Raw genomic sequence first — 41,620 nt, forward strand, 5'->3', positions numbered from 1 at the left:
CGAAGCCGCAAAACTGCTCGGCGTCACCAGTCACGCGATCCGCCGGTTGATCAACGATCGGGTTCTGCCAGCCGAGCAGGTGATGCCCGACGCCCCGTGGCAGATTCGCGCGAGTGATCTACGCAGCGAGGTTGTTACGTCGGCGCTAACACGCAAACATCGCCCGTGTCGCAACGATGTCGAAGGACAAATCCCAATGTTTATCGAGGTTTCGGAAGGAGGTGCACAATGAACGCCCCATTGCAATGGGCCTGATCTGGCGTTCCAGAGCATTGTTGTCTGGCAATAGGACGCCGTTTTCCGTGTACCGGATCAGCGCCTCCCAATGCCGTAACGCATAACCGAATGCCTTGGCAAGCGGCGCTCGTGGGACCAAACCGATGCTGTTCGCCTCGAGCCACTGAAGAAACTGTGCAAGCACCGGCAAGGCTTCGGTTTGCCGTGCCGCGAGCTTGATGTCTGGTGTCTGGTCTTTGACCCGTGATTCAATCGCATATAGCTTGGCGATCCACTGAAGGGCTTGCGCTGCGAGCCCCGGCTCCTTCTGATCCTTAGCAATTTCGAAGAACCGTCGACGGCAATGGGCCCAACATCCAACCTCGATAACATCGCCGCGCGCGTATAGCGCACCATGGCCGCTATACGCGTCAGCCTGCAGATACCCTTTGTATCCGTTTAGGTACAGCAGCGGATGTGCTCCAGCACGCGACTCGGCGAACTCGAACACGACTGCCGGCGGATGGTCGACCCACAAGCCGTTCTCGTTGCGCTGGCCCGCGCCCAGATAACCCCATAATCGTGCTGTGCGCGTTGATGGGTGCCCTCGCTCAAGCAGAGGTAGCGTCGTGTCATCCACGTGCATGCGCGGCGCCTTCAACTGGTGAGCGCGCAAGCTAGGCAGCAGTACCGAGAGTAGCTCGGCCGATGCCAGCTTCCATTCGCACAACGTAGCTCGCGGCAAGTACACGCCACGGCGCGCGTAGCGCATTTCCTGACGATTCAACGGCAAATGATCGACATAGGTATTGACCAGGACGTTGGCGAGCAGGCTGGCGCTTGCATTGCTCTTAGGCAACGGCGACGGCTGAGCGCTGGCGGTCACGATGGTCGATTCGCCGTCCTTCTTCGCCACGTATTTGAAGCGGATGTGCTCAATGACGGTCAGCTTGGACGGCTCGTAATGCAGCGTCTCGCTGCGCTCTTCGCCAATGCGTTCGAGCGTATCGAACGCCATCTTCTGTTCGTCGCTCAGATCGTATTCGATGCGTGTGCGCGGTAGGTCCTTGGGCAGTGCAGGACGCCCTTTACGGGTGTGACTCTCTACAGGAACGGCGTCGACTGCTGGCGGTGCCGGGATATCCGTGGCGGCGTCAAACAGCTCGGCTTGGGCCGCCAGGCGCTCGGAGCTCACGCCAAAGCGCGCACGGTTCAACTGTGCAATCTGATGCTGGAGGATTTCCAACTGCTCCCACAACACCCGTGCAAGTCGGTTCTGTTCGAGCGCGAACGCTTGCAGCGCATCGGGCTCGACGGGAAGATCCGCGACAGTGACGGCGTTGGGTGGCATATGTTCCATGATGCCTAACTCAGGCCACGTTTACAAGCTCGGCGCTGCGCTGGAGCACCTCACGTCACGCGCGTTACTGCCACGGTGCGGTGCGGCTCTCGCGCCGGAATCTCGATGCCTTCGAGCCATGCGTTGAGCTCGGCGAGCGTGAAGCCGCGCTGAGCAAGTAACGCGGGTGACGGGAAACGGCCTCTTTCGAGACGCTTATACCAAAGCGCGAAGCCGGTCCGGTCCCAATAAAGAATCTTCACTTTGGAACGGTCGCGCGCCACGAAGACGAACAGGTTGCCCGATGCAGGCTTCTGAGCAAGTAACGGCTCGACGAGATAGGACAACCCATCGATCGCCTTGCGCATGTCTACCGGGTCGCGACAAATGTAAGCGCGAACGTCCGAGGCAATCAGCACCGGCCACCTCCGAGCTGTCCAAGCACAAATCGCACGATGCGCTCGGCGTGAACGCCGCTCAGTTCGATACGAACGCCAGCGAGCGATAGCGTCACCCCGTCACGCGACGGCGACACATCAGCCGCTTGCGTTGCAACAGGTGGCCTTGAGGAAGCCACTTCACCATCCAGATTGGAAACGATGAATGCCGCATCCGCAGTAACCGCGAGTGGCTGTTTAATCTCTCTAACCGGGCTTGCGAGCTTCTTGCGCCACAGGCTGAAGGTGCTTACCGCGAGACCCTGTTCTCGGCAGAACCGCCGAGCACCGACACCACTCGCTTTCCAGGTGGCGACCATTTCGCCCCAGAACGCTTCCCCTTGCCGGGGGCGACGTGTACCCATCGCCGTTGCAGCCTTAATGATCTCGTCTTCCATCGCATTGCCCTCGGTCTCACGAAAGCATCACCTTCACATTCGGGACGTCGCGATTCAAGACGGGATCCGCTGACGCTTACGGTGCATCGAGTGGCCGTGTGTCTGGCACGCGTGACCGCCTCTTGTCGGCCACAACCGGCCGTTCGACAAGGAGCGTTAGGTTGGCGACAATCAAACCACCTAATAGAACCGTCGTCCCACCAAGCTACCTGGGCACCAGCGTACCAACTACATGCGTCCGCACCTTGGCTTCAACATTCATGCGTCGTTGGACGGGGCAGTGCGGTTTTAGCTACTAGGTTGGCTATTGTCACCCGTCCCGAGCGTCCCATAGGGACTCACGTAGGGATTCACCTGAAACACCGTTGATCGGGCTTCCTTGCCTAGCATCGGTGGCTGGGTATGGATCAGGCATGCCTTATCGGCATCGTATGTGATGCCATCGACCAGCGCGTTCTCACCGACTGCGCGATTGTTTTCTTCCCAAATTCGTGCAAAATTTTTCCTGGTCCAACTCAGCGTCGCGCGTTTGAGTGGGCGCGAGTTTCTATCGTAATTCGATGGAGCCTGATCCGAGAGTCCCATGACGTTTAGCAATAGACCGAGCAGACGCGTACCCTTGAAGTTTGGAAAAGTGTCCATTCGTTTGAGTTCGTTGTAGAGGAGCCGCCTGACCTTGAACTGGACCACTTTGGTCGATGGCTCACTTGTGTCCACCATGTCAAAGAATGTAGACCAGACGACGTTGTGCTGGACGTACCACGAAAGGGTCTCAGGTGTCTTTATCGATGCGGCGATGAACACCAGATGGAATATAAGATTGGCAGCGATATCGTAGACGTCAGCACTGAACTTTCCTTTGTGCTTTCGCAACGTCTGATAGCCTTTGCCTTTCATCGGGCCCAGCGCTTCTATAAACGCGTTCGCGAAGTCTGCGGCGACCTGCAGCTTTTCGAAATCGTCACTTGACCACGCAACCTCCGGCTTTCCGTTGAGCATGGGCAGTCCATTAGCCGAATTCTGGATCAGATCAACGGCTCTGGAAATTTCGGGCGGATAGTACCAGGCTCCGGGCGCTCCACGCACTGCGACGAAGTTCTTCGTCGTGGTCAGCAGCAGGCGGCTAAACGCTTTCCACTGCGCCGCATCCCACCGCCCATACTGCTCGTAGTGGACGTCATAGACCTGCTTTAGCCCACTGACGAGTTTGTAGTTTCCGTATAGCGCAGAGGTCAGTGGCTTCACCTGACCTAGCAGACCTGCTTCGTATCCGCTGGTTTCGTGATACGCGAAGGAATCCCTGTTCGCAATCGCCTCCGTCGTAATATTTTTGGCGAACGTTCCAAGGCTTACGCTGTGTTTATTCTGCCTTTCCATCTCGTCAAACAGAACGAGTGCAGTCGGCGGCGACGAACTCACGACTTGCCGGCAGAACCTTTTGTCACCTAGCATGAGCAGAATTTCGTGCGCGCATTGTCGGGTTCGAAACAGTCCGTTTATGTCGGCATGCGTTTTGCCACTTCCATTCGGCAAACCATCAATCTCGGGCTCGGTCCATGCGTAGCGGATGAGTCGCTCGAACGATCGTATAAGTTCGTCTGCGGCCTCAGAAAGTTCGGCGGGTATTCCTCTGAGAATGACCTTGTAAACCTGAAAGCCGAACCGCTCATCGTTCAACCGGCCGAATCGCGACGGGAGTGCGAACGCGAAGGCAATCCACACGATGAAATTGAAAAGGAACGCTGCGCCCAGCAGCGCCTGCCACTCACCCGGCGTAAATGGCCCCTCGGGAACCAGCCAACCTTCTGTGCGCCAAAGATCGGTCAGTAGCGTCAAGACGCCAACCGCAGCGACTACCACGAAAGTGGTCATCTGCAATGGTATCGGTGCCGTCGCTACGCGGAACTTGTACCTGAAGTCGGCCATCGTCCAGGCCAACGCGATAAGGGCGACGGCGGCCAGATATTCAGCAAACCCGAAAAACTTCACACCGTTGGTAGGCAGGTGGATGAAACAGATCGACCAGTAGCAGTGGCTGGGCATAGGCGCGTTCCATTTTTATTTTTATCCGTATGCTATCAGGTGTTCCAGCCCGAAATGATCCGCTGGATGGTGCCGCGCTATCGGCAATTTGACAGACAGTCGCTAAATATTTGCGTGCTGCGTTCAATGTGAATGTCCGGTATCAACCACCACGAACGTCTCAAACGGGTCGCGTGCTGCCGACCGCAGCCGTGCAGGGCTCAAGCAGGTGTGCCAATCGCATAAGGCAGTACCCGGCCAGGAGGGTACATCGCCGCGATGACTCCCGACGCAGTGAAGGTGTCTGCGGTAAAAGGAACGCCAACGCCTTCTGAGACAGCCGTCCAATTCCTCATCGCGCCAGATAGAAGTCCAAGGGGACAAGCTCGACGGCCCATCCGCCTTCTTCGCCCAGTGTGGCAGCCGGGTGCATGGACGCGATGCGTAACGCCTCGTCAAGGCTGTCCGCCTCGATGATGAATAGGCCGCCCACGACTTCCTTCGACTCGGTGTAAGGCCCATCGGTGATGCGCGTCTCTCCAGTGCGCGGGCGAAGCGTCCTCCACTTGTCCAGATCGCCAAGGGAGGCGGAAATCAGAACCTTGCCGGTAGCGCGCATCTTCTCGTCCAATGCCGGGCACTGGCTCACCAATTCCTTGATTTCGTCTGGCGCCATCGCGGCGAATTTTTCGGGGGAGAAGTAGGCCAGGCCGAGGTATTTCATGGGAAATCCTTTGAATGGGGTTCACTAACGACGAATGTGATGATCGGAAATCGACAATGCTCTGGCTAGTTTGTAGCGGGTCTCACCAGCCTGTCCGCTTCGGGTCCCCTCCTGCCCGACGTAGACGGACGGATGGGGAAAGACTTCAAGATTCGAGAGGACGGGGTTCGGCCATGAGCCGTCCGTCGCGTATGGCCGCTTTGGGCGGACGTAGCTTCTATGTGCCGATTGCAACACCGAAGCTCATATGCTCTCCCCGCCAACCACTTCGTCGAAGAAAGTCTTCCCAGGTCAGTGCGGTCGGATCATTTCGTCGGCTCCATGCCAGGTCCCGGTCGGGTGCGTAGTACCCGTATTCGACCGCGTAGGTAACCATTCCCACGAGCTCGCGTACCAGCCACTCATCGGCACCGAATGCGGGGAAGTTCTTTAGCAAATCCTCGCGTGTGTATGCAGACGTGTAGTGCGCACGCACCCCCGAAACGCGCACGAAAGTTTCCACAAGTTCGCGCGCAGTCAGTACCTCACCGATGACAGGTAATGTTCGGCCGGAATACGACTCCGGATTGTCGAAGTGCGCCATCACCGCCGGACCGGTCGCGGTCAGCGGATCAACGAACGGCACGGGCGTGTCGGGCGGTAGGTAAACCGGGAAACTCAAGCCGCCGTCAGTTTGGGGGCGGGGCAGATAGTGCTCAAGAAAGTTGCTGTAGAAAAAGGCAAGTTGGATGAATGAACTGTGAAGCGGCAGTGTGCGCAGGTAGGCTTCCACTAGCGCCTTCTCGGTGAAGTGTGGCGCCCACAGAGTGCCGCCAGTGCGATCGTCGACATTTTCGAGACTACTCCAGACGACATGCTCCACGCCCGCGGCGAGCGCCGCGTCAGCCAGCTCCATGCCCAGCGCTAATTCGGGACGGCCCGGCGGCGGTACGGGCGCAATTGGCGGCGTCATCAAAAAAGCGCCGTGCGAGCCTCGCAAAGCCGCGGCAAACTGCGCTTTGCGCCCCGCTTCCAGCGGTGCGACGACGACCTCGGCGCCGCGCCGGGCCAGTTCGCGCATCGGTTCGCTATCGACGCTTCGCGCCAAAGCGCGCACTCGATAGCGACCGCTATCCAGCAGCGTGCTGGCCACGCTGCGGCCTTGCTTGCTGGAGGCACCAGCTACGGTAATCAGAGGCATTGATGATAAATGGGACATGCGATTTCTCCGGACAGGCACGCAACACGCGCGCCGACATGTGCAGTGTGGGCAGAACCTCGCACGGAGTGAAATCGTCGGTCTTCTGGTCTACAATCCATGCAATGGATACCAACCGGTTGGACCTGAATTTACTTGTCACCCTAGAAACCTTGCTGGCAGAGCAGAACGTGACGCGCGCCGCGCGCCGCTTGCATCTGAGCCAACCGGCAGTGAGCGCACAGCTCGCGCGCCTGCGCGATCTGTTCGACGATCCGTTGCTGATTCCGGCGCAGCGTGGCATGACTTCCACAGCAAAGGCCGATGAACTTCTGGCGCCTCTACGTGATGCTTTAGACCAAGTGCGCGCCACGGTGGGCCGTCATGTGCACTTCGATCCTGCGCAGGCCCGCCTGACTGTGGCTATCGCCTGCACGGACTATCTGGAGGCTGCATTGGTGCAGCCGCTGGTATTGCAGTTGCGCCAACAAGCGCCCGGCGTGAGGGTTGCGGTGCGTTTCCTGGACATGCCGCAACTAGCAGCGCAGATGGCCCGCGGGGAGGTAGACCTCGCGTTGATGACGCCCCGCGACGCCCCGACCAACCTGCGCAGCCGTCACCTGTTCGACGAGCGCTACGTGCTGATAGGCCGTCTCGGCCACCCGCGTCTGCGCCGCAAGCTCACGGCGGCACAATTTGCACAGCTGGAGCACATCATCGTGTCGCTGCGCGGCGGCGATTTCTCCACGCCCGTGGATGATATGTTGGCGAGCCTAGGTCTCCAGCGCAACGTGGTGCTGTCCGCGGCCTCGTTCCTGGTTGTGCCTGACATCGTGGCCCGCTCCGACCTCGTCGCTCTAGTACCGCAACGACTCGTGCGCGATCGGGTCGACGCGTTGATGATCGTTGACTGCCCTATTCCCGTGCCGAGCTTCGAGGTGAGCATGCTTTGGCATGAGCGAAGCCACGGACATGCCTCCCAGCGCTGGGTGCGCGAGTCGCTGAGGGCACTGGTCGCCAGCTGGGGCGAACCCGCGAAGATAACGCGACGATAGACCGGTAGTCCCGGGCGGCAGCGCGCGGTGCAACGACTAAGTCGAAGCCAGACCGCCCCTTTGAACGACCGCTTCCCGGTGACCAATCTGGGAATCCGAATGGCGAATATGGGTCGACTTGCGTCGGATGAGGTGTGATCAACACCGGGCCACCAGCTCAGTTCAGCATCGGATTGGATTCGGGCAGGCAGGACGTTGGACAGCGAGATTCGTGAAGCTAAAGTTAGACAGGCTTCCGGCCGAAATGGCGACCCGCTGCGATCCAGTACGTCAGGCCAGCCAGGGCGCCCGCCACCGCGAATATGTTTGCCATCGAATGGAATTCCTGCCAAAACGTGGGGGGCGGTGGAGGGTTCGGGGGATCTGTGTACCACGTCAAACCAGATGTTGCCCAAATGATGGGAGCGACAGCGAGAAGCGCTAAACCACATCCCATAAAAACGTAAAAAAGCGGATTTCGAATGCGGTATCGGCGGGCCAGGAGGTTAAGCAGAACGCCTGGCAGAGCGGAAAAGAACGCAGCCGGTAACCAAATGACGACGATGAGGCCGCAGTCTGAGAGAAGAACCAAAACTGTTTGCCAAAGCGGGTATAGGAGTCCATCCAAAGCTCGCTGCGCGATTACACGCGGAAACCATGAGGCGGTCATATAAGTGGTCGCCGCGGTCACACTAAGCCAATAGGCCACCGCGGTGCGTATGGCTGATGGCTGCAGAGGTTCGCTGCCCTGGTTCATCGCGGCTGATAGTTCGATCATCGCAGAGATGATAAATCGAATGTCCGTTACGAGGACAATTGGATGACCTTTACGGGTCGACCTGTGCCGAAGCTGGTCGACGCGTGACGGGACGCGCCGGCGGTTACGGCATCCGCCCGGGTTCGGCCCAGAGCGTGTCAAAACGCTTTTTGGAGCGCTAAAATTTGCCATCCGATAGCGATGGGATGAGCGTGATGAAGCGGTTTGTTCAAGGCGACAATCGTACGCAAAGCTTTCTCCTCCCCTAAGCGCTCGATGACTACGTGACGGACACAAATCCCGTGCGCGTAGTTGATGTCTTTGTCGATGAGCTTGATCTTCATAAGCTAGGGTTTGAAGGCGTCGAACTAGCGTTGACTGGTCGGCCGTCATATCACTCCGAGGTGATGCTCAAGATCTATATCTACGGTTACCTGAACCGTATTCAGTCGAGCCGCCGCCTTGAACGCGAGGCCCTGCGCAACGTCGAACTGATGTGGCTCACGGGCCGTCTGGCACCGGACTTCAAGACCATTGCGCGGTTCCGTAAAGACAACGGCAAAGCGATCCGTAGCGTCTGCCGTCAGTTCGTCGTGCTGTGCCAGCGTCTGGACCTCTTCGCCGAAGCGATCGTTGCGATTGACGGCAGCAAGTTCAAGGCGGTGAACCACCGTGACCGTAACTTCACGAGCGCGAAGCTTGAACGACGCATGCGCGACATCGAGTCAAGTATCGCTCGCTATCTCGAGGCGATGGACACAGCGGATCGTCAGGAGCCTGCAATCGCAAAGGTCCGCACGGAGCGACTGCAAGACAAGATTGCGGCCTTGAAGGAGCAGATGCGAGGCCTCAAGGAGATCGAGGTTCAACTCAACGCAGCACCCGACAAACAGGTATCGCTTACGGATCCAGATGCTCGTTCGATGAAGACACGAGGAACGGGGGTCGTCGGCTACAACGTGCAGACCGCGGTTGACACGAAGCACCACATGATCGTCGCGCACGTCGTTACCAATGATGACATCGATCGTGATCAGTTGACGTCGATGGCGAAGCTTGCCCGTACAGAGATGGCCGTGGACAAGCTCACTGCAGTTGCGGATCGGGGTTACTACAAGAGCGAGGAGATACTGGCATGCCATGAGGCCGGAATAAGCGTGTTCGTTCCGAAGCCGGTGACATCGAGCGCAACGGCTAATGGCCGCTTCGGCAAGGATGACTTCATTTACAACACACAGACGAATGAATATCGGTGCCCGGCGGGCCAGCGGCTAATCTGGCGATTCTCAACTGTCGAGCGCGGTCTGAAGATCAGTAAGTACTGGAGTTCGAACTGCCAGCAATGTTCGCTAAAAGCGGACTGCACTCCAGGCCCTCAACGTCGCGTGGCACGCTGGGAACACGAAGCTGTTCTTGACGGGATGCAGGCGCGACTTGATCATGCCCCTGAAATGATGCGCATCCGGCGACAGACTGTCGAGCATCCGTTTGGGACAATCAAGGCATGGATGGGCGCCACTCATTTCCTGACACGGACCATCGAGCGCGTGAGCACGGAAATGAGCTTGCACGTGCTTGCGTACAACATGAAGCGAGCGATCAAGCTACTCGGTTCAGAAGCGTTGATGACAGCGATGCGGGCGTGAGGCCTGTTGGGAGGTGCCGCGCCTTCGCAATACTTCGACTGTGATTTCACGCTCGGATCGCCGCAATCGAAAAGTCGCAACCTGCGGCAAGACAGGTTTCGCTAATTCCCGGTGACTCAGCGTTTTGACACGCTCTGGGCCACTTACGGACGTTCAACGCTGGCCCCTAGATTGTCGACAATCGTCGCTGCGCAACTTTGCTGGAAAACACGCAAGTTGCCTATTGGACGCGGACCGCGAACGCACCCTAGTCACTATGCGCGCTGAGTGCAGCCTAGCGAACGACGATTATTCTTCGATCGGGTTGCGCAGCGTTGCGATTCAAGGTCACGGAATCGTTGGCTCCCAGGCGATCGCGCTAAATTGGTGGCTTGCGATTAGTCTGTTTCAACATTTAAAGTAGGTTCGGCGTCCCGACCCAGATCGCAAGCGCCTCAGTAGATCGGTTATTCAACCATCCTTGGGGCAGCGTCGATTGGTAATGCGCACTGTCCCCTGTTTTGAGCACAAATGTCTTGCCCTCAAGAGTCAACGAAATTTCACCCGAAGTGACGTAAAGGAACTCTTCTTCTGCGCTGGTTGGCATATCGGCAGGTCCGCTCTGATAGGGCGGGAATCTCACAAGGACGGCCTCAAGCCGTCGGCCTCCAGACTTATGTGTAAGTCTCGCGAACGAGTTTGCGGTATCCGCGAACTCGAAGAAACTCAGTTCCTCAACCCGACACACAAATTTCTGTTCGCTTGGAGCGTCAACAAAGTATTGCACGGCAACACCAAGCGCGTCTGCAATGCCTTTCAACGAGGCAATCGAGGGCATGGCCAAGCCGCGCTCTATCTGTGACAGGAAAGGTTTCGAAATCCCTGCAGCCCTTGCCGTACAGTCAAGAGTGAGCTTTAGCCGCTGTCTCAGCGCGCGGATCTTGCCGCCGAATTGCGCGGATGGAATATTTTTTTTCATTTCGGTGAACATAAAAAGGAAGTGGACTTCGAGGCCCATGGTTCCTTCTTGGCCTTCTCCAGTGTTTCCGGGTTGGCGCCCGTGGCGATCACCGTGGCCCCTTCCGTCTGGAATCGTTTCGCGATCGCAGCCCCCATCCCGGTTGTGCCTCCCGAGATGAGCGCAATCTTGCCTTCCAATCTGTTCATTCGTGACCTCTTGTATGCCTGACTACTAGGTCGTTGAAGAACGTGATCCACGAGACCCGTCCTCACCATAGGAGTACGGGTGTCTGTTTCAACCACGTATCCTTCGCCAGTTGCTCCACCACGAACTGAGCGACATCCGCGCGTGCGACCTTGCCGCCGTTGACGTCGGCGAGGTCAACGATGGCCCTGACGCTTCCGCGAGCTGGGTCGTTGGTGAGCATCGCGGGCCGGACTAAGACCCAATCGAGTGAGCTGGTGCGAATCGCGGCTTCTTGGCGCCCCTTGTCTTTGTAGGCATGGCGAAGCAGCAAGGGCTGGAACAGCCGGTCGAACACGAAGCCGCCATGGCCGCGGCTATCTCCCACCCCCAGGGCGGAGATGCAGACCAGACGGCGGACGCCGCTGCGACTCATCGCCGGGAGCAACGCGCGTGTCGCTTCGGTCAGAACGCTGACTTCGCTGAAAGGGCTAACGCCCGTGCCCAGCGAGCTGACGACGGCATCGCAGCCTTTCAAGGCGCGCATTAGGGCGCCTTCGTCGCAGGCATCCCCCTCAATGAGGTCTGCGCCTGGGAAGTCGGGCGCGCGCGCCTTCGAGCGAACTAACGCGACTACGGAATGACCCTTCTCCGAGGCGTCGTGGACGATCAGCCGTCCGGTTCCGCCCGTTGCACCCAAAACAAGAACCTTCATAGTCGATCTCGATAGTTGTTGGTATGAACGCCGCATTTCATATGGAAATGGGCTCTTTTGGTTGCTCTGCCAGAATCACGATGGAGTACGAATACCCGGAGTAAATTTCCAAAGTCGTATCCCATCGCTGATCCGCTGACCTATTCTGTAGCGGCCTTCAGGGCCGCCGCGAAGACATCGCGGGCAGACGTCGCGCCCGGGACGTGCTCCGTACCCTCGACGCCGAGGTCCATCCAGCCCGAGTTGACGGCGTCATACATCGCTTCGGCCGGTCCCGTCTGGCCCTTCGGAACGCCGAGCTGCTCGAACGCTGCCGGCCACCCGGCCCGCGGTACAGCAAAGGCGTTGACGTCGACCTTCAGGACTTCTCCCAATTGTGTCGCTACTTCATCCGCACTGACCATCGAACCGAGCTCGATGGCGCGATGCCCCAACCATGCCGGCCCGGTCAGAAGCGCTGCGACTTCGGCACCGATGTCGTTTGTCGCGACCATGGTCGATTTCCGATCGGTCGGGTTGTAGTAGACGGGGAGCGTGCCACCTTGGGCAACATGCAAGCCGTAGAGGAAATTTTCGAAAAATCCGCCGGCGCGCACATAAGCGATCGGCAATGTCAAGTCGCGAAATCCTTGCTCCAGAAGCGCCAGCGCCGTGATCATCCCCAGCCCACCGGTTCTATTCGCCCCCATCGACGAAAGCGCAACCACTCGCGGCGGCGATGCCCTGGTGAGCGCCTCGACATAGTTTGCAATGACGCCCCTGGCTTCTTTGAAATCGGGCGAGGGCGCCCAGACAGCCGGCAACATGACCAACGCGCCTTCGACGCCTTTGAGCGCGTGCTCGACGGCTGCCGAATCATTCCAATCGCCGTCTACAAGTTCCACACCCTGGTTCGCCCAGTGAGCCGCCTTCTCGCGATTGCGGACCAGCGCGCGTACTTTCTTGCCGTGCGCCAACAGATGTTCTGCCGTTGCGCCGCCTACTTTTCCCGTGATTCCCGTTACTAAAAACATATGCTTTCTCCGGATATTGAGGGACAGAGGACTGCCCCGGTTGGCTTAACGAATGAGCGGCAGAATCGCTCGGATACGGGAGTTGCGCGCGTAGAGGCCACCCCATGTCAACGCGCCCAGAACCAGCGAAATGATTTCTGGCGGCGATCCCAACTCACCAATGCGGACATGGGCGCAGATGGCACCTCCCAAATAGCCCGTCACCAGGATCGCGCCGAGGACGGCGGTAGCCGGGATGGCGTAAAGGATGGCGCAGGCAAGGACGATCGGACCTACGACGCGGGTAACGTCCATCGCGAACCCGGTTTCCTGCAACATGCTCGCGATCTGTGCTGGCACGAAAAGCTGAATAATCCCGTCTGCCACCAGAGCGATAACGACAATCGCGCTCATTACCCGCCCGGCCCACAGGGAGCGATGCAAGGTCATAGTTTCAGTCACTTGTTGTTCTCCGATGTGGGTCTCAATTTCGAAGCTTATTGTGTTTTTTAGATATGGTAAACGTCGACAAGGTGAATTAACTGTTCTCTCTGCGGGTAACAATACCGAGGCACGAAAATGCAGAATCTCGAACCCCTCCTCATATTCGTAACGGTCGCGGAAATGGGGAGCTTCACCCGCGCGGCCGACAGCTTGGGCATCCAAAAGGGGAGAGTCTCAACGGCTGTCCGGAAGCTGGAAGAAGATGTCGGTGTCAGACTCCTGCACCGGACGACGCGGAGCGTGCAGTTGACAGAGGACGGACGTGCGTTTCATGCGCGCGCCCGCGATCTGCTTGCTGAAGTCGATGACCTGCACTCGATGTTCGCAGGCGAGCACGTGGCACTTCGCGGGCGTCTACGGGTGGATCTTCCGTCCGAGGTGGCGCGCACCACGGTGATGCCAGCCTTGCCGGAGTTCATGGCGACTCATCCCGAGTTGGAGCTGGAGGTGTCGAGTACGGATCGGCAAGTCGATCTGGTTCAAGAGGGGTTCGACTGCGTGTTGCGGCTTGGACCCATACGGGACGAGACGCTGATTGCCCGCCCACTGGGCCTGTTGCGCATGGTCAACGCTGCCAGTCCCGTCTATCTGGCGCGCTATGGCGTGCCTCGATCGATAGGAGATCTCCAGCGTCACGAACATCAAGCAATTCATTTTTCGACGATGCTCGGCTCAAGACCTTATGGATGGGAATATCCGGACGGCGACAGCTACGCGACGCTTCAGTTGCCGGGTACGCTACACGTCAACAACGCGCAGACCTACGAAGCCGCTGCCCTCGCCGGCCTCGGCCTGATTCAGGCGCCACTCTTGGGGATTGGCCGATACCTGGAGAATGGAGCGCTTGTGGAGGTTATGCCCGATTCTCGTCGCCGGGCGCTCGCCGTGTCCCTCGTCGTAGCTCATCGGAGCAATCTGTCGCGTCGAGTCCGCGCATTCATGAAATGGATCGAAGTTGTGCTGACGCCGTATCTGGAATGAGGGGTGGTGGATAAGCGTTGATCGAGTGTGCCCTAAAATTGACTGCTCCGAAGCTGCCACTCGTCGGGGGCTGCAACGGGTCGGACAGCGACCACCAGCAGCCGGCGCAGACTAACGTTCCCTTCATTTGAAAGGAGAACGTCATGGAAACGACCGCGATCAACACACCCGGGCGTATCCCGTGGAACAAGGGCAAGTTCACAGGACAGAAGCCGCCGTTGAAACTGAAGGAGATCTGGGCCATCCGGATTCGCCTGCAACTTTCGGCGCGGACACGTGATCTCGCGATTTTCAACCTGGCCATCGACAGCAAGTTGAGAGCATGCGATCTGACCAAGCTACGAGTGCGTGATATTTGCCACGGCCAACATGTCATATCCCGGGCAACGGTCATGCAGCAGAAAACGCAGCGTCCGGTCCAGTTCGAGCTTACCGAGCAGACCCGGGATAGCGCGGAAGCGTGGATCAGGACCGCCGGACTGTCGCAGTCGGACTTTCTGTTCCCGAGCCGGATTCACGGGTCGCCGCACCTTTCGACGCGGCAATACGCTCGCCTCGTGCATCGCTGGATCGCATCAATTGGTCTCGACGACACGGCGTACGGAACCCATACCATGCGTCGGACAAAGGCATCCCTGATCTACCGGCGCACAAAGAACCTGAGGGCGGTCCAGTTGTTACTTGGCCATTCCAAACTTGAAAGCACAGTCCGATATCTCGGCATTGAGGTCGACGATGCACTTGAGATGGCCGAACAGACTGAGGTCTGAACCAAGGCATGCCGGACGGCGGTCGGTCGCTGTCCGGCCACTTTCGGCCATTCGCGGTTCATGTCTACATTGCTGACAATCGAGCCGGACGCAGGCTCGTCAGATTAGTCCCGACCCCGACTCTCAAGCCCTGCTGGCGCTTTTGTGCGAGCATTGTGAATCCGAAACTCCGTTTTGACGCCATGGGCACGCCGAAGGACATGCTACCAAGCGTGGCGTTGCGGTTAGAAGCCGCTCAACTACTTTCGGAGGGGAAATCCCCCGCCCAAGTCGCCGCTGCGCTCGGCATTTCCATCTCAACCGCGCGGCGCTATCGAGCGCTTCTGGCCGAAGGTGGCTTGGACGCGCTGGAGCGCATGTCAGTAGGAGGAAGGAAGCCTTCCCTTAGTCCAGAGGCGCGGGAGTACATAGCAGCTGCGTTACGCGGATCAGCCTCGGCACACGGATACAAGTCAGACCAGTGGACGGACGGACGCCTTCGTTCGTTGATCACAAAGGATCTCGGGATCAGCTTTTCCCGTGTGTACGTCAGACAGATCATCATTGACCTCGGGTTTGCCGACTGCCTTAAACCCAAAAGCAGCTCGCATGTCGGGCCGAGCCAACAAGTGTCAACGGCAACAATAATGTCTTGGGTCGCCGCTGCGTTACGCCATTCCCCGAAAGCACAAGGAATCGAAGCTGATAACTGGACCAACGAGCGGCTTTGCGCGGCGATCGAACGCCGCTTTGGCATTCGATATTCTCGCGGCCATGTCTGGAAGATCGCGACGGATCTCGAACTATCGCATTTGATACGCAAAGTGCGTCGTTAAAGGAGAGACCCCCTAAGCATTGTGGGCTGACGCCGCAAAGACATGCGTGCGGCGGCGACCGGCCAGAGGCAAGTGCCGGCCCAGCGCATGTCGGGGGATACGACTGATAAATTCAGTTCTTAGTCGTCATTGTTGCGCAAGTCGCCGTGGATCGTGAGTGCGAGTGCAGATAACATGCGTCTACCCTATCGCGTCACCTTCGCCGGAGCCTGAATCAACAAACATGCCACGCCAACGACAGTCGATTAGCCCAGCGGCGCGAACCCACCTACTTTGCTATTTAGTGACGAGTGCGCTCGCCTCGCACGCTTTGACGAAAACATGGCGCGTCGACCACGTCGTCGAATCGGCACGCATCTGGTTGGTTAGGAATCGGATGTCGGCGAGTTGGCTTGACCGTCTGATGCTCGGACAAATGGCGCTCAAGTTGTCCCGCGAGCACTTGACCGGTGCGCATGCAGTACGTCAATCGGATGTGTTTGCGCTGTTCACGAATGAGCTGACGCTGAACTATCAAAACCCGCTGGTCGGTCACATCTGGCAAAGGTGCAGCGATGCGCTGGAGGCCAACGCTTCCCGGACCGGCACATAGCGACAACTTTCGGCCTTCCGACATCGGTATGGGATCGTCGATATTCCGTGAAATGCCCGTTCAAGGTCACATTCATCCGCAGGTGGTGGTGTGAAGCCTGATCGCGTCTATATGGCCGCAAAGCCAGGAGCCGCCTTATTGACGCGAGCATGGTCTCCATTGGCACAGGCTTCTGCCAAAGCTCATTCCAAACGGGTGCGTTGAACCCAATTTCATGGCTATCGCTGACTAGAACCACGGGTATCCCGGCCAACTTCGGCTCGAGCCTGATTTGACGGCATAGCTCGACACCATCCATTCTGGGCATCGATCGGTCCGTAATAATCAGGACGGGTTCGACCTCTTGGGCAGCCGCTAGACCGGCCGCACCATCGCTGGCCGTCTCGACTCGGTAGCCTTCGAGTCGCAAAATACGTTTCCACGCTACTAGGATACTGCGATCGTCATCTACCAGAAGAATCGTCTGCATTTCGCTTCGCGAACAGGTGTCTTACATCCGACCGTAAGGAGAATCCGCAACGTTCTTGACCAATGGGTCGCGGGCACGATATTGCCGCTCACCCGACGATGAAGTGTACTCAATGTACACCTTTATCGGGTGGCTCCGATTCAGTGGCACCTGCGCGCCGACCGGGAATGTCTCCTGTCGAGAAAGTCGAAGGACCGTAGCGGGTCGACTCCGGCAGCTCATCTTCAGATCTGCGCCATGTGCGCTCGCTCGTGGCCTTGCCGCTCCTCTCCATCTGCCGGCCGAACGACAGCCACGACATTCTTGTAAGAAACCCACTGAGCGAGAGATGTCGGGACGCGCTGATAAATTCAGTTTTTGGTCATCATTGTTGCGCACATCCTCATGGATCGCGCGCGCGACTATCGATAACATCTATCCACCGTATCGGGTCACTTTCGCTGGAGTCTGAGCCAACCAATATGACGCGCCCCAAACAGCCGATCAGCCCAACAGCACGAACCCATTTACTTTGCTATTTAGTGACGAGTGCGCTCGCGTCGCACGCTCTGACGAAAACATGGCGCGTCGACCACGTCGTCGAATCGGCTCGCATCTGGCTGACTAGAAACATGATGTCGGCGAGCTGGCTTGACAGGCTGATGCTCGGACAACTGGCGCTAAAGTTGTCCCGCGAGCAACTGAGAGCCTCTCACTCGGTGCGTCAATCGGATGCGCTGATGCTATTCACGAACGAACTGACTCTGAACTATCAAAGCCCGCTCGTCGGGCAAATCTGGCAAAGGTGTAGCGATGCGCTGGAGGCCGGCTCTTATCGGGCCGACGCATAGCGGCCAACAAGCGAAATTCGACACGGCTATCTGAATTGGCGACAATGCACGCAACTATAAATATTGCGATTACAAATTATGGAAGCCGAGAGGACAGAGTTGCCGAGAACGCGTGTGGTCTCGGAAGGCATCCGTCTCATCGCCTTGATTTTGGTGACCGCTTTTGTCGCGTTCCCAGCCGTAGCGGGACAATCCACTGACGCGCAGGTCCGCACGGATCGTGCGCGTCAGATCAGCTCGCGAATTGATCGTCTAGTCGCCGCGATTAAGGACGAGTACGCGGCGGAGCCACCGCATGGCAGGCAACTGCAGTTTGTTAAAGTGCCGAAGTACGGGACCATCGCTATCGCATCTTTCGTCATCGAAGGATTCGGTGACGGCAACAATGTTCATCAATTTCTCGCTTTATTCGGGCCTTCCAATAATCCGGGCCCAAAGTATCCACTGCCGTACTACGCGCTGTCAGCGCTCGCGGAGGTCGGCGACGGGTGCGCTGTCGACGTCCGAAGTGTTCGCGCCTCGGGCATTCGCGGAGACGGGTCATTGACCTTGACTTTCCCGACGATTACAACATCGACCACGGGCTCATGCGAAGGACGGGCGAGTCGGTCGTATGTCTTGCGGACCAGTGTTGCCCGTCTCGGCCAACTTGATCTCCAATAGCCACAGGACCGCCGCATTTAAATCTGACTTCGCAACTACAAACGTGTTCGGTGCGGACCGCCTTCGCTCAATGACTCTACCCATTTTCCCGCTAACACGATGGCGGTTGCATTTCGCGGCTGCGCTCGCCATCGCTGCGTCGACAACATGTTGCCTAGCCCTTGCGGATTCTGCTGTGTGGGAGACTATCGCGGCATATCAGGGCTCTCGGTCTCAACTCGATCGGGCTTCTATACGAGTGTCCGATAACAAGATTTTTGTTTCCATCAGATTTTTGTGGGATGAACCGTTTAAATTAACGATCGCATCAATTCCGATCACTGAACAGTTGAGTCATTATGAAATCGATTGCGATGCGAGAAAGGTGACACTGATCGACGGACGTTTATTGAACGGAGGCGAAGTGACGTTGAATATTGACAGGCAGCCCTCGTCGGACATCCGTCCGGCTACCCCCGTAGCGACGGTCGCCGATCAACTTTGCCCGAAATAAGATTCCGCCCGTGACATGAGCAAAATGGTTAACTTCGACCGTGCTCTGCCATTGAACGACCGCTTCGGAGAATTGCGACCGTCCCTTGTGGGTCGACAACCGACAGAATTCTAAGCGGCGACGGAAAGTTTCACGGTTGATTCGATTTGCGCTTCAGTCGCGAATCGAGATGCGAAATTCTTTGCCGTGCCCGAAATCATCAATGATTCGCGGGCGCGCGTCATTGCGACGTAAAAGAGCCGTCGCTCTTCGGGTTCGGTCGATTTCGCGTCCGGAACGATGGTTTCTTCAGACCGTGCGATCCAAACATGGTCCCACTCCAGTCCTTTTGAACTGTGCATGGTCGTGAGGATAAGCGCGCCAGGCGTCGGTTGGTTATTGTCCTGCCGCATGAAATGAAGGCGATCTGCGAACGTCCCAGACAATCGCGACAGCACATCGTAGGTCGCTTGAATCGTGCGGATCGCGGTTTCTTTTTTTGTGTACTTGAGCATCCACTCGCTTACGCCCGACAGCGTCAAAGAGTAAAACTTACGATCACACAGCCCCCGCCACTCAGCAAGTCGTTTCATAAACTCGCGGTAGTTCGTTGCCACCTCTTCCGGCAGTCCAAGTTCGACGAGTTCCGCCTTGCCCTTTTGCTGCAGTTCGGCACCCATGCACGAGTGCAAGGCACGCAATTGTTCGGCGTGCAGGCCGAGGTGGGCAAGCACCGAATCCAGGCCAGTGTCTTTCACGCGCTCAACAATTTCGAGCAGGTTGCACATCAAAGCGCCTTCGGGACGGCTCAGCACCGATGCACCGGACGCGCGGTAGTACTTCACCCCGTGCGACCGGCACACCGCTTCCAGCGGATCCAAAATGCGATTGGTTCGCGCGAGGATCGCGCACGAATCGCCCTTGGCCATGAGAGGCCCTAGAACCTCCACAGCGGCCACGGCTTCTGCATACTCGTCTGCGTGACGGGAAGCCGCCACGGTGCCCCCTACGCCCTTCTCTGCCCTTAGCACCTTGGCTATACGATCCGCGTTGTTTCGAATGACCCGATCCGCCGCGGCCAGAATTTCTGAACGGCAGCGATAGTTGCTGCCGAGCACGACCGGTTTTGCGTCGAACTGCTTGATGAAGGCTTCCATGCCACGGTAGCCCAATGCTTCACGAAAAGCGTAGATGCTCTGATCGTCGTCGCCGACGACCGTGACAATCGATCCCGCCTTCGCGTGGAGTTCAATCCAGCGATACTGCAACGGGTCGGTATCCTGAAACTCGTCAACGAGAAGATAGGCGAACGGGTACGGGAGGATCGTGCCGTTTTCCATGCCTTCAACCGCGAGGCGAAGCATGTCCTGAAAATCGATTTTCCCGTTTCTGGCGAGTGCGTCCTGGTAAGCGACGTACAGTTGACCGTCTTCGCTGTGCGGATCCACTTTGCCGAAATTAGTCTTGATTTTCTCGATGGCCGGGATAACGTCCTCAGCTTTGCCCTCTCGACCGATCTCCTGCATGACGCGAATGAGCAGACCCAGCCGATCCCCGTCTGACGCAATATCGAGCGGGCGCGATCCTGGTCGTTGAAGCTGCTTGTAGGCAAGCGAATGGAAGGTTCCGGCAATCAGCCGCTTTTTTACCGCCTTACCGGCGGTGGCCAAGATCCTCTCGCGCAGCTCGAGCGCAGCATCCTTTGAGAAAGTCACCGCCCCCACGATCACCGCGTCTTCCTGAAGCAGGAGCGCGGCTTTAGTGGCGATCGTTTTGGTCTTGCCCGCTCCCGGACAAGCGATCGCCACGCAGTTCTGACGCAACTGGGCGACTTCCCGTTGCTGGGGATTCAGTTCGTCCAGCATCGTTTCCCCCTCGCCAGATTAAAGACCGCGAACCGTCGTCATCAGGCGCAGGTGGGTCAGGTAGCCACGCAAGCCTAGCGGATTGAACTTCTTTAGGAAGCGCACGGTTTCATCGTCCACGTCTGACTGGTCGCGAATGCCATTCCACACCATGAAATCAAAGTGATCCATTGCTTTGTCGAATTTCATCAATGCCGTGAGGATGCGCATCGAAAACCGGGAATAGGCCTCAACCTCGATCTCCATGGCCGGCATGGGGATGCTTGGTTCGAACACGAAATCCCCTGCCGCACGCAATTCCTCTTCTTTCGACTTGCGATAGCCCTCGGCGACCCGCTGCTGTTCATCCACATAGGCCTCCAGCGACTTAAGTTGCTTTTCGAAAAAGCCGTTCACCGTGTCCTTGTCGTCGTTGCCGAACGTCGAATTGCCGAAGCGCTGCATATTGATGCTCATGCGGTTGAGGTACGGCCACCATTGCTCAAAAAGAGGCTTCAAACGAGTATGGTTCAACCGCACGTGCGCCGAAACGACGGCGGCGCCCGACAACTGGCGCTCCAACAATTGACGGCCGATCTCGCGCCGGCGCTTGAGGATCGCGACGCGCTCGTGCCCGGGCAAATCACGAAAGAGCGTGCGCGTCTTGGCCACTTCGGCACGCTTCATTTCTGCATCAGCGCTCGTGATAATGCCTTCTTTTTGGAGCCGGTCAGCGTCGGCCTCCATCTGGCTCAGCTCACGCTCCAGTTCGCCGTCGTCGGCGCCGTCGCTCGGGACATTGCTCGGCTCGCCTGCCCCGACTCCGAGCGCTTCAACGACGCCCTCTGCGTCGATCGGTGCGCCGTCAATGACGGCTTTTTTCTTAGTCTTGGTTTCTGCAACAGTGCTCATTCGGCCTCTCCTGGTCGGGCCTTCGCCCTTTCGTCGTTGGAAAACAAGGCACGCGAGACGCTGCCTATGTACGCCATTGTTGCGGTGACGGTCCGTTGAGAAAGTTGGAAACACGCATTAATTCAATCGGCTTTGCGCCGTTGTCCCAAAGCCGATCGGCACGATGCGCGTCGCGCCGGCCTCCGGGGACGTTGAAACGAGCGTAGATATGAAAATGGCCACTATCATGATAGTGGCCACTCTTGAGAAAGACGCGGAAAACGATGTAGCTTTCGAAAAAATTCGCGGTCTTCGATACCTAACGGGCGGATTGAAACGACTCGGCGGCTTTCCAGAGAAGACCACCAAGGAGCGCGGCGACCGCGACCCAGTAGCTGGCTAAAACGGGAATCGGGACAACCAGGACGGCAAACAGAGTTCCCAAGACCAACAGCAGCCCGTGGCCAGCAAGGTGAAACGACAGTGGGCTCACAAATCCGGCTGCGGACGCCTTAATTTTGCGACGAGCCGTCCCATCGAAAAACATGCCGACAGCAAATAGCACTGTCCCAAGGATCCACATCTTCATCACCATTGCTCGATACAGCATGCGATAGATGAGAAGCCAGAAGTTCTCTGTCCAGGTATGCGCAAATGAGGAGAATCCACCATCGGTCATCCCTCCGACCGGTCCAGAGGCCGACAGCGTTCGATGCAGCAAACCGTTCGCGACAAAAGAGCGTCGGAATAGATCGTTCGCCGAGCGCGTCGCGGCATCCGCGCGCTCGGCACCGACGGATGCGACCAATGACGCTGACTCGGCCTCAGGCACCTCGAACAAAGAGCGGTCGGGAATCGCCGGCATCACTGCGATTGCAAGGACAGGAACCAGAAGAAACCATACTTTTAGATGGGCTCCGAATCGGCTAGCCATGGTGCAGCACCTTGACGATCAACAGCACCGGGATCGCGGCGACCGCGATTATTCCGGCCCAAAAGAACGCCGGTCGGAACTCCGCTATTGTGGCGAACGCGTAGCACCGCGCATGCGCGCCTTGTGAAAACTCGGCCGGCGGGTCCGCTTGGGGTTCATCGAACGCGGCGACTGTGTCGAGCGCTCGCCGCGCGGTCGCGGTATCAACCCCCGACAACTTCGCTATGATCGTAACGGTGAGCGACATCATATTCCTCGAAGTAAACACGAAAGGCCTCGCCCTGCAACACTCGCGATGCCAGTTGGAACGCCGCGGTGCGTTCGGTTATCTGCTCCGGACAACGCTCCTCGATCATTTCGAACTCACAGTTCGCATGCCGCTCTTCGAAAAAGGGGATTGGCTCGAGCATCGGCGACCAAACGCTCAGCTTCTCACCCCGTTTGGCGACGTAGCGACGCGCATAAAGCGCTTTCGCGGGTTCGAAAAGCCCCTGCATAAAAGCGATGTGCTGGTCGCCCGTGCGCTTGGCACGCTTGTAACCGCTCAATGCGGAATTGATCATCTCGGCACACAACGGTCCTTTGTCTCCGCGAAACCGTTCGCCGACGAAGTCGGCCACCCGCGAGCACGCAAGCTCCAGTTCCGGCGCGACGTTAAACACCGGAATGAGTTTGTGCGACAGTTTGTGATCGCGAATGATATTTTTGAATGCGACAGACATGATTGTTTTATTAGCCTTCAATGATTGGAAATCGACCCTGATAGACCGCACCGCCCGAGATGCGCATGAAGTACTGCAAATTCGGCAAGCTGTGGATCAGGCGCATGGGAATGAGCGGCGCTTTTTCCAGTTGTAGTGTCCGTGACTGAGAACCGCTGAATTCCATGGCATGCGACTCTGTGGTGGTGTTCGTACTGTTCGAGATGTTGACCACGCGAATCGCCGTCTCCCCGACTTTGTCCGAAAACCACTTTGCAGTGTCGCTGTCTTCCAATCGTAAGATGATCTGGTTGTTCAAGTTGCCCAAAACCTGCAACATTTTCGCGGCGTTTCCAAGCTTTGCCTCCAGGTCCGCGCGTGCCTGAAAAGCGACGAACGCTTTGAACCCGGCGCCACGCCCCTTGTTCAGAATCTGAATCACCTGTTCGTTGATGGCTTCGGCGATCTCATCGATGATGAGCACGACATCAGGTTTCTCGGCGTAGAAGTTATAAATGGACCCACACACCGCAGCCACGTCCGAGAGCGCCATTGAGGCGATCGCCTTTTGCACGATGTTGTTCGACAGGGAGTCCAGGCCCATGTACAAAACCGCTTTCTGCTTGATGATTTTGTCGATGTCCCAAATCTCGCGTTCATCCTCGAAATCGTCAGCTTTGGGCGCGAGCATCAGGCCGGTTTCGCCGGTTGCCAGCATCTGGAGAAGCGGCAGTGCTGAGGCGATGATGCGCATGTAATGCTCGCGGTCGTGCGTGTGCGTTGCGATCAACCCGTCGATGGTTTCGTGGCCGCGATCCTCAGCGGCGAAACGGTCAATATAAAGTTTGGCCATTCCGTCAACAAGCGAAACATCGTTCTTGGCCTTCGATTGTGCAATCGTGGCGCTGACCACATCCTGCTCCCAGTTGGCGAGTCCGTTCTCAACGAAAAAGCGGCGCAAGCATCGATCCAAAAGCGTCCCGATTCCCGACTGTGCGTATTTAAGGATCGACCGCAGATTCGGCTTGTCGCCCACATACAACTCGCCTTTAACCGCGCGGTCGATAAACAAGAACGCGAAATCGCGGAATCGTCCCTCTTCCATGAGCTGCGCGATGCGAGACGGAATTTCTGAGGGTTGCGACCAGTTTTCAAGCGGGTTGAGGCGGATCGACTCGGCTGGTTTCGCCTGATTGAAGTAGAGAAACTTCCGGCCGGTGCGTTTGCATTCCTTCTCCACGCGCTTTTTCCAATCATCGTCGTTCTTCGGGTCGACGATGATCAGCACGTCTTTCGGATTGTGGATGACCTGCGTGGAAATGACCTCATAGGTGCGCGTCTTGCCTGAACCCGTCGTGCCGCCGACCAGCGTATGTCCGCCCATCGCTTTGTAATGGAACGGCACGCGGACCTTCTTGGGCTCCATGCCGTGAATCCAGGACGAGCCTTGCGGCATCCGGTCGCGCACGCTGTCAGCCGGAGCGAACAACGACTCGATGCGCGCTTCAACTGCTCGGCCCATCTCGGTTTTGTTGAGCCAACGCGGCAGCGACGGAATGTCGGTGGTCGGCATGCGCAAGATATCGTGAGCAATCTGCGTATGCTTTTGGGTCCATTCGAACCCGGTACCCAAGTACATCGAGTCCTCACGCTCCCGCATATTTGCTTGGGTCGCAAGGAGTTTCGATATATGAATTTTGCTCAGCCATTTCGTTGAAATCGCCATCCGAAAACTGAGCGCCCGCCAGACCTGGATACAACGAATTGCAAGCAAGAATGTGCCGAACAGCGCGAACGCCCAGCTATAGGGCATGCCAGACACGAGAATCCCGACGATTGCGACCGACCAGACGACTACGGGCCGCACTTCGTAAATTGGCCTGAAATGGTTGATGTAATTCATGCGGCTGGCCGCTCCATGATAAGACGACCTGCGCGCTCCACCATGCAGATCTCTGTGCCTTGGACGCGCAGCAGGAGGCTGCGCTTGCGCAGTTGTTCAACCAGCGTTTCGCTGGTCATCCCATACGCGCCGATCAGACGTTTCTGAACGGTTAGACCCTTGTCTTCCCACGTCACCTTTGCCTTGCCAGCTGCTACGTCGTCAGCAAGGGCGCGGAAAAACTCGCGCATCATGGCGGCTCCGGGCCCAAGAACGTCGTTCAACTCTTGGTCGGAGATCCCAGTGCGGACGGCTTTCGGTGCCGCGCCAACCTTTGACGGGTCGACTGGTGCAGGCTTGCTCGCTTCAGCACTGGCGTCGATCGGAGTGGTAACCGGAGCCGAAGCCGAAGCCGAAGCCGCACTCTGCGCCTCGCTGCGCTCTAACGCATCGAGCAGAGACTGCGAAAGCTGAGGGCCCGTTGGAGAACCCTCACGGGTTGGCGTTGCGGTCGGTGCAACCGGTGCCGGAACTGGTATGTGTGCGACTGAGGACGGCGCTGGCATCTCCGAACCGGCGCTCGCGGTACCGGTCGACAACGGTGCGCTCGAAGGTGAAATCGGAGCAGACGTCGCCGGCACGACAAGCGTGGCCTGCGGCTGCAGTTCAAGTGCCACATGGACGGCGGACGGAACGTCGAACTTCACCGGAGCGAAAACTCCACGCTGCGCTTTACGTTCGAAGTCCACGGCGACGTCCAGCGCCTGACGTATAACCTTATGCACTAAAGCCTCAAACCCTTGCGGCGCTTTTTCCGGATTGATCGCGCCAAACAGATCCGCCAGCACAGCAGTATCCAAACCAGCCAGCAATTCAGGGGTGACAACCATCTGAGCGAACATCGCCGTTCGCATGCGCTCGCTCTTAAGAGGCGTCACCCGCCGCGCTATCGAATAGCTCCCGCGGCCAATCCACTCCCCAAAGGCACCGTGTGCGGCAGGGCTCCACTGCATGCGGTCTGAATTGCGCGTAAATTCAAAATGGCGACAAGGCTCATCCAGGGACGAACATGCCGCGGCGAGAAACACCGCATAGTTGTATTGCGGCTCGAGTCGCCTACGCTTTTCCGACGTTAGATCCGCGGCAAACTTTTGGCCACCCGCGAGGCGCATTGCATAGAACGTTGACTCAACAGTCGCGCGAAACGCCCCCCCGGGCTCACTGTGCAGCTCGGGAGTCAGTGGCATGGACGAGAACCAAGCGGCGCAACGTCGCAAGACCGCAAGCCACTTGCGATCAAACTCGGACTGCACACTCTCGTTAGCGCATTGCCGAACGAGCTCGATACGCTTGTCATGGGTTGCAAGCAGCTTCTCGGCAGTGATTGGGTGATGATCGCTCGACATTAAAGGAATCCGGTAGCTGCTTTGGACAGCGTCTTCACGCCACTGGTACCCGACGCACTCGCTCCGCCGCCAAAGATTCCAGCGAGTTTGGGGATTTCCAACGAGAGCAGCAAAACGAACACGGCGAGATCGAACACATACGCGGCGTTCATCGTCGTGTGCCCGCCCACAGTCGTCGCGGTCTTTAACGCGGATGTTATCGACGTACCGACAAGCCCCATCAGAATTTGGACGACCACGACATACATGCCTGCGCTGACCATCCAGTCGAGCCATTTCTGGAAATAGTTGCGCGTATAGGATGAAAATCCGAGCGCCAACGCGATGGGACCCAGGACAATGCCAATCGCGGACTGGATCTGACCGATGGCTGTGTAGTAGGCGAAAAATACCGAAGCAATCGCCATCACAACGAATGCGAGCAGGAGCACTGCCGCGTCGGCGATAAAGCTCGGAAGGTTGGTGAGCGCGCCATACACCGTGAAGTTCTGGCGCAATGCATCGACGATCGTTCCTGCGAGCGTCGCCATTTGCGACGCAACGTCACTGGACGCCCCATTGTTGATTGCCGATCCCAAGGCTACGAACCAATTCCAAAATCCCGGTGCAGCGGTGGTGTACCCGAGATAGAGGGCGACAAAAATCCCCAAAATAGTGATCTCCTCGAATACGGCGATCCAGGCGGAGACCGGATGGTGAGTTCCAGCGAACCGTACCCCGGCGAGAACGATCGTGATAACTCCAAGCCCCCATGCAAATTTGTTGGCCTCGGGCATCACCTTCTGACTCAACGTCACCGCGTTCGGAATCAAGCTATTTAAAAGTGACGCAATCTGTCCGACCGCATCATTGGATCCCTTTCCAAACTCGCCGGGGGTGCCTGCCGGGACTGCCGGGGTCGTAGCGGCCGCAGCACCCGTCGCGGCCGGCGCGTCGGCGGCCGTTACCAACTGTGCATTCGCGGTTTGCAGACCGTACGAGGCCCCGAGAAAGATGCCCACGCACACGATGGCAAGGCGCAAGGTCCGAAACGATCGCACCATGTTATTGCCCCAGCGTCGTTGAGGATGAAATCTTGCTTTGATACGCTGCGCGTTCTTGCGCCTGGAGCGTCTGCAGCGACGATTGCGCGGCATTGCTCGCTTGCGCGCTTGCCACCTGAGCTTGCTTGTCGACCGCATCGCTCTGTTGCTTGGCAGCCATCATCGTCAGCATGTCGCCGTTCTGGCTCGACACAATATCCAGCATGTGCGTGGTGAGCTGCGCGGTCGCCTCTTGTGTCGGTGACATACTCAGTTGATTCTGAATCTCCTGACGACGCTGGGCGAGCGTGCTGACATGCGAAACGACGTCATTGCCTTGCTGAAAAAGCTGTTGGGCTGTCGTATTGTTGTTTTGCAGGAGCGTGTTTTGATCCGTGAGCCATTGTTGAGGCGTCTTGCCTGATTGCGTGATGAGCGACTGCACCTTCGTGAGGTACTGCGCATTGCTCTGCAAGCCGCCATAGAGGGACGTCAAGCCGTTTGTGTACTTGGTCAGGCTGCTGATGTCGTTCGAAATCGTCTGCGCCTGGGAGAGCATCGCGGCAGGATTCAGATTGGTCGCCTGCTTTAGCTGGTTGAGCATCATCTGATATTGATAGATCAGATTCGTGTTCTGATAGACCTCAGACTTGACCGCCTCGGCGGCCGTGACCGTGTTTTTTGCAAAGTTCGTCGGGTCGAACACGATGTCCCATGCGTGCGCAACGCCCAAAGGTAGAAACGTCATCACACACAGCGCTGCAATCCGACCGACCGTTTTCTTCAACATGATTTAAGTCATCCTTTCGTTGAGTGTTTCTAAGCGTTGGCGAGCACGTCGCGCACGTACGCGTCCTGCCAGTTGTCCACGCCCGACCTCACATGCTTGTCCAGAATGGCCTGCGCGCGACCGTCGGAGCGAAGGTAGGCCAACGCTTCTTTGGAGAACGAGGCCTGCAGCATCCGCGTCTGGTTCGCCGTGACCCACAGGTAATCCCGGTTGGGAACCGCGTTCGCGATCATGTGGATCTGGTGATCCGTCAAGCCGAAGACGTCGCGGTACAAGCCTTTGTTATTGAGCGCGTCGCTGTTGGGCAGGTAGATCAGGTTCGGGATGTTTTCTTTCAGAATCTCAAAGTTGGCGACCCGCGCCAGTTGGCCGAGGGACTGCGTCGCCATGAGTAGCGCCGCGTTCAGCTTACGGATCGTGACGGCCCAGATTTCCAGTCGCGCGTAGAACTTTGGATAGGTAAAGAAAAACCCCGCCTCTTCGATTTCGATGACGGTGTAGCGCTTGCCGTCGAGAATCTGGGCGATTCGGTAAAACGCGTAATCCATGAAGAGCGCGGCCGCAACGGGGTAGTTCTGGAACAGGTCCCCCATCTCGATAGACAAGTCGTCCGACAGGGCAAAGCCATCTTCGACGTGATCGAAGAACCGGCCGTTCTTCTGGCCTTCCGTCCAGACCTGAAGGCGTTCGCGCAATTCAGCGGGCAGGAGTGTGATGAGCCCCGAGAGACGCCACTTGTCGGGCGAGTACGCTTCGGCCAGCGTCTTGATGCGCTCGAAGATCTCCGTTTCCTGCGTTGGCGTGCACGTAAAATCCTCGCCTTCGATGACGAGCTTCACCCACTCAGCCACGTACGGCCAATGCTTCTCTTCGCCAAGAAGAGAGAGTGGATTGACAGACGTTGCGGCCTCGAAACGGCCCGTCGCATCAATGAATCGACCGCCGCCAAGCAGCGTCGGGATGCGGGTCGATCGGTCCTTGTCAAACCGAATCCGGCGCGCGTTATGCCGTCCGGTCTGCGACATCAGGTAGTTGAGAATGACGGACTTACCCGCCCCGATCGGACCAACAACAAGCCCGTGCGCCGTGCCGCCCGGGTGATGCAGATCAACATGCTGCAACGTGCGGTGGCGGGTGGGCAAGCACGTTAGCGGGCCGGTCTTTGTACCCGATTGCTGCGTCAACCATTCGTTGACTGTGGAGCCTTCACCGACGCTCGTGAGAGGCGCGATATCGGAGACTGCCGGCGTTTCGACGAACTGCAGACGCTTCTGCTGGTCCCACCGGCCAGGTAAGGTCGCGCTCCACGCGGCGAACAAATTGGTTCGCTCCTGGATGACGCCGAATCCCGCGTTGCCTATCACTCCCACGACTTGGCGCGTCGCGTCTTCGCATTCCTCGAGCGTGCTGCCGTATACCACCACCGATATATTGGCGAACCCATACTGCTGGCCTTCAGCGTCGAGTTTGGCGAGCGCTGCGCCCGCCTCCTTCGCGAGGATTTCGCGGCCTTCGTCGTTTTTCTGCTCTTCCTTCGTGGCCCACTGCTTCAAAATCGCAATTGGGTTAAAGGCTGCAACCTTATAGAAACCCCGAATTTTCTTGATGTAGGCGCTTGCTCGGGACGTATCCAGAAACCGGAACATCACGCAGACGTCCAGCTCTGCGTCGACTTGCGCCAACACGTCGAGCGCCGCCTCCTGGAACCCCATCCATTCCTTCACGCCAATGATGCGTGCATATATTTTGCCGTGCGCCGACTCGAACATGAGTTCGGACGCACCGATCGTGATTTCGGTTTCAGTGAGGTGCGTATCGAGCATCGTGACCGGATATCGCACGCGCCGCTTCGGGGTGCTTGGATTGGCTCGCTGGTGCAGGAACGACAGGGCGTTTTGCAGCTGCAGGCGCCGCATCTTGAGCCGCGTGACGCCGCCTGCGAAACCGTCGATCACGGCTTCAAAGCGTTTGATTTCGTTTTGGATCTTCGTCAGGTCGAAAACGAAGGCGCTTCGCGCGAGCACCAGGTCTTTCGCAGCTTCGAACATCGCGACCGCCAGATTCTTGCCGCCTACCGTCAAGTGGTAGCCGATTTTGTCGAAGATCCGCGATATGCCAGTCTCGGGGGTGAACGCGAGCGCGAGTGAATGCGAATTGCGGAAGTACTTGCCGCTGCCAATGTTCTCTCGATTGATGGCGTCGAGCCGGGCGTCCGCTTTCGATGCAAATTCGCCTGACATCTCCCCCTTCACGCGGCGATGCGACATCCGCCACCAAGCCGTGATCCGGTGATCGAAGTTGCGGCATGCATGGTCGAGGTTTTCACGCGCGGCAGTGATATCACCGGGGTTCGGGGTGTCAGCGTCGATGCCGTCGAATTCGAACACCGTGAGGAGCGACCCGTCCTTGTCCAGAATGACCTCGGGCGTAATCATCGTCATCCACGGCGCAATTTCTTGTACCGAGCGCTTGGTGAACATGGATTTCAGCATGAGAGGTCCTGATCGAAACCGTAAGGCCGTTTAAAGCGCGCGCTGAATTTGGCGTTAGGTCCCGGCTCATACACGTCCGGGTAGCGGTTGTAGACCAGCATCACAATTCGCCACCATGGATCGGTCGAACTTTTCCAACGCAAGAAGATATGAACGAGAAAGCCAACGACGAGGAACGACGGGCTCCAGCTTGTGTAGCAAAGGAGCGCTGTCAATGTGCCGTTGAAGATGGCAAGGCCGCGATCCGCCCCGCCCATCTGACGCGGCAGCGACAGCCCCCGACTGACCTTGTGCTGGCGCATATCAGCAGGTTTGCGCCAAGCCGAAGTGATCCTTCATGATTGGCACGGCAACCGATGCAATACCGAGCCCAACCAGAACCACCGAAAACGTCTTCGCAATATTGCTCTCGGAATTCGCGACTGCTACACCGCCAATCGTGATCAGCACAATGCCGATTCCGTACAGGTATGGTCCGCTAATCAAGTTGCTGATCGTGCAGATAATGTCCGTCAAACCTGTAAGGTCCGTGATGCTGCCCGCTGCCATCGCCGCAACTGAGAATGCACTGAGGATCGCGCCGACAAGCATGGGCTTACCCGGCTTCAGGTTCTTTGCGATTGCTGATGCCGTTTTCATCCACTTCCTATGCTTCATTTGATGCTCCCGATTAAAAAACACGTTTAAGGTCATAGTCGTTATTACGAAAACCCCGAATTTCAAGGATTTCAGATACGTGGCGCATCTCACCCGTGCGTTTGAAATGCACCACGTAGTTGAAGCAATCGGCGATGTTCTTGCGCATGTCTTCCAATTCCCAGCGTGAACCAGGCGGAATGCCGAGCATGGCAAGGCTCTCGAGACGGCTAAGCGCCGTGCGAGCGTTGTTTGAGTGAATCGATGCGAGGCCACCATCGTGGCCGGTGTTCAGTGCCTGAAGCAGGTCGTACGCTTCGCCGCCGCGCACCTCGCCGACGATGATGCGATCGGGCCTGAAGCGAAGGCAAAGCGCGACGAGCAACTGAGTGGTGACGTTGGTATCGGCGTTCGACAGCAAGCGGACGCGGTTGGGCACGCGCACCTGTAACTCCTGCGTGTCTTCGATGGTGATCACGCGTTGATCCGGTGGAATGGTCTCGATCATCGCGTTCAAAAACGTCGTTTTACCCGCCGACGTGCCGCCGGCGACCAGCACGTTTTTGCGGGATTGGACCAGCGAGACGAGCGCACGCATCAGCGCCTCATTCTCGATGCCCTCCTCAAACGCGACGGCCTCGGCGATCTCCGGGCGAGCGTTAGCGGCTGCGAATGCGCCCATCGCGACGTAGTCCGAGAGCGAGAGCTTCGATTGCCGGTGTTTGCGGATACTCAACGCGTGGCCATCGATTGCCGTGGGACTCATCACCGCCGCGATCCGGAGGTTTTTATGACCAGCGTTGATGATCCCTTTGTCGCTGCCGGCGCGCGCGGACTTCGCGACCGACGAGGCAAGGGAGTGAATTGCGGCTTCCAGATGCGCGGGGCGCAGATCGACGTTCACTCTGGACATGACCCCGCGATGCTCGACCCAGACATTGCCGAAATCGTTGATCATGATTTCCGCGAGATCAGGCGCGTCAAGTTGCTCCTTCAGCGGCGAAAGAGCTTCAAAAAACATCTTTACTGCTTCCGTTTCGAGCGGACGAAGTTTCAGTAAAGCGTTGTCGGCAAAGTCGGACATGCGTGCCTAAGAGGGCGATCTAACATGCGACTATTGTTGGCGCGAGGGCACGGCCGAAACGATTCAAAAGGGATGCAAAATGAGGCTGCTTTCGGGGATTGGCCCCGTCCCGTTTACAGTGAACCGAAGATTAGGTAGCGGGCGACAAACGGTATCCCGCAAAACGGTCAGATTTGACGGGCCCATCGATTGGGCTTTATCACGATAAGCTCCACTCCCGAGAAAGACCCCGAAAATCGCATAGCTTTCCGGGCGTATAGGGATGTTTTATCAACTAGATCACCAGGACTTAGCTCGTCCGGGTAGATGTAATTTCATCTTGTGAAATCGGACCCGTAAACGACAAAACCCGGCAAGAGGCCGGGTTTTGTGTCTTAACGATGTGCCCCGCACCTTGCGGGGTCTAACAAATTACCTCCATGGTTTCTCCAAAAGGCGCTTTCTTCGCGCGCGTTAGCGGCGTAGTCGACGCCCACAGCACGGGGAAATACGGAACAGAAGCCGGAAATCGCCCGTGCATGTCTGTCAGATAGACTAGAAACGCCGGGTTGATTCCCTCTGCCAGTATTTTTTCGAACGGCGCGACGAACGCCGTTCCGCCTCCACCACGCACAGGCAAAATTTCCGGCGAGTCACCTCGTTCAAAAATCTGCACCTGAGTGACGCGCGTGTCGCAGTCCATCACGATCAAGCGCGCCGGTTGAAGCGAATAGAACGTCGACAGGATCTCCGCATTGAACTGTGCCTGCGTCTCGGCGGTTACCGAGCCACTGGAGTCCCGCACGAACACCGCGTCTGCGATCGCCGGCATATGCAACGAGGGCAGGTAAAACCCCAGATGCAGATAACGACGATTGGGCATGGAGAAGCTGTAGTCGCTCGGGCTTGCCTGCTGGGCAAACCGTTGCAGCACCGCCCGCCAATCGACCACCGGCCGGACAGCCTCGCCCACCATTGCCTGAAGCGACCCAGGAAGCTTGCCGTGCATCTGCGCCGCTTTCGCAGCCTGAATGACGGCGACTTTCCATTCCGCTTCTTTCGTTGGCTTGTCTTCGCCTTGATATGGACGAACCTCACCGCACGGATTGGGCACCGGAGTCGACTGTTCGGCCGGGCCTGATGATTGACCCTGACCGTCGTTCTGATCAGGCTCACCCGGTTGCTTATCGGGTCCCCGAGCGGGTTGCTTCCCCGGCTGCATCTCTGGTTGCTTTCCAGGTCTCTTCGCCTTTTGTCGCGCCTCTTCGGTCAGCCGCCCGTAAATCTCTTCGGCCGACTTTCCTGTAAAGCGAACATCCAACAAAGCGCCCTTGGGTAGGAGCAAACCAGCATCGAGCACCAGCGGGTTGACCGCGTAGTCACACGCCTCATTCCAGCGCTTTGGATCCCGCGCGCCCATCCGCCAGCAGTGGCCATTGGCCACGTGGAGAACATCGTGCGCGATCACCCCCCTCACTTCGAGGTCGTTAAGGCTGGCTAGGTACTCCGGGTTGTAGCCCAGAGATTCCCCATCCACCCACAACGTCTCGCAGGAAGGATCCTCGACAACTTTCAGGCGAAGCGCCAGTGCTCCGAAAAACGGTTGCGAGAGCACCAACGCCGTGCGTTGCTTCGAAATGCGAGGATCGATACTCATGCCCAATCCCACGTGACATTGACGAATTTAAAGTACTCATCAATCGACTGCTCGACAGTCACGAAGAACGGACCGGGCCAGCTTCTGATCCATTCCGGCGCGCTGGGCAACGACGCGAGATCGTCGGAGGAGTCGTCGTAGTCCCTTATTTTGCGCGCGGCAACCTCCCCTAATTCACGCAGGAAGTCCGTAACGTCGAACGAACCCTCACCAAGCGGCTCAACATCGACCCGCTTGCGCTCGACCCACGTCTGCGGATGAAACGTTGCGATGATGCGTTGCATGGCGTTTCTCCTTTTAGGCCACGAGGCGCAGTTGCATGGCCGATGAGTCCTCGACCTCCGGAATCGGCGACGACGGCGACATGCCCATGAAAGCGGCCATCAACCCTTCGATCTCGTGTGCCTTGGTGGCCACCTGAGAACGCAAGACCGACGATTCCTTGAGATCCGCTCCCGTGTGCACAGCTAGATGCGTCTTGGCCTGCTCGAGGATGTGCGTGAGCTTCGGATCGTTCGAGAAATTGAGCTTGGGCAAGAGAGCGCACAACTCGCGAACGTTGTTGGCCACGTCCAGCCGTACATTGCCGCTTGCGTACAGCCGCGAGGCCATCTGCGAGACCGCCTCGTACAAACGGCCAACCAGATCATCATTCGCGCTCGAGATCGAGGCGAGAACGTGCTGATCCAGTTCGGTTTTAAGCGTAGTCAAAACGTCGTCGGGTAACTCAACACCAAACTGGCTGGCATCGGGAAACGGCAGAACGGCCATCTTGACGCCGAACTTCGTGGACAGTTCAGCAAGGGTCGGATAATCCGCCTCATTGAAAAGTCCATTCAGTTCGATTCGCGCGCGCTCTTTCAGGTCCAGGTAGTCGGTCTGGAAAACGGATACCGCCAAGTCGAATTCGTCTTTCAACGAACGCATTTTCTCGGCGAACTCCATATAGACCATCGTCGGCAAAAGCCGGACGCCCAACTGGTCGTATTTCAACGTGTGATCGTAGAAATACGATCTGATGCGGCTTGCCAGCGTCAGGACTTCGGCGAAGCTCGGCGCGTACTCCGGCAACAAGCGCTTGTTAAATCGGCCAATGCCCTTGGCCTGATGCGACTTCTCGACTTCCTCTGTGACCTTGCCGTCGTAGCGACGGGCGACCCAAGTGGAAATCGTAACCGAGCACAGCATGACTTTCGATTGGATAGACGAGTTCATGGAAAACTCCAGAAAGATGGATTGAAAAAGAGAGAAAGGGATTGGATGAAGCGGGAAACGGACAACGAAAAATGAGGCGGGCGCGCCATTGCGACGCGCCGTGCCTCATGGGAAAGGGTTGAAACCGGAAGAAGGCCTATTCGCCTCGGATGATTTTCCCGAGCGGACCGCCCTGCGCGTTGATGAACGCGTAGGAATTGGCAATCGTCGGCGTACGGCGTAAAGCGTCACGAACCAGAAGCGCCGCAAACTCGCTCAAGTCCCCGGCGATCATGCGATCCACATAGACCATCAGTCGATCGAAGTTCGCCTCCGTTGCGTGCGCGGCGAGCGACGCGCTGATTGCATATAGCGCCGCCAGATTCTCCGGAATAGCCACCGTGTCCGGATTCAATAGAATCGCGTCAGGGGACGGTAACTCGCGGAAAATTTGCAGGAAACTGACCAACTCGGTCCCTGCCCCGTCGCCGACCGACCCTGCGAACGATATGTGTTCGAGGGATTTCGGCACCACGTCCATCGTCTTCGCGACGAAGCCCCAACTGCGAGGGCTCGGCGTGTTCTCGATGTCCCGGGTGGTTTTCTGAACCGACAGCAGATCGGGACGGAACCGTAGAAATGCGATGAGCGCCGGCGGGATGCCCGCCTTAACCGCCCACGTTGTCCAATCAGCAATCGTCGGCGTGAGCTCGACGACCGTCGCAAACCGGGATATCACCGGATCAAGAATCCCGGTCACACCCGCGTTGTCGGTACGGCGATTGGTCGCCGCCAGGAAGGTGACGTTGGACGGCAAGACGTGCTCACCGATGCGTCGGGCGAGCAGAAGCTGCATCTTGGCCGCCTGAACCGCTGGGGAGGCTTGCCCGAGATCATCGAGGAACCAGATGAGCGGCCGTCTTGCGGACAAAGCGCGCTCCAGGTCGCCGAACGGCAGAAACTTGGCCGTCAGCCCGTCCGGAGACGGAGACGGAAACGGCAAGCCTTTTGAATCAGTCGGATCTTCAACAACCGGATGGCTGATGAGCAGTTCGTGGTCAGTGGCTTGCGCGACCTGTTCGACGATGTCGCTTTTGCCGATACCAGGGCGTCCAGTGATCAACACCGGAAGGCGCTTCGGTACATACAGTGAGAGCAGCTCGAACAGTTGCGAGGACGTGACTTGCATGATGGGTTTCCTGAAAAGAAAAACCCCACAAAGCCAACGCCCAAAGGGACATGGTCCCTGTGGGGTAGATGAAACCGGCCAACGGGTTAGCGTGGCTCGGAAGGTCGATGCGTCGAGGACGCGGTTGATGGATGAAGTTTATGCACGCTGCGCGACGCAAACCATGCGAAACGTCGTCTTTTCATACCGGCTTTCGACGACGCCGATATCGAAGGGCAGAAAAAAACCCGACGCTAAGCGCCGGGTTTGGGGTCAAGAGGATTGCGTCGCTTGTTCGGCCCGTTGGCCTTGCTGCGAAAGAAGATACTGCGCATACGCGAGCGTGCCGTCATTCACGCGAAGCGTCCTTGATTCGACGCTGTCATCATTCCCTGCAACGAGGCTATAGCGCTGACTTGCTCCATATCGATAGCTCGCGATCTTGCTAAATCCGCTCGCGATCGATTGCTCGACATGTTGTACGCCCGTAATCACCATATTGCCGTAACGGTATCGCGCAGACTCGGCCCGCGCTTTCGCACGTTCGGTGTCACGGGTAACCGTTTCGGCCTCGCGACTTGCGGCCGCACGTTGCTCCCATTCCAGTTGCTGAACATCGTCCAAACCTGCGAGGGCGAAAATCGCTCGCCGGCGCGCCTTGGCTGATACCCCCGTGAGTTTCACTCCATAAAACTCGCGGACTGCCTTTTTCGTCCACCGGTTCGCATCGTCAGGACGATCCAGGACATCAACCAACAGGTGCATATCAGCATTCTTTATGGCGAGCGCCATGCGATTGGCGAACTCGAACGTCGTGCGGCCGTGATCCAGCGCCGCAAGATGTCGATGTAGGTCGTACTCACGCTGGCTGATCTCGCGCGCTGCACGCCTCTCGTCCAAGCGTTCCAGCGTCGAAGCTTTCCGCTCGTCGGCCATGACACGCCGCAGAACCGTCGCAAACGGCGACACAGGTGCGCCAATATCGACGGCTTCGAAGTAGGTCTCCGGTAGCGCACGCGCTTCCAGCAGGCCGTGACGACAGAACAGATCGTCGACCTCCACATAGGTCGGCTCGTTAGGCAGCAACCTCGCGACCATCGCCAGTACTGCCGCATTTGCTGACGATATCGACTGCCGGGAATGCGTCATCACGCTGATGAGCACTCTAAGCTTTGAGACCGGCATGACGCCGCGCAATTCCGGCACGGTAACCAGTGATCTCGCCCACCGAATGTCATTGCCAAACGGCTCCGCGAGCGCGGCATAGTCTGCAAGCACCGCCTCTGGAATCGGAGCGCCAGCAGCGAGCGCATAGGCGAGATGCACCTCGTGCCGCCCGTTGAGCTGCCCCGATCCATGTGACACGGCAGGTCCACCAGCGCCGAATCCAAAACGGGCACGCGCTTCTGACTCGCAGAGCTGGAACAGGCTGGCCGACCCGTTGTTGGCAAATGAAATGACCTGATCGGAGGTGAACAGGTACAACGGGCGTGTCGACAACTCGAATGCAAAGAACAGCAATTGCCAGTGCGCGCGACGAATCTGCCACGGATCAAGCCGCTTGCCGTGCGGCCGAAAATATGCGCCATCGATCTCGTCAAGCATGGCCAGGAACAGATCGGGCATCGAGCCGGACATGCGCACCGTAAGTTTGCCGTCGAATTTCGTGACGCACATCGGATGGCCGGCATGACTCAGACTGACGTCGGCCGATTCGATGGACCGGAAGTGAGCGTTGTTCTGAAAGAGCTCGAGGACCTCGAGCAACGTTGCAACGGAGCGGGAAAAATTGACGGTCGAAAGGTGGAACATGATTGCCTCACAAAAAAAGCGGGCAATCGTCCCTGGTCGGGTCGATGCCCGTCAGGGTGAAGCGCCAGATGGCGCGAAGAAAAATGAAGCTGCGAAAGGATTTAAGCGACGTCGAGCTTATGCGCGATGAGGCGCGCTAACTCCCATGCCTGATTGCGATTGAAAACCTTCGCGCGAAGCAGCGGCATCACTGCATAGCGGCGTTCAAGATCATCGGATGCGGGCCGCGTAATCCAATCCACATGGACAATCCAGCCCTCCGAATTGCCGATACATACCGAAACCGAGACTCGGTCGAACACAACACGTGACGGCCACATCCGGCTGCGACGCGCACCGTATGCTTGTTCGTCGGCGTGATCGCGGGTGTTAGCCAGCGTGAGCCATTCCGGCTCCATCTCGCTGCGGTAAAGAAATGCCCACAGTGATCCGTAGACTTCACCCACCGTCTTCCCGTCTGTGTCGATTCTTGCCTTTGGATCCGTTGCGAGCGCTTCAGCGCTGGCCGCAACCGCCCGCGCGGCAAGATCTTTTTGCGCAAGAACGATCTGTCCAATTTGCATCATGATTTGCTCCTTAAACGAAAAAACGCGCCGAAGCGCGCCAGTTGCGTTCTACCCGCCGGTAAGCGAGCAGACGAAAAAAAAGCTGCACCCGGTTAGGGTGCAGCCTGGTTCTGTTGCACGGCTTACGCCACGCTATCTGTCTAAATCAATGCCAATCGCGTTCGCGATCGCGCTTCTGACCTTTGAGGCCCGTCCACATGAAAAATCCTGCGATGGACACGCCCAGTACAAAAGTGAAAATAGTCGCACCCACGTTAATCTCCTTTCATGAGTTGAAAGCCTACGTACCACAATATTACTCCAAGACACGCGAGCGAGGCCGTGTTCACCACAGTCGGGATATCCCAATTTCCAGAGGCATGTGCGTACCCTACCGCGCCCACTATCGAGCCCGCGCAAAACGTGTGAAGCAACCGCCCGTTCTGCTGACGCTGATCCTTCGTTGGAAACAAAATGGAATTAAATACCCGCCTAATACCGGGCGGACCATTTTTGGGCAGCGTGACGTCGTAGCTCCCGGCCGCTCCAGCGTGAACAGCCAAAACATGACCCCGGTACTCAAGGCTGACTTCTGGCGAGCACTCGGACTTGCCCACCGCGGCCATGACTTCGGTGAGTCGGGGCGGCAGATGGAGTTCACCGGTTGAGACGTTCAGCGTGACCCGGTCGGTCAGCGTCAGTCCGCAGGTGTATTCGACCTTCACCGTCGCGAGCTTCATTTACGGGCTCCCGACGAGGTGTTGATCCCGCCAGCCAGGCGCAGGCCGTCCAGGAACGCCCGATATCCGGCTCTGGTTTCGAGCTGCTCGAGTGAGACGTAGTTATCTCCTCCGCCCGTCAGGTCCTTTCGGTCCCGGCGAGTGCGGAAGGAAAATGCAACTCCCTGCTTGCATGGCTTGTCGAGCACATCGAGGAAGAGCGTCTCGGTGCGAAGCGACACGCGAGCGGACCGGGTGCAGCGGCCAGGCTGGACGACTATTTCATGGCTGCGCAACCGCAGGTCGTGCGCGACTCGCCGCAAGACTCGCGCGGCATGCCGTTGAAGTGAAGCGGTCGTGCCTGCGCTTGCCGACGTGCGGTCCGAGTAAAACAGCCGGGGAAATTTCATGTGCTACCTCATTAAAAAAAGCGAGGCAGCTCCCTTGCGGAGTGCCCCGCAAGGGAAAAAGGAAAGCGGCGTCAATAAGACACTCCCGCTTATTTCGCTACTTCCAAAACAAACCCTATTCGTACAACTTGAGACATTTGCTATTCGTGACGCCCGCAGGGGCAGCACCACGGGTCAATTCCAGTAAGAGAGCAACTGCCATCGTTTGCGCGCTCTCGCAGTGCCTCCATGCGATCTTGAGGCGTGTAATACCCCCGTTGCGTCGCAAGCTCTAAAGCGATTTCGCGATAGGGCGACTCCAAATCGCGAAGGAAATTGTCAACGCATTCCGAAAACCGATCTGCAAAGAGTTCATACACTTGTCCACACCCCCTACTTGCGGTGGAGACCATCTGGTCGAGTTCTACGGAAATCCCGTCTCGTGTTCGAAGCGCCGCCCTCGTGCCCGCACTCGCTGCCGCACGGTCGGCGTATACCAATCGTGGGAATTCCATGTGCTACCTCACTAAAAAAGAGCGAGGCAGGTCCCTTGCGGGAGAACTGCCCCGCAAGGGAAAGGATTGAAGCGGCGTCAGGAGACGCCGCTGTGAACTAAGCTACTTGGGTAAAACGCTCTTCATACAACTTCAACTCGGGACGCAAGCGCGCATACCGCGCCTCTGCATCCATGTCACTAGAGAGACGGCCAACCTCCGCGAAATAGCGAACGCGTGCGCCGTCAGGCTCAAACGCCGGATCAAGCATGATCGCCCGGAATTCCGTCACATTTGCAGCCTGTGCGGCAACCTCAATCGGACGCATCTTGTACAAATTCTCGCCGTTCACATCGTTGGTCCTTGCGTTCCAACCGGTTGTGCAGCCGTGTCCAGCAAGTTCGTAGGTGTTCATTTATGAGATTTCCTAAGACTGAGATTGAAGTGAAAAGAAAAGCGCCCGATCAGTGCGTGATCCGATACCCGGAACCGCTGTTGACCAGATACACATGCTCGCCAGGGACGAACTGCTGGTCGTCAACCTGACTCACGACAACCGTTTGGCCATTGCCGCGAAGCAGAAACACTTCGAGACCGCTGTGGTGCGACATCATCGAACTCACGCGCTGGGCAATAACACCCGTGGCCGAACCCGACAGTGCACCCGAGATGTAGCGGCCACGCCCGTTCCCGATGACCTGGGAGCCAAGGAACGCACCTGCGACCGAACTCACGATTGAAGACAAACCCGACGAGTCGGAATTACTTTCGATAGTGATGGGCCGCACGCGGATGACCGTCGCCTGTTCCATCTGGCCAATGCGCTGTACGTCGTAGCGCTGGTACGTATTCGGCGAGCCAAAATCCGCAGATGCGCAACCGGTGAGGATGGAGATCACGAAAAGGGAAAGCAGAGCTTTGAACATGAAGGCCTCAACGAGAATCGAGGCATTCCATCCCTGAGGGCTTGGTTTGCCCCGTTGGGAAGAAAACGAACAACGATAAATGGAGGTTCGAACCGGACTAGCTGATGGATGCGATACCGGCCGAGAGGAGCACAATGCTCCCTATAAAAAACAACATCTTCCACGCTTCGGAGTCCTGTCTGGCGTACCAGCGAAGGCTGTCAAGAGCATGTTTTGCGGTTGAGATCATAGGATGTGAACGGCGGTCAGAATCCGACACCAGATGGCGGCGTCGATCAGAAATGCGAAACGATTCCTGTTCTGCAGAGCTGTTCGGTGCTTGTTGTCGACGGCATCGATGGGCGGTATCGGGTGCGTCGAAAGGAGCCCGAAGGGCGAG

The 41,620-nt window shown here is 57.7% G+C and carries 43 protein-coding genes and 1 pseudogene; 8 read left to right on the top strand and 36 right to left on the bottom strand.

The window, feature by feature from the left end:
- Positions 1-145: 145 nt before the first annotated feature.
- The 6 genes from tnpC to BSU04_RS39860 all read right to left on the bottom strand — a co-directional run bounded on the left by tnpC (position 146) and on the right by BSU04_RS39860 (position 6,334).
- Positions 146-1,576 carry an IS66 family transposase gene (gene tnpC, locus BSU04_RS39835; RefSeq protein WP_089165704.1) on the bottom strand — a complete coding sequence of 477 codons (1,431 nt, stop codon included), beginning with the start codon at positions 1,574-1,576 and terminating at the stop codon, positions 146-148.
- 50 nt (positions 1,577-1,626) lie between these two features.
- Positions 1,627-1,974: an IS66 family insertion sequence element accessory protein TnpB gene (gene tnpB, locus BSU04_RS39840; RefSeq protein WP_144021499.1), complete on the bottom strand. Its 348-nt coding sequence runs from the start codon at positions 1,972-1,974 to the stop codon at positions 1,627-1,629.
- Positions 1,968-2,390 (bottom strand): IS66 family insertion sequence element accessory protein TnpA, encoded by a 423-nt coding sequence (gene tnpA / locus BSU04_RS39845; RefSeq protein WP_089165705.1) that lies wholly within the window; start codon positions 2,388-2,390, stop codon positions 1,968-1,970. Before tnpA ends, tnpB begins: the two co-directional genes overlap by 7 nt.
- 288 nt (positions 2,391-2,678) lie before the next feature.
- Positions 2,679-4,433, bottom strand: a complete 1,755-nt coding sequence (locus BSU04_RS46905) for a hypothetical protein (RefSeq protein ID WP_179258605.1) — start codon at positions 4,431-4,433, stop codon at positions 2,679-2,681.
- A gap of 331 nt (positions 4,434-4,764) precedes the next feature.
- Positions 4,765-5,136 (bottom strand): YciI family protein, encoded by a 372-nt coding sequence (locus tag BSU04_RS39855; protein WP_089165706.1) that lies wholly within the window; start codon positions 5,134-5,136, stop codon positions 4,765-4,767.
- Between the two features lie 217 nt (positions 5,137-5,353).
- A complete protein-coding gene (locus tag BSU04_RS39860) occupies positions 5,354-6,334 on the bottom strand; it encodes an NmrA/HSCARG family protein (protein ID WP_061939274.1) in 981 nt (326 codons plus the stop codon).
- Positions 6,335-6,438: 104 nt separating this feature from the next.
- Between BSU04_RS39860 and BSU04_RS39865 the strand changes: the two genes are divergently transcribed.
- A complete protein-coding gene (locus BSU04_RS39865) occupies positions 6,439-7,368 on the top strand; it encodes a LysR family transcriptional regulator (RefSeq protein ID WP_089165707.1) in 930 nt (309 codons plus the stop codon).
- A gap of 420 nt (positions 7,369-7,788) precedes the next feature.
- Here BSU04_RS39865 and BSU04_RS46040 read toward each other — a convergent pair whose 3' ends face one another.
- Positions 7,789-7,971, bottom strand: coding sequence for a hypothetical protein (locus BSU04_RS46040; protein ID WP_144021500.1), 183 nt, complete (start codon positions 7,969-7,971; stop codon positions 7,789-7,791).
- 348 nt (positions 7,972-8,319) lie between these two features.
- On the opposite strand from BSU04_RS46040, the pseudogene BSU04_RS39875 reads away from it, so the two are divergent.
- Positions 8,320-9,750, top strand: a pseudogene (locus tag BSU04_RS39875) (IS1182 family transposase).
- A gap of 394 nt (positions 9,751-10,144) precedes the next feature.
- Here the strand turns inward: BSU04_RS39875 and BSU04_RS39880 are convergent.
- The 5 genes from BSU04_RS39880 to BSU04_RS48310 all read right to left on the bottom strand — a co-directional run bounded on the left by BSU04_RS39880 (position 10,145) and on the right by BSU04_RS48310 (position 13,246).
- Positions 10,145-10,720, bottom strand: coding sequence for a helix-turn-helix domain-containing protein (locus tag BSU04_RS39880; RefSeq protein WP_089165709.1), 576 nt, complete (start codon positions 10,718-10,720; stop codon positions 10,145-10,147).
- Positions 10,705-10,896: an SDR family NAD(P)-dependent oxidoreductase gene (locus BSU04_RS39885; protein ID WP_089165742.1), complete on the bottom strand. Its 192-nt coding sequence runs from the start codon at positions 10,894-10,896 to the stop codon at positions 10,705-10,707. The genes BSU04_RS39880 and BSU04_RS39885 overlap by 16 nt, the downstream gene beginning before the upstream one ends.
- 62 nt (positions 10,897-10,958) lie before the next feature.
- Positions 10,959-11,588, bottom strand: a complete 630-nt coding sequence (locus BSU04_RS39890; protein ID WP_089165710.1) for an NAD(P)-dependent oxidoreductase — start codon at positions 11,586-11,588, stop codon at positions 10,959-10,961.
- Positions 11,589-11,728: 140 nt separating this feature from the next.
- Positions 11,729-12,601, bottom strand: coding sequence for an NmrA family NAD(P)-binding protein (locus BSU04_RS39895; RefSeq protein ID WP_089165711.1), 873 nt, complete (start codon positions 12,599-12,601; stop codon positions 11,729-11,731).
- 45 nt (positions 12,602-12,646) lie between these two features.
- Positions 12,647-13,246, bottom strand: a complete 600-nt coding sequence (locus BSU04_RS48310; RefSeq protein WP_256983822.1) for a DoxX family protein — start codon at positions 13,244-13,246, stop codon at positions 12,647-12,649.
- On the opposite strand from BSU04_RS48310, the gene BSU04_RS39905 reads away from it, so the two are divergent.
- From BSU04_RS39905 to BSU04_RS48320, 4 genes are all read left to right on the top strand, one after another.
- Positions 13,160-14,065 (top strand): LysR family transcriptional regulator, encoded by a 906-nt coding sequence (locus BSU04_RS39905; protein WP_089165713.1) that lies wholly within the window; start codon positions 13,160-13,162, stop codon positions 14,063-14,065. The two genes, BSU04_RS48310 and BSU04_RS39905, sit on opposite strands and share 87 nt — an antisense overlap.
- A 143-nt stretch (positions 14,066-14,208) precedes the next feature.
- Positions 14,209-14,835: a tyrosine-type recombinase/integrase gene (locus BSU04_RS39910; protein WP_089165714.1), complete on the top strand. Its 627-nt coding sequence runs from the start codon at positions 14,209-14,211 to the stop codon at positions 14,833-14,835.
- A gap of 155 nt (positions 14,836-14,990) precedes the next feature.
- Positions 14,991-15,650 (top strand): helix-turn-helix domain-containing protein, encoded by a 660-nt coding sequence (locus BSU04_RS48315; RefSeq protein WP_152602812.1) that lies wholly within the window; start codon positions 14,991-14,993, stop codon positions 15,648-15,650.
- A gap of 376 nt (positions 15,651-16,026) precedes the next feature.
- Positions 16,027-16,242 carry a hypothetical protein gene (locus BSU04_RS48320; RefSeq protein WP_256983823.1) on the top strand — a complete coding sequence of 72 codons (216 nt, stop codon included), beginning with the start codon at positions 16,027-16,029 and terminating at the stop codon, positions 16,240-16,242.
- On the opposite strand, the gene BSU04_RS49055 is transcribed toward BSU04_RS48320, so the two are convergent.
- The gene (locus BSU04_RS49055; protein ID WP_089165716.1) at positions 16,139-16,711 is read right to left on the bottom strand and encodes a response regulator; all 573 of its coding nucleotides are present in this window, start codon (positions 16,709-16,711) and stop codon (positions 16,139-16,141) included. The two genes, BSU04_RS48320 and BSU04_RS49055, sit on opposite strands and share 104 nt — an antisense overlap.
- Before the next feature lie 461 nt (positions 16,712-17,172).
- Here BSU04_RS49055 and BSU04_RS47250 point away from each other — a divergent pair, with 461 nt between their 5' ends.
- Positions 17,173-17,541, top strand: coding sequence for a hypothetical protein (locus tag BSU04_RS47250; RefSeq protein ID WP_089165717.1), 369 nt, complete (start codon positions 17,173-17,175; stop codon positions 17,539-17,541).
- A gap of 901 nt (positions 17,542-18,442) precedes the next feature.
- Positions 18,443-18,697 (top strand): hypothetical protein, encoded by a 255-nt coding sequence (locus BSU04_RS39940; RefSeq protein WP_089165719.1) that lies wholly within the window; start codon positions 18,443-18,445, stop codon positions 18,695-18,697.
- 110 nt (positions 18,698-18,807) lie between these two features.
- On the opposite strand, the gene BSU04_RS39945 is transcribed toward BSU04_RS39940, so the two are convergent.
- From BSU04_RS39945 to BSU04_RS40055, 23 genes are all read right to left on the bottom strand, one after another.
- Positions 18,808-20,541: an ATP-dependent helicase gene (locus tag BSU04_RS39945; RefSeq protein WP_089165720.1), complete on the bottom strand. Its 1,734-nt coding sequence runs from the start codon at positions 20,539-20,541 to the stop codon at positions 18,808-18,810.
- A gap of 18 nt (positions 20,542-20,559) precedes the next feature.
- On the bottom strand, positions 20,560-21,432 hold the full coding sequence (locus BSU04_RS39950; RefSeq protein ID WP_089165721.1) for an ATPase: 873 nt from the start codon (positions 21,430-21,432) through the stop codon (positions 20,560-20,562).
- A gap of 298 nt (positions 21,433-21,730) precedes the next feature.
- Positions 21,731-22,345: a DUF4400 domain-containing protein gene (locus BSU04_RS39955; protein ID WP_089165722.1), complete on the bottom strand. Its 615-nt coding sequence runs from the start codon at positions 22,343-22,345 to the stop codon at positions 21,731-21,733.
- On the bottom strand, positions 22,338-22,592 hold the full coding sequence (locus tag BSU04_RS39960) for a hypothetical protein (protein ID WP_089165723.1): 255 nt from the start codon (positions 22,590-22,592) through the stop codon (positions 22,338-22,340). Before BSU04_RS39960 ends, BSU04_RS39955 begins: the two co-directional genes overlap by 8 nt.
- Positions 22,549-23,067 carry a hypothetical protein gene (locus BSU04_RS39965; RefSeq protein WP_089165724.1) on the bottom strand — a complete coding sequence of 173 codons (519 nt, stop codon included), beginning with the start codon at positions 23,065-23,067 and terminating at the stop codon, positions 22,549-22,551. Before BSU04_RS39965 ends, BSU04_RS39960 begins: the two co-directional genes overlap by 44 nt.
- A gap of 10 nt (positions 23,068-23,077) precedes the next feature.
- Complete coding sequence (gene traD / locus BSU04_RS39970) at positions 23,078-24,949, bottom strand: conjugative transfer system coupling protein TraD (RefSeq protein WP_089165725.1); 1,872 nt, start codon at positions 24,947-24,949, stop codon at positions 23,078-23,080.
- Positions 24,946-26,334: a TraI domain-containing protein gene (locus BSU04_RS39975; protein ID WP_089165726.1), complete on the bottom strand. Its 1,389-nt coding sequence runs from the start codon at positions 26,332-26,334 to the stop codon at positions 24,946-24,948. Before BSU04_RS39975 ends, traD begins: the two co-directional genes overlap by 4 nt.
- Positions 26,334-27,377, bottom strand: coding sequence for a type IV secretion system protein (locus tag BSU04_RS39980; RefSeq protein WP_089165727.1), 1,044 nt, complete (start codon positions 27,375-27,377; stop codon positions 26,334-26,336). The genes BSU04_RS39975 and BSU04_RS39980 overlap by 1 nt, the downstream gene beginning before the upstream one ends.
- A 1-nt stretch (position 27,378) precedes the next feature.
- A complete protein-coding gene (locus tag BSU04_RS39985) occupies positions 27,379-28,146 on the bottom strand; it encodes a type VI secretion protein (RefSeq protein ID WP_089165728.1) in 768 nt (255 codons plus the stop codon).
- 29 nt (positions 28,147-28,175) lie between these two features.
- Positions 28,176-30,638, bottom strand: a complete 2,463-nt coding sequence (locus tag BSU04_RS39990; RefSeq protein WP_089165729.1) for a VirB4 family type IV secretion system protein — start codon at positions 30,636-30,638, stop codon at positions 28,176-28,178.
- Positions 30,632-30,895, bottom strand: a complete 264-nt coding sequence (locus tag BSU04_RS39995) for a conjugal transfer protein (protein ID WP_089165743.1) — start codon at positions 30,893-30,895, stop codon at positions 30,632-30,634. Before BSU04_RS39995 ends, BSU04_RS39990 begins: the two co-directional genes overlap by 7 nt.
- Before the next feature lie 46 nt (positions 30,896-30,941).
- On the bottom strand, positions 30,942-31,277 hold the full coding sequence (locus BSU04_RS40000; RefSeq protein WP_256983824.1) for a conjugal transfer protein TrbC: 336 nt from the start codon (positions 31,275-31,277) through the stop codon (positions 30,942-30,944).
- A 31-nt stretch (positions 31,278-31,308) separates the two neighbouring features.
- Complete coding sequence (locus BSU04_RS40005; RefSeq protein ID WP_089165731.1) at positions 31,309-32,358, bottom strand: CpaF family protein; 1,050 nt, start codon at positions 32,356-32,358, stop codon at positions 31,309-31,311.
- A gap of 403 nt (positions 32,359-32,761) precedes the next feature.
- Positions 32,762-33,988 (bottom strand): vWA domain-containing protein, encoded by a 1,227-nt coding sequence (locus BSU04_RS40010; RefSeq protein ID WP_089165744.1) that lies wholly within the window; start codon positions 33,986-33,988, stop codon positions 32,762-32,764.
- 2 nt (positions 33,989-33,990) lie between these two features.
- On the bottom strand, positions 33,991-34,278 hold the full coding sequence (locus tag BSU04_RS40015; RefSeq protein ID WP_089165732.1) for a hypothetical protein: 288 nt from the start codon (positions 34,276-34,278) through the stop codon (positions 33,991-33,993).
- Positions 34,279-34,291: 13 nt separating this feature from the next.
- The gene (locus BSU04_RS40020; RefSeq protein WP_089165733.1) at positions 34,292-35,209 is read right to left on the bottom strand and encodes a hypothetical protein; all 918 of its coding nucleotides are present in this window, start codon (positions 35,207-35,209) and stop codon (positions 34,292-34,294) included.
- A 136-nt stretch (positions 35,210-35,345) separates the two neighbouring features.
- Entirely contained in the window at positions 35,346-36,377 is a 1,032-nt protein-coding gene (locus tag BSU04_RS40025; RefSeq protein ID WP_089165734.1) for an ATP-binding protein, read from the bottom strand.
- A gap of 252 nt (positions 36,378-36,629) precedes the next feature.
- Positions 36,630-38,168 (bottom strand): hypothetical protein, encoded by a 1,539-nt coding sequence (locus BSU04_RS40030; RefSeq protein ID WP_089165735.1) that lies wholly within the window; start codon positions 38,166-38,168, stop codon positions 36,630-36,632.
- 101 nt (positions 38,169-38,269) lie between these two features.
- Positions 38,270-38,734 (bottom strand): hypothetical protein, encoded by a 465-nt coding sequence (locus BSU04_RS40035; RefSeq protein WP_089165736.1) that lies wholly within the window; start codon positions 38,732-38,734, stop codon positions 38,270-38,272.
- Positions 38,735-38,988: 254 nt separating this feature from the next.
- Entirely contained in the window at positions 38,989-39,453 is a 465-nt protein-coding gene (locus BSU04_RS40040) for a hypothetical protein (protein ID WP_089165737.1), read from the bottom strand.
- Complete coding sequence (locus tag BSU04_RS40045) at positions 39,450-39,842, bottom strand: hypothetical protein (protein ID WP_089165738.1); 393 nt, start codon at positions 39,840-39,842, stop codon at positions 39,450-39,452. Before BSU04_RS40045 ends, BSU04_RS40040 begins: the two co-directional genes overlap by 4 nt.
- Before the next feature lie 591 nt (positions 39,843-40,433).
- Entirely contained in the window at positions 40,434-40,730 is a 297-nt protein-coding gene (locus tag BSU04_RS40050; protein WP_089165739.1) for a hypothetical protein, read from the bottom strand.
- 49 nt (positions 40,731-40,779) lie between these two features.
- The gene (locus BSU04_RS40055; RefSeq protein WP_089165740.1) at positions 40,780-41,241 is read right to left on the bottom strand and encodes a hypothetical protein; all 462 of its coding nucleotides are present in this window, start codon (positions 41,239-41,241) and stop codon (positions 40,780-40,782) included.
- Between the last annotated feature and the right edge of the window lie 379 nt (positions 41,242-41,620).

Origin of the sequence: Caballeronia sordidicola, assembly GCF_002220365.1 — a bacterium.
In the GTDB taxonomy this organism is placed as follows: domain Bacteria; phylum Pseudomonadota; class Gammaproteobacteria; order Burkholderiales; family Burkholderiaceae; genus Caballeronia; species Caballeronia sordidicola_C.

Excerpts from the sequence above, each read along its gene's own strand:
- tnpC (WP_089165704.1), bottom strand. The coding sequence starts at position 1,576 with ATGGAACATATGCCACCCAACGCCGTCACTGTCGCGGATCTTCCCGTC.
- tnpA (WP_089165705.1), bottom strand. The coding sequence starts at position 2,390 with ATGGAAGACGAGATCATTAAGGCTGCAACGGCGATGGGTACACGTCGC.
- BSU04_RS46905 (WP_179258605.1), bottom strand. The coding sequence starts at position 4,433 with ATGCCCAGCCACTGCTACTGGTCGATCTGTTTCATCCACCTGCCTACC.
- BSU04_RS39855 (WP_089165706.1), bottom strand. The coding sequence starts at position 5,136 with ATGAAATACCTCGGCCTGGCCTACTTCTCCCCCGAAAAATTCGCCGCG.
- BSU04_RS39860 (WP_061939274.1), bottom strand. The coding sequence starts at position 6,334 with ATGTCCCATTTATCATCAATGCCTCTGATTACCGTAGCTGGTGCCTCC.
- BSU04_RS39865 (WP_089165707.1), top strand. The coding sequence starts at position 6,439 with ATGGATACCAACCGGTTGGACCTGAATTTACTTGTCACCCTAGAAACC.
- BSU04_RS46040 (WP_144021500.1), bottom strand. The coding sequence starts at position 7,971 with ATGGACTCCTATACCCGCTTTGGCAAACAGTTTTGGTTCTTCTCTCAG.
- BSU04_RS39880 (WP_089165709.1), bottom strand. The coding sequence starts at position 10,720 with ATGTTCACCGAAATGAAAAAAAATATTCCATCCGCGCAATTCGGCGGC.
- BSU04_RS39885 (WP_089165742.1), bottom strand. The coding sequence starts at position 10,896 with ATGAACAGATTGGAAGGCAAGATTGCGCTCATCTCGGGAGGCACAACC.
- BSU04_RS39890 (WP_089165710.1), bottom strand. The coding sequence starts at position 11,588 with ATGAAGGTTCTTGTTTTGGGTGCAACGGGCGGAACCGGACGGCTGATC.
- BSU04_RS39895 (WP_089165711.1), bottom strand. The coding sequence starts at position 12,601 with ATGTTTTTAGTAACGGGAATCACGGGAAAAGTAGGCGGCGCAACGGCA.
- BSU04_RS39905 (WP_089165713.1), top strand. The coding sequence starts at position 13,160 with ATGCAGAATCTCGAACCCCTCCTCATATTCGTAACGGTCGCGGAAATG.
- BSU04_RS39910 (WP_089165714.1), top strand. The coding sequence starts at position 14,209 with ATGGAAACGACCGCGATCAACACACCCGGGCGTATCCCGTGGAACAAG.
- BSU04_RS48320 (WP_256983823.1), top strand. The coding sequence starts at position 16,027 with ATGTCGGCGAGTTGGCTTGACCGTCTGATGCTCGGACAAATGGCGCTC.
- BSU04_RS49055 (WP_089165716.1), bottom strand. The coding sequence starts at position 16,711 with ATGCAGACGATTCTTCTGGTAGATGACGATCGCAGTATCCTAGTAGCG.
- BSU04_RS47250 (WP_089165717.1), top strand. The coding sequence starts at position 17,173 with ATGACGCGCCCCAAACAGCCGATCAGCCCAACAGCACGAACCCATTTA.
- BSU04_RS39945 (WP_089165720.1), bottom strand. The coding sequence starts at position 20,541 with ATGCTGGACGAACTGAATCCCCAGCAACGGGAAGTCGCCCAGTTGCGT.
- BSU04_RS39950 (WP_089165721.1), bottom strand. The coding sequence starts at position 21,432 with ATGAGCACTGTTGCAGAAACCAAGACTAAGAAAAAAGCCGTCATTGAC.
- BSU04_RS39955 (WP_089165722.1), bottom strand. The coding sequence starts at position 22,345 with ATGGCTAGCCGATTCGGAGCCCATCTAAAAGTATGGTTTCTTCTGGTT.
- BSU04_RS39960 (WP_089165723.1), bottom strand. The coding sequence starts at position 22,592 with ATGTCGCTCACCGTTACGATCATAGCGAAGTTGTCGGGGGTTGATACC.
- BSU04_RS39965 (WP_089165724.1), bottom strand. The coding sequence starts at position 23,067 with ATGTCTGTCGCATTCAAAAATATCATTCGCGATCACAAACTGTCGCAC.
- traD (WP_089165725.1), bottom strand. The coding sequence starts at position 24,949 with ATGAATTACATCAACCATTTCAGGCCAATTTACGAAGTGCGGCCCGTA.
- BSU04_RS39975 (WP_089165726.1), bottom strand. The coding sequence starts at position 26,334 with ATGTCGAGCGATCATCACCCAATCACTGCCGAGAAGCTGCTTGCAACC.
- BSU04_RS39980 (WP_089165727.1), bottom strand. The coding sequence starts at position 27,377 with ATGGTGCGATCGTTTCGGACCTTGCGCCTTGCCATCGTGTGCGTGGGC.
- BSU04_RS39985 (WP_089165728.1), bottom strand. The coding sequence starts at position 28,146 with ATGTTGAAGAAAACGGTCGGTCGGATTGCAGCGCTGTGTGTGATGACG.
- BSU04_RS39990 (WP_089165729.1), bottom strand. The coding sequence starts at position 30,638 with ATGCTGAAATCCATGTTCACCAAGCGCTCGGTACAAGAAATTGCGCCG.
- BSU04_RS39995 (WP_089165743.1), bottom strand. The coding sequence starts at position 30,895 with ATGGGCGGGGCGGATCGCGGCCTTGCCATCTTCAACGGCACATTGACA.
- BSU04_RS40000 (WP_256983824.1), bottom strand. The coding sequence starts at position 31,277 with ATGAAAACGGCATCAGCAATCGCAAAGAACCTGAAGCCGGGTAAGCCC.
- BSU04_RS40005 (WP_089165731.1), bottom strand. The coding sequence starts at position 32,358 with ATGTCCGACTTTGCCGACAACGCTTTACTGAAACTTCGTCCGCTCGAA.
- BSU04_RS40015 (WP_089165732.1), bottom strand. The coding sequence starts at position 34,278 with ATGCAACGCATCATCGCAACGTTTCATCCGCAGACGTGGGTCGAGCGC.
- BSU04_RS40020 (WP_089165733.1), bottom strand. The coding sequence starts at position 35,209 with ATGAACTCGTCTATCCAATCGAAAGTCATGCTGTGCTCGGTTACGATT.
- BSU04_RS40025 (WP_089165734.1), bottom strand. The coding sequence starts at position 36,377 with ATGCAAGTCACGTCCTCGCAACTGTTCGAGCTGCTCTCACTGTATGTA.
- BSU04_RS40030 (WP_089165735.1), bottom strand. The coding sequence starts at position 38,168 with ATGTTCCACCTTTCGACCGTCAATTTTTCCCGCTCCGTTGCAACGTTG.
- BSU04_RS40035 (WP_089165736.1), bottom strand. The coding sequence starts at position 38,734 with ATGATGCAAATTGGACAGATCGTTCTTGCGCAAAAAGATCTTGCCGCG.
- BSU04_RS40040 (WP_089165737.1), bottom strand. The coding sequence starts at position 39,453 with ATGAAGCTCGCGACGGTGAAGGTCGAATACACCTGCGGACTGACGCTG.
- BSU04_RS40045 (WP_089165738.1), bottom strand. The coding sequence starts at position 39,842 with ATGAAATTTCCCCGGCTGTTTTACTCGGACCGCACGTCGGCAAGCGCA.
- BSU04_RS40050 (WP_089165739.1), bottom strand. The coding sequence starts at position 40,730 with ATGAACACCTACGAACTTGCTGGACACGGCTGCACAACCGGTTGGAAC.
- BSU04_RS40055 (WP_089165740.1), bottom strand. The coding sequence starts at position 41,241 with ATGTTCAAAGCTCTGCTTTCCCTTTTCGTGATCTCCATCCTCACCGGT.